Genomic DNA, 57671 nt, shown 5'->3' with positions numbered 1-57671 from the left:
TATGATATTCATTGAATTTCCACAATTTAAAAGTACAATTTGTACCATTGATAAAATTACTAGATTTATACTAAAAACACGCATTTTGATTAAGTTTTTTCAAAATGCGTGTTTCATTTATTTTTATATTTTACAATGATGCAAACAAACCTTCTTAAATTGTTTTTACCTATATTTGTTAATTGTGTTTTTGAAGAAAGGCTTTTACTTTTTCAAAAGCAAATTGCGTATTCAAGCTACCTGATTTTACATCAAAAACGTGATCAGCTCCTGGAAGAAGATAGAATTCATGTGAAACGCTATTTTCTCTCAGCTTCCTGTCTAAAATTTCACCTTGTTCATCTGGGACAACTCGGTCACTTGTTCCATAAAATGAAATAGTAGGAGGTGTATTTTCATTAATGTAACTGATTGGAGAGAGTATTTTGTAACGATCAGGGAATTGTGAAGGTGTACCCTTTATATACTTTTTCAATACATCTTCCGCGTAGTCAGGACTTCGTTTATTCTTGTAAAACTCTGTCATATCAGACGGACCGTATATATTAATCACAGAGTTAATAGGTACCGGTGAAACGCTAGTAGAAGGTGGTAACTGTTCATCTCCCATACTATAGGCGGCTAGCATAGCTAGATTCCCCCCTGCTGATTGCCCCATTACATTTATTTTTTTAGAATCAATTTTGTAAGTATCCGCATGTTCTACTACCTATCCTATTGCTGATTTTACATCACCTACTTCATCTTTCCATCCAGCATGAGGTGGCATACGATATTGTACATCAAAAACAGTATATCCTAATTCACTAAGTCTTTGATACCAATGAGGTGAACCACCTTTATCACCTTCAACCCAGCCGCCTCCATGTAACATGATAACAGCGGGGGGAAGTGATTTTTTTGAGTCTCCATGAGCTGGCCACACATCAAGCTTTAATTCCACACCATCAGAGGTTGTACCGTATACAACGTCCTGTGTGACTTTTGATGTTATCTCTGTCTTACCAAAAAAATGAGAACTAAGCGAAACGGAAACATTCTCGTTTTTAGCATAGTTTAACGTCTGAGTAATTGGCTCTATTATTAAAAATAATACTAGTAATAATTGAGGAATCAACAATGCTCGAGCGATTAAAGCTTTTTTCCATACAGCTAATATTAATAGCGCAATTATAAATAATGTTAGAATTACTAAAAACATTGGCATTTGCAATGCAAGCATTGCCAAAAGACTCATTATATTAGAAATTCTTAATGTGACATTAAAATCTGATGGATTCCAAATATAATATGCCAAACTACCAATAAAAGCTAATGCTAGTACTGTAAGAACTGTCAGAAACCATTGAATAAAACCTCTAGGACGCCAAGAGGTTGATTGTTTTTGTTGTTTCTTTTTCATTTTTTTATATTCCTCCATAACAAAAAAGCAATTTTAAAATGCTTAATATAAATTGTATCTGAATATCCCTCCCTATTTATAACTTGAAAAATGGCGGTAAATTTCCAATGGGAGACAAAGGAAATAGCACACATTGACAGCAATAATGTCCTTTTATATATTTACATAATTAGCGGAGGAGAATCTATACTTTCTCTAAAAAACCGCTTCTTTTTTAGAGGGAAGCGGTTTTTTTATGAATACAACTATGAATTAACTTTAACTGTTCTGTTTATATATCTTTTCACTTTTGTTTTCCATGTGATGTATAATGCTTTCTCCTTCAACATCAATGTTAGGCAAAATTTTATCTAGCCATTTTGGCAAGTACCAGGCTGACTTACCCATGAGAGTCATGACCGCAGGTACGATTGTCATTCTCACGATGAATGCGTCAAAGAAAACACCGAATGTAAGAGCCATGCCTATGGATTTAATGATGGTATCAGGTGCCAACATGAATCCAATAAATACAGACATCATAATTAATCCTGCTGCGACTACGACTCTACCGCTCTCCCGCATTCCTTCTAAAATAGCTCTCTTCGGGTCGCCTGTATGCGTATATACTTCCCGCATCTTGCTCACTAGGAACACCTCATAGTCCATGGCGAGTCCGAACAGAATGCCAATCAGAATGACAGGCAAGAAGGCTAAGATCGGACCAGCAGCCGGGAAACCAAATATATTTTGGAAATGCCCATCCTGCACGAAAAATACCACGGCTCCCAACGTAGCACCAAGAGAAAGTAGAAACCCTAATACTGCTTTTAATGGAATGAGCAGAGATCTAAAGACTAGAACTAAGAGTACATATGCAAGTCCAACAATAAGGGCAGCGAAAACTGGCAAGGCATCACTCAGCTTTTGCACAATATCAATATTCATCGCTGCTGGGCCCGTTACCATTAGTTCAATTCCATTTTCTTTCTCAGTCTGGTTCGATTTGTCCCGGATCGCTTTTACCAAATTCTTCGTCTTTGTATCGTCAGGTCCTGTTTTTGGTGTGACGGAAATCATATAAATCTTTCCAGAAGGACCAGGGATAGCTGGTCTCACACTTTTCACGTCAGATAAGTTACCCAATTCTTTTGCAACGGTGTTCATAGCATTTTGCGTTTCAGCTGTTGCTTCCTCTGATCTTGCCACTACCACTAAAGAGGCATTAAATCCTTCTCCATATGCTTCCGTCAATAAATCATATGCTCTTCTTTCTGTCGTTTCTGTAGATTTTGTTGTTCCATCAGAAGGTAGGCCAAGGTTCATATGGAAAAATGGAATCGTAATCACTGCAAGTAGTCCGATTGCGAAAATCGTAACAATCAGAGGACGTCTTATGACAAATTCCCCCCATTTATTTGAACCAGCATGTTTCTTGCCTGCCCCAGTCATCTTTTGCAAGAATCGATTTTGTTTAGATGGGGCAATCTTATGGCCGACAAATCCCAATATGGCTGGTAATATGATGATAGAAACCAACACAGCTGCGAGCACAGTAAAGGCGGCGGATACGCCCATCGCTGTCAGGAATGGAATCTTTGTAACAGACAGTCCCAAAAGACCAATAATAACAGTTAATCCTGCAAAGATTACGGCACTTCCCGCTGTTCCCGTTGCGATGGCAACAGATTCTGGAACAGAATCTCCTTGTGCAAGCTGCTGTCTAAAACGATTGATAATGAAGAGCGCATAGTCAATGCCTACTGCGAGTCCAAGCATGGCAGCTAATGATAAGGAAACTGTTTGGATTTCCACATAATTGGTCCCAATCATGATTCCTAGCATTCCAATCGCTAATCCGATTATCGCAGTGAGAATCGGCAGTCCAGCTGCCAGAAAAGACACAAAGGTAAATGCCAGGACTACGAAGGCTACAAGTACTCCGACAATTTCAGTCATACCTGAAGTCTCTGAGTCGGAAAACTTGATATCGCCTCCTGATAACTCCGTTTGAATGCCGGCATCCCTTGTTGTTTCAATACTATCTAAAATCTTATTCTTAGAAGCTTCTGTGACCTTTTCCGCTTTCACTTTGTACGTAACGACTGCATATCCGATTGTCTTATCTTCACTGAGGTTCTGCAGTTGCATCGGTGCTGCCACAGAATCAACAGCTGAATCTTTTTTAATCTCATCTAGAACTTCTGCAATTTTCTGTTGTACTTCCGCTGACTCCAAGGTTTCGCTTTTTGGTGCTTGAAACACCACTTTTACTTGGGCACCTGCTGGTTGCATCGCTTTAAACTCTTTTTCAATTACTTTTCCTGCTTTATCTGCCGGTGTATTCGGAATGCTCAGCTCCTCCTTGAAAGAGGAACCCATGTTGACTGCAAAAAGCACTAATGCAATCAGAATTGCGAGTGCACTGAATACAACCTTTTTCCTATGATTTACTGCCCAATGTCCTAATTTATACAGATATTTTGCCAATTGAATCTCACCCTATTCTTGTCGAAAATTTGTTTTGTTCTTACGTTGTAATCTAGAAACGCACAAACACTAAACCACATATTATTCGTATAAAAAGATTTTAAAATACCCATTATAAATTGTATCTGAATATCCCTCCCTATTTATAGCTTGCAGAATGGCCGCAAATTGCCAATAGGAAACAAAGAAAATGGTACACATTGACAGCAATGATGTCCTCTTATACAATGGCGTTATCACTACATTAACAATTGTGCTTACATGTGTAAGTATAACAGTGAATTTTCATCTTTCAAGCACTATGTGATGATTTGCAGTTAAAACGAACAGAATGAAGGGATGTGTTAGCTTTGAGGAAGTCAAGAGAAGACAGTATACACTCTCAGAGATATATTATGGAGGCATTGAGCGCACTGTTGCATGAACATAAACTGCAAGATATAACCGTAACAGCTATTTGCAAAAAGGCTGGAGTTGCCAGAGTCACATTCTACAAATACTACCGCAACGTTTACGACGTCGTACAAGCATCTGTGGATGAAATTGTTCAACATTTCTTGAAAGAGGTTGATAGTTTGGATCCATATGAAAGTATGCAGATAATTATTGAATATATCATAGAGGGATTTGTGTCTGCACAGAAACCGTCAGGAAAGTTAATTGATGCAAATATATCTAGTATGATGCTTGATTATTTGAATTACACAATGGAAAAGGTCTTTCAAGCGGATATTACGCGCAATCATGACATAAGCAGAATGCAAATCCTGTTTTTAGCAGGCGGTATCTATAATATTGTTAACGATTGGATTAAAAGAGGGGCAAAGGAATCTCCCCAGGCACTTGCTGCAAAAATATACGAGATCCTTCCATATGGGACAACAAACACAAGGAATTTGGCAAATTCATGATGCAACTGTTCTACCTTTAATTACATCTAAAAAATGGGCATCACATAAATAGCTGTGAGTAGTTCATCTAACCATAAACGACCGTTTTTGGTTAAAAGAACAAAACTTTCTTTCATATAAAACTTTCTTAACGGTGTTGAAAGCGGAGGAATCGTCAGGAAAATGGACTTAGCGTTGTAAATCCGCATTTTCCTGACGGTACCCCTAAAAGCAATTATGCTTAGAAAGCAAAGGATATCATTACAAACACTTTTATCATTAAGCCTATATACTAAAACTCCGTTGTTAAAGTTATTGAACTTGTCGTATAAAAGTTCTAATGAATAAAATAGTAAGATTAAATGCCTGATGCTGATAATAGGTATTTTTATTTGTCTTGTTGTAACATTCACGGCAAGCTTATGGGTTAATAATTAATCCACGGCAAAGTTATGCTTCCTTTTTCCTCGAATAATCAACTAAGCCCCTTCAAAAACATGTGATTTCCGGCAAAGTTATGATTCCTTTAGCGGCAACTTTATGGGTAAAGTCACAAACACTTAAAATATCATGCTCCTAACATATTGTATATGACTAATATGTTAGGAGCTTTTATTTTTGGTAATGAGTTTTGAAACTGAATTTGAATAGTATTTTTCTCTATTTGGATAGAAATAAGTAAAGTACCATAAACGGTCGTTTTTGGAACAGTAACTTCATAAAACTGACATCAATTAGGGGGCACCATATCAGAAATGGAGAATTAACGAATTTTAAGAATAACCCTCGAGACACATAAAGCGACTAGATCTTTCGCTTGGTACTTACTGGTTCGTTGAACAAAACCAACATCTCTAGCAAAATCTCGTAAGATATTTGGAGATAAGAAGCTTTGAATTTCTTGAGCAAATAGATGTAATTCATCAGATACAGAAATAGACATACAAAAACGCCATCCTTTCCTATGATTCTACAGAAAGAATAGCGTATTTTTTCATTTTAGGGGGCATTTCTTTTTATTAGCTTGATAGCGATGGGGTACCACCACACAGTTCTACATTATATATTTTTTCATTTTTAAGACCTTTCATGCTCCCATATGACCCTTACACTTATCAGTATGCACTGACCATTTTAATGCTTCTCTTTCTCTCTTCATCAAATCATGTTTTTACTCGTATATGAATTATATAATTACGCTGCAGATACTGAGGCCTTTTTCCCCTTTCTCTTATTCTTTTTCTTATACCACCACATATACAGACCAGTAAACATTAAAATAGATGGAGTAAGCCCACCAATCACATACAAGATCTTTGTAAATACTCCTCCAAATGTTCCTGTATGTAAAGGAAGACGCCATATTTGATATGTAAGTCCGCTATCTACTTTTGGGTCTAGCTTTGCTAATACTTTTCCACTATACTGGTCCATCCATACCTTTATATTCCCATTCCCCGGATCATATGAACGACTCATCCGGATTTCCACAGCACCTTCTGCCTTGCCTTTTTTCGCTTTCTCCGGCATTCTTACTTGCATAATTTTTCCTTGTGGTACTGCTTTTTCCGCTTCACTCAACAAATAATCAAGGGGAAGCTTCCCTCCCGAAAGCGTTTTCGAAATAAGTGTCTCTTTTGATGGTGCCACACTAGCTTTCGCTCCAAACCATCCAAAAATTATTTTATCATACACCAACAGACCACCTGTTAGCGAAACGATTAGCAAAAACGGAACTGAAACACCTCCAATGACTCTATGTAGATCATATTGTTTTACATACGAATTCTTACTTCGGCGTATAACAAATCCGCGCATCCATTTTTTAATCCCAGGCCACCATAAATATAAACCTGATAAAATAATGAAAAAGAAAATAAATCCAATGATGCCAACAATCTCTTTCCCCTTAAAATCATTAAGAAGTAAATGATAATGAAGTTCCCCAACCTGATTAAAAAATGATTTTTCACCTAACTCTCCATTGATCCTACCATTTCCTGGATCGATGTAAACTTCTTGTTTCGCCTTTCCTTCTTTCAAATTAAATAAATAAACACCTTGAGCATTTGGTTCATCCGGGGTATATACCCGCTGAATCTCACCCTTTGGATGTACTGCCAATACAGTTTGAAGTGCTTTCTGATAAGTAACCTTTTCGCCTTCTGTTACTTTGTATAAATCAGGATGTAACACACGATTTAATTCGTGTTGAAAAACAAGCAAGCTCCCTGTCAATCCAATCAGCACAATAAACATCCCAGCTATCATGCTAAGGTATAAATGAATCTTTCCAACAACCTTACGAACTTTCATACATATCCCCCTCAATTTAATGAAAAATCAAATTAATATTAAAGATAATAATTATCATTGTCAATAAAAAGTTAGACTATTTCCATTTGTTATTTTTATTCTGTTAATCACAAAAAAACTTTATCCTTTCATCTAAAATCTAGTAAATACACTACATACCCTTTCTACTATAGGTAGTAGAAATTTGTTGATTTAACCATACACATAAAGATAAAAAATGGTGCCCATGGTACTTACGTTTTCGTTTCATTCCGCCTGCTTCTATAGCTAATTGATTAAATGTAGCGGGAGACATATATCGATATAACTCTTCGGCAAATAAAGACAGCTCTTGTTTTTGATGCATATTCATAAAAAGCACGTCACCCTTTCTCATTAACATAAGAGAATAGTAACGTGCTTTTAACTTTAAGAATAGTCTTAATCCTTAAGTTGATGGATGTGGGGTGCTACCCCATCGCCATCAAGCCAAGCTCATACAACGTCAATTATAGTAGAGGCTGTTTCCTTTTTCTAAAGGCTACATGTAGGAAATTTAAAGATTTGCATACGAAATAAACCCTAACGGGTTTCATTTTTTTGAATTAAGCCGCTTGATTAAATCGTTGATTCAGTCCTTCAGGACTGATGAGTACTTCTGTTGATGCTTCTAAGCAGCTAGATAGCTGAGTTAAAGACGTTGTAGCGATATTTTGGTTCATCCATACACATAAAGCAACTAAATCTTTTGCTTGGTACTTACTGGTTCGTTGAACAAAACCAACATCTCTAGCAAAATCTCATAAGATATTTGGAGATAAAAAGCTTTGAATTTCTTGAGCAAATAATTGTAATTCATCAGATACAGAAATAGACATACAAAAACGCCACCCTTTCCTATGATTCTACAGAAAGAATAGCGTATTTTTTGTATTTTGTTTTGTTAGCTTGATAGCAATGTGGCTATACCCCTTCTTAAGGGGTCTTTTTTATGCTGCAGGTTCTGTTGGAGCTGGTTGAACAGGAGTTACTTCCCCGCCATCCATTTTATCATTCCTCATGGATTGATTCATAAATTCACCAATTATTTTTTGCAACTCATCCATTGGAACAATGTTCTTTTCAGAAGTATCGAATGTGAATTTGATTGGTTTATCGATAGATTTGATATCAGAATTAATATTCATATCAAATTTAATTATTTCTTTTTCGTCTTTAGAATTTTTTGCTTCGACATGAATTGCTGCATCCTGTTTTTTAATCGTTTTTCCATCCATTGTATAAGTTAAAGAAATAGAAGATTTATCAAGATTTGCATCTTTCAATTCTTTCTTAAAGTCTGCAATTTCTTGTTTTGTTCCAGTGAAGTTTTTCATTGTAGACATTTCATCAAATACCTTTTCAATCACTGTTTTTAAATCTTTACCTGTTAATTTCACAGTATATACATCTTTTTCTTTTGTAAATTTTTCTTCAGGAAGCGCTTTGATTGCATCTAATAAAGCTTTCTGTACTTTCTCTTGGATTTCCGCAGATTCTTTTGTATCTACTTCTCCTAAATCTTTCATATCCATTTTGATAACTTTTCCTTCTAGAGTAGAAAAACTATCACCAGGAACGCCAGCTAATTGTAATAGTGATTTTACATTATTCGCTTTTACATATAAAGCCTTTTTCCCTTCATCCATAAACATTGGAATCGATATATCCATTTTCATTGCATCTGTTTTAATATTTGCACCAATTGTTATTTCATCTTTTTTTGCATCTTTATCTGTTTTTGAATCAACCGTAATTGATATGTTTTTTAACATATCCATTGCCGCTTTATTTTCTGTTTTCATATCTTTCGCATTAGAATCGAATTTAAAAGAAATTGAACCACTTGATTCCATTTGTTTTGCATTTAAAATGTTTTCTGTTGAAGAAACAACTGTTTCTTTTGCAGATTTTCCACACGCAGATAAAGCGAAAAGACTTAAACTTGCTGCAACCACTAATCCCATTTTCCCAAACTTCATAAAATCACCCTTCCAATTCATTAACATATCAATCATAGCATAAAAAATAAGAAATAGTAATATATAAATGGAAAAATATAACTACTCAGCTACCCTCTTGATTTGAGAGTTTCTTATTTTTTGTATCTTTTAGGTTTACCTTCTTTTTTTCTCGTTAACACTTGAATTATCAAGGTTAGGAGGGGAAGGAGATGAAATGTCAGGTAAACTAATCGGTCAAAACATGGAGTTGAAAATGCTTGTATCATCCATTGTATTAGAAAAAGAAGGTGCTTTCGGACAGAACCATGTACCAACAATGCGGAACGAGGAAAAACTGCCTACTAATAAACTGATTTCAGAGAAATTACTTTCTTTATTCAATAAAACAAATGATTATAAGCGGATAAAAGAAAAATTAATAGGCAAAACATTAACATTTGTACCCGACCATCCCATAGTCATCAAGCTAAGATTTTAAAGTACCCCCTAAATGGAAATTTTGTGTTTTTTATAGCACCGAAGTTCATTTTTATCGTTTTGGGGAAGAATGTGTTTCTTAACTCTTCTTCTTTTATATTGACTCCTCTAAAATCCATTTCTACATACTCATTGTTTATATATTGAGTCATGTTCTAGCCTCATATATTGTTACAATTATTTTTTTTAGCTTTAAGATAAAAAGAAAAAGGTAATCCGATCATAGCGATAACAGTAGCTATTATAAATACATCATGAATACTAAGTTTAAAGGCTTGTTGTTGAATTGATATAGCACTTCCACTTAGCTTTTCTGTATGTACAATCATACGTACAGCTAATATAGAAGTGAATACGCCGATAGAAAGGGAACCAAAACTTTGTCTCGTCCAATCATTAATAGAAGATGCATGTCCAGATAAGTTTAAAGGAACTTCTTCCATACCAGTGTTACTAGTATGAAACCTATTATTGTCCATTGAACAGAGTCAAGATCAGTTTGGAAATATCACATTATTTCAGGAATCGAAACATTAATTGTGCTCATATTTAAAATTGATAAAAATAACCCTAAAAAATAGAATTTATAATTAGGATAAATGAATCTGTGGTACTTTTTTGTTTGTTCATGTTTGTTTTCCACCTAATGATTTTTGGAATATGAGATTCAACTGCTTTACTTCTTCAGAAGTTAAGTCTCCCCAAAGTGTTTTGACGATGTTTTTTCCCGCCTGATCCATCACATTTAAGAAATATAGTCCCTTTTGAGTAATTTGTAAAATGACAATAAAGTTATTTAATTTTAAAAGCTCAAACAAGCATAACCCCGTACTAAATATAGGACGGGGTTAGAAATATAGCTGTTTAATCTTGATGTAAGAAACTTTACTACAAGAAAAAATATAACAATAAAGTCGTTTAAAAATCTAAGTTTTATTCAAAAATAGCACCCGATTGCGGAAGACCGTTCTGTACATCTGTGATTGTATTCAACTTCAAACTCAATCTTCCGCTTTACTATTACTTATGATACGATACGCACCTATACAGTTTCTACTACCGCTTCAAGCATTGTTCCATTTTTAGCATAATTCGTATGCCAAGAAAGAGCTTTTTCTAAAACATGAGGAGTTTGTCCACCCCTTGTTAGTGCTTCTTGGTAATAAGCTCGTAGTTGGTCACGATACATTGGATGTGCACAATTCTCAATAATCAGTTCCACTTTTTCCCTTGGCGCCAGTCCCCTTAGGTCAGCGTATCCCTGTTCAGTGACGATAACATCTACATCGTGTTCAGTATGGTCTACATGAGAGACGAAAGGAACGATACTTGAAATGTTACCACCTTTCGCAATGGATTTAGTAACAAAGATAGCTAGGCGTGCATTTCTTGCGAAATCACCAGAACCACCAATACCGTTCATCATTTTTGTACCTAAAACGTGAGTAGAGTTGACATTTCCGTATATATCTAATTCTAAAGCAGTATTAATCGAGATTAATCCAAGGCGGCGAATGATTTCAGGATGATTAGAAATCTCTTGCGGGCGCATCATTAATTTGTTGCGATATTTTTCAAAGTTGGAAAATACTTGTTGCATTTTCTCTTCAGAAAGCGTGATGGAGCAGCAGGAAGCAAAATGGACTTTCCCAGCATCCATAAGATCAAAGACCGCATCCTGTAATACCTCGGAATACACTTCTAAATCTTCAAACTCCGAATCTAACATGCCATGCAGGACTGCATTGGCTACTGAACCAATTCCCGATTGTAACGGCGCTAAACGATTCGTTAATCGGCCTACCTTTACTTCTTTTCGAAGGAACTCTATTAAATGATGTGCCATAATAACAGTTTCTTCATCTGGAGGAACAATTGTCGATGGCGAATCAAGTTGGTTCGTAAACACAATCCCTTTCACTTTTTCAACATCAATCGGAATACCGATTGTTCCAATTCGGTCATCCGATTTCACGAGCGGAATTGGAAGCCTTTCCCCTTGTTTTCCTGGTTCATATAAATCATGCAGCCCCTCTAGTTGTGTAGATTGAGCCATATTCATTTCAATAATAATGGACTTCGCATTTAGGGAAAATGCTAAGGAATTTCCAATTGAAGTGGTTGGAATAATCATTCCATCCTCAGTTATTGCAACCGCTTCCAAGATAGCGACATCTATATCCATAACGTCAGCACGGAGTAACTCTGCTGTATGAGACAAGTGCTGATCCACAAATAAAAAGGCTCCATTATTAATTCCTTTTCGCATAGTCGTATCAGCTTGGAAAGGCAATCTTTTCCCTAAAATTCCTGCCTCAGCAAATAATTTATCTACATCCGAACCTAAGGAGGCTCCAGTATAAACATTTACTTTAAAAGATTTATCATGCTTAACTCGGTTCACCAGCGCAAATGGGACTGCTTTCACATCTCCTGCACGTGTAAACCCACTTAAGCCTAAAGTCATTCCACTTTGAATCCAGGAAGCCGCTTCTTCAGGTGTAACTACCCGGTCCTTCAGACGATGGTCCCTGATTCTATCCAAATTATTCTCCATATGTAATCCCTCTCTCAATGAATATTCATAATTATTTTACACTTTAACACTATCAAAATAGGGATTTTGGTATACGATATGGAAAATTCAGATAAAGTAGCGAATCTAGGTTCTAAAGCAGAAAGTCTAGAATCCTAGAAGCTTCCGAAAATAACTGGCATATGATTGACTAACTGGTACCCGCTCACCATTATTCATCGAAAGTAAAAAAGTAGAATGGGTATCAGGATAAATCGCTTTAATATGATTAACATTTACAATAAATGAACGGTGGCATCTAATAAATGAATCCTTCGGAAGCAAGTATTCGAATTCTTGCAGAGAGTATTTATGTGTTCCTGATAACTCTTCCGAATTCACATACGTCTTTTTATCTTTTGCCTCTAAATACAGGACCTTTGAAAAAGGAACCGGAATCCAGCCGTCTGTTGTTTTTAAGGTAACGACCGATTTTCCATCCGTTAAAGCTGGATAAATTGCCGTCACGCAACCCTCAAGCTTTCCATTATTTAAAAATGGTACGGCCATTCCATGATAAGGAATACCAAAAACATCCCGGTTAATAAACTCAGAGGCCTTTTGCTTCGTCACCATTGCTTTATGGGCAATCGTTCCTTCCTTTATAGGATCTCCAACGCTAATCTTTAAATCAATTCGTTTACTTGGCCTATAGTAGATATATTCTTTTGTATTTGAAACGGCAATTGAAATTTCATCTGAAAATAATTCACCAACGACATCTAGTAGTAAGCCTAATGTTATATCTTCCATACTATTAACACCTCATTCACTATTATACTACTATTATTAATATGCACCCTTTCTTTTTTATAAACATTGCGACTTCATTCAAAACTTCGCGCCTTTCTTACAAGCACAGTGACTCTACTTCAAAATCGCACAAATTATAAGATCAAACCCTCCTTCAGCAAAAAGGGGTGTCCATATGATAATTCTTGAATGGAGTCATTTCATGTCACTTTAAAGTAAGAACAATAAGAAAAACAACAAAAATACATCGGAGATATTAAAATTTTGTATTGGTAATTCTAAATTAAGTACTTGAAAGGCAGATATGAAATTCCCTAACAAGAAACAACCTATCGCAATGGTAATGCAAACCCAGAAGATTCCTAACTTAATTTTTCTGGATAATATAGAATAAAATAATGAGATAAATACAATAGTCTCAATAACTAAGGATGATAGTCGTATATTAAAATCTGATACAAAATAATGATTCGGAAAAACAAATATAAAGCAAAAGCTTAAATAAGCTATTAGAGCTATAAATAATAAATAAAAGTACACATATGATTGTTGACGCAATAGATTTACCTTCTTGAGTTTTTCTATACCTTTATTAAAAAATATCATTATGGCCGAACAACCCATATGAATTAAAATGGGTGCTGCCTATTATCTCTATTATGACCTTTTTAAAAGATTTCTTTCTACATACTACAATCTTATTTAATATCTGTAGATGTTTACTATTTTTTATACCAAGGATTCCAAAAAGAATAAGATGAAAAATGTGGTTTCTTTAAAGTATTTGCACACCGTAAATTTGAATGATACAGCTTAACTCCCCTTTTAATGGACAAAAGACGTGACATTTTGAACAAAAATGCGATGTTTAGAATAATGATGCTATGTTTTATCTCCCTAATCGAAGAATTTTAAATGATTTAGTATTAGGTGAAGGAGATATTGCATCTCCTAAAAAAGAATGTTACTCTAAAAATAGAATTATGAAAGGAATGATGGATGAATAATGATTAACTAATTTATATTTTAAGTTGAAATTTATAACTTCACACTACAAAATATAGGGTTAGTCTATCCATTTTTTATAATTCAGTTCATACTTTATTTGTCATGATTCAAATGATTAATAAGTACTTATTAAGTACAAGTGAAAGACTAATCCTTCCAATTACAAATTGGAGGTTTTTTTTATTCCCTTATATGTACGCTGGTATTTATTAATCAGTAAATTTACCTAACAAATAAAGGAGAGAGAAAAATGAGTAATTCAGACACTATTGTTACACATGTAATCCTCTATATAAGTCGTTAATATCCATCAAACTTATATAGAGGAATTAAAAAACGGATGGATATTCCGACTTTATATGAAAAGTTTCGATATATAAAGGAGGAATTATTATGTCAATGATAAAAGTTCAAGACTTAACTTTTTCATACCCAGGTAGCTTTGATAATATTTTTGAAGGTGTAAACTTTCAAATAGATACAGATTGGAAACTAGGATTTATTGGTAGAAACGGACGAGGTAAAACGACATTTTTTAATTTATTATTAGGGAATTATGAGTACAGTGGGAAGATTCTTGCTTCGGTAGAATTCAATTATTTCCCCTACCCTGTTTCAGATAAGAACAATTTTACTCATGAAATCCTTGAAGAAATTTGTCCCCAAGCAGAAGATTGGGAATTTCTACGTGAAATATCCTATTTAAATGTTGATGCCGGGGTCATGTACAGACCCTTTAAAACATTATCAAATGGAGAACAAACAAAGGTGTTGCTTGCTGCATTGTTTTTGAATGAGGGGCAATTTCTATTAATTGATGAGCCAACAAATCATCTAGACACTGATGCACGAAAGATGGTCTCTGATTATCTAAGGAAGAAAAAAGGGTTTATTTTAATTTCACATGACAGAATCTTTTTAGATGGATGCGTTGACCATATCTTATCTATAAATAGATCAAATATTGAAGTTCAAAGTGGGAACTATTCTTCTTGGAAGTTAAATTTTGATAGACAGCAAGAACACGAAGAGGCTACAAATGAACGTTTGCAAAAAGACATAGGAAGATTAAAACAGTCTTCCAAACGTTCAGCAGGTTGGTCTCATGATGTGGAGGCTTCAAAAAACGGAACGAGGAATTCAGGCTCTAAGTTGGATAAGGGGTTTGTAGGGCATAAAGCAGCCAAGATGATGAAAAGAGCAAAAAACCTAGAATCAAGGCAACAAAAAGCTATTGAAGAAAAGTCAAAATTACTAAAAAATGTGGAGAAATCTGAGTCATTAAAATTAGAAGCATTGAAGTTTAAGTCAAATGAATTGGTTACTTTGGCTGACGTGTCTGTTAAGTACGATGACCAATTCGTGAATGAGCCGATTAGCTTCATAGTTGAACAAGGTGACCGGATTGTGCTTGATGGAAAGAATGGAAGCGGGAAAAGTAGTATCCTAAAACTAATTCTAGGACATCCGATACAGCATACTGGCTCATTTACTTTAGGTACAGGACTCATCATTTCCTATGTCCAACAAGATACTTCTCATTTGAAGGGATCGCTATCAGACTTTGTTGAAGAGCACAAGATTGATGAGACGTTATTTAAATCCATCCTACGAAAGATGGATTTTGACCGAATTCAATTTGAGAAAGATATATCTCATTATTCTGGTGGACAAAAGAAAAAGCTGCTTATCGCTAAAAGTTTATGTGAAAAAGCTCATTTATATATATGGGATGAGCCATTAAACTTTATAGATATTTATTCGCGTATGCAGATTGAAGAGCTTATTCAACAATTTAATCCTACAATGGTTATTGTTGAGCATGATAAGGCATTTCAACAAACAGTTGCAACAAAAACTATACCTATGTAGCTCAACTCGAATAATTAAAGATATAATTAATAAATCAAGGCATTAATCTATAAAGCACTTTAATGATGTGATGAAAAAAGCCTAATTTCTCTACAAAGGATTGAGAAATTAGGCTTTTTAATAGGAGATTTAGTGTCGTCAAGAACAAGACGCTAAAACATATGAACACGCAACGATCTGTACGGTATGGTTATAGAGTACCGTAGCTCACGAACCTATATGGTCTGTCGTGGGAGTGGTGATGGCACACCGCAATCTTGCACGTCAGCGATACCAGAAATGGACTTCGCCTTTGGTAGCAAGAATCTCACTGACGTTAGTCAGCTTGCCTCTTTAGGGGTGGGAGTGTCAAATCGTGCTTATAAACTTAATGAATTCATCTTCATTAACAGGTTTACTGTAGTAATAACCCTGAATTAGATAGCATGCATTATGTTGTAATACTTCTAATTGTTCCTTCGTTTCTATCCCTTCTGCGATCACTTTCATGTTTAAAGTATGTGCTAGTGAAATAATGGTATGAATAATTTCATCTCCATCAGTAGAAGTCCCGATCCTATTAACAAATTCTCTTGGAATTTTCAAGGTATCAATTGGATACAAAGGAAGATATGCTAATGAAGAATATCCTGTACCAAAATCATCAATTGATAAATGTACACCATATGATTTTAATACTTTTAACTTCGCTAACGTTTCCTTTTCATCTACCATTGCGATCCGCTCCGTTAATTCTAAATCAATCGAACTAGCAGGTACCCCTACTTCTTCTATGGTAGATATGATTGTTTGAACAAAGTCCTTCTGTTCAAACTCTATAGCTGATAAATTTATCCCCATTTTTAGATTTGCATATCCCGAAGAATGCCACTTTTTCAATTGTTGACACGCTTCCTGTAACGTCCATTTTCCGATTGGAATAATTTGCGAGGTTTCTTCCGCAATAGGTATGAACTCAAAAGGAGAAATAAGTCCCAGCTCTGGATGTTGCCAACGAATTAAAGCCTCTGCACCAATAACCATACCAGTCTTACTATCAACTTGTGGTTGATACAATAAAAACAATTCATTATTTTCTAATGCATTCGGTAAATCCTGTTCTAATCGTAATCGTCTTGTTATTTTTTTGGATAATGTCTCGTCATACATGCAAACAGCATTGTTACCTTTTTCCTTTGCACTATACATAGCAATATCAGCATGTTGTAAAAGTGTAGTAGTATTTATTCCTCCAAACGGATACACTGCTATTCCTATACTAAGAGATAAGTAAAAACTATGCTGATTTACTACAAATGGTTCTTCAGTTATACGAAATAGAGTTTCACACAAATCCAATAGCTGTTGCTCTGTGTGGTTATGGACTATGATTGCAAACTCATCTCCCCCTATTCTCGCTAGAGGAATGGCCGGTGACAGACATGTCCTAAAACGTTTAGCAACTTCTTTTAAAACACTGTCACCAATTGAATGTCCCAGTGTATCATTAATGGTCTTAAAACGATTTAAATCTATATACAAGAGTCCAAATTCAACCTGCGTTTTTTGTGCACGCTCAATGGATTTTTCTAATTCTTGTTGGAAGAATATTCGATTTCCAATCTCCGTCACTGTATCATGGAATGCTAGATAGTTTATCTCATCTTGTTGTTGCTTCATTCTCGTAATGTCTTTTACCATTACATAACTCCCAAAAGTTTGTCCTTCTATCATTATAGGAACAATGGTGACGTACCAAAAATGAATGTCCTTCTCATTATTATTTTTCACACGTAATTGTAACGAAGCCGAACTGCATCGTTTACCTTCTTGTAGAGCTGCTTCCAATTCAGATCTATCTTCATCTAAAAAAATTGAGAAGCACTTTTTACCTATTAATTCATCACTGTTTTTTCCTAGTAACATACTTCCAGCCTGGTTTATATTTAACACCGTACCATTTGAATCAATCGTTAAAATAGGATCTGGATGATACTCATATAATGACTTAAATCTCTCTTGATTTTTGACCAAATCATTGGATTTGTTTATTAAATCTGCTGTTCTTTGAGATACTTTTTGTTCTAATTGATTATTAAACACTTTTAACATTTCGGTTAAATCTCTGTTTTCCATTCGTACGATTGTATGACGAATCAGCACAAATACAAATGCAATACAATTTCCAGTAATAAGTGTAGCCGAGGAAGTTTGCTCTTTAAAAGTAAAACCAATTAAGACTGCAACTGCAAGATAAGGAAATATAACAAGAAGTTTCTTTCCGAATGTGGGATCGATAATGAAATAATTCCTTCTAGAAGATGCATTCTCTGGTATAGTAGCAGCAATGGCGATAAATAATAGGAAAACTCTATACAAACACCTTAATAATATAACTGAACGATCTGACAAATCATCTTGCAAGTAAAAATACAAATAGTCCGTAATAGCCAATCCAGATAATACTAGGATAAAAATAAATAATTTACTTTTCGCATTAAAAATAGCTGGTCGAAAGATCAGACTAACTCCTAACAAAAGAAGTAATAAATCTATAATCGGAAAAATAAACGAGAGAAAAACATCTCCAATTGATAAGAATAAGATATTTGCAGAAGGTTTATTAAATAGATACCACTCTAATGTAAAAATGGCAGTAACAACAATACATAAATCACAAAGTAAATACGCTTTTTCCCACTTGTTACATTCCATAATGATTTTATAAAAGAACGCAAAAAGAAAAAAGAATAAGAAAAACAACAAAAATACATCGGAGATATTAAAATTTTGTATTGGTAATTCTAGATTAAGTACTTGAAATGCAGATATGAAATTCCCTATCAAGAAACAACCTATTGCAATGGTAATGCAAACCCAGAAGACTCCTAACTTAATTTTTCTGGATAATATAGAATAAAGTAATGAGATAAATACAGTAGTCTCAATAACTAAGGATGATAGTCGTATATTAAAATCTGATACAAAATAATGATTCGGAAAAATAAATAAAAAGATAAAGCAAAAGCTTAAATAAGCTATTAGAGCCAATATCAATACATAAAATTGCACATGTGAATGTTTACGCAATGGATTCACCTTCTTGAGTTTTTCTATACTTTTATTAAAAAATGTCTTTATGGTGGAACAACTCATATTAATTAAATTAGTTTCCGCCTATTATCCATATTATGACCTTTTTAAAAGATTTCTTTCTAAATAATGCAGTCTTATTTAATATCTGTAGATGTTTACTATTTTTTATACCGAGGATTACAAAAAGAATAAGATGAAAATAGTGGTTTCTTTAAAGGATTTACACACTGTAAATTTGAATGATACAGCTAACTACTCTTTGAATGTGAGATTTAATATAAGCTTTCATTGGAACATAGTTAGTTGAAAACTATCACACTTAGAAGAAATAAAAATACACAATCATGAACTTTGAAATGCAAAGCAATTCACCAAAATAACTGTAACTATTATAGTTACACAAAGAAGTGATGTCAATTACAAAAACTATTGCTTTAAAATAAAGTTTAATAAAAAATTGCAGTGAACATTCATTTCATCATAAAAAGAATCCCTTATATTTTGAACAAAGATTGTTCTAAATATAAGGGATTTATAACTTACCCCTCAAAAATTTCATAAAAAAGATTGATTGTTTTGGTAGGCGAATAACTTATAACAACCACCTTTTCTTTATAAACTTACAAATTCACTTTCTATATTATCTTGTTCGCAACGAATGGTAGTAAGTCGCTATTAATGTCATTAACATTGGAATGGTAATGACAAGTGAAAATAAGAAAACTGTTTCAAATCCACAACAAGTAAACAACTTTATAAAAACTATCCGTCCTATATTAGGATGGACCATAACCGATAAGATGAGCAATTATAACCGCTATTAAACCGATTGAGTATTCAATTAGAATCAAAGGGAGAATCCACTTTGCCCACTTTGTCCAGGGAATTCCTGAAATTGCCAACCCAGCCATTAGCGTACCACCTGTCGGAAAAATAATATTTCCAATACCATCCGCGAATGAAAAGGATAGTACTGCTGTTTGACGTGTAATGTGTAATAGATCTGCAAGCGGTGCCATTATAGGCATTGTCAACATCGCATGGCCACTACCTGATGCCAAAATAAAATGAATAGCCACTTGGAAGTTGTACATTCCAACAACACTTAAAAAAGGAGAAATATGTTTCATTTCTTCCGATACTTGGTGAAGTAGTGGGTCTATAATATGTCCTTGATTCAATACGACCAAAATGGCGCGCGATACACCAATGATTAAAGCTCCACTGATTAAAGATGCCGATCCCTGTGTAAAAGATTCTACAGTATCATCAATAGATATCTTGCCAATGATTGCAATTATTATAGTTAAGATAATAAATAAGGCTGCAATTTCTGTTATATACCATTTGTACTTAATAACACCGAATACAAGAATAATATAATTGATTAAAAATGCCGTTAATATCCATTTATGTCTTTTTGTTAACTCTACTTTCGCTGTTAATAGGCTGTCTGACTTGTTTGTATCGAATTTTCCGTAAATTCCGTTTGACGGATCTCTCTTTACTTTCATAGCATGACGATAGACGAATGTAACAGCAATTAGATATATGACTACGAATAAAACCAGGCGGAACCCCATCCCCGAATACATAGGAAGACCCGCTATCCCTTGCGCAAGCCCTACTGTAAACGGATTCATAATTGCGGTTGTAAATCCGACAGATGCCCCTACCAATACCATCGCTGTTCCTGTTATAGTATCAAATCCAATCGCAAGAGCCAGTGGAATAAACAGAGGTACATAAACCAAAGTTTCCTCGGCCATCCCCATTAATGATCCGCCAAGTGCAAAGAACAGCATGATAAGAGGAATCATTAACTTTTCACGGTTAGCGAGTTTTTTTGCCATCGTTGAAACAAGAGCCTCAACCGTACCTGATTCCTTTAATACACCAAAAAATCCTCCGATAATAAGAATAAAAAAGATAATATTAGCCGCTTCTACCAGCCCTGTAGGAATAGTTTTTATCATATCAAAGAATCCAAGTGGCGCTGATGCAATCCATTTGAATGAATTTGGATCTACTGTTGTATACCCATTTTTTTCAATATGTACATATTCTCCGGCTGGCAATATATGTGTAATCACGGTTGCAATGACTAAGAGGACAAGTAACATTGCAAATACGTTTATTTTCCATTCTCTTTTTTCTTTTTTTTCTTCTGGCTCGAATGAAACTGCTTTTTCTGACACTTGACTCATATACCAATCCCCTTTTCAATAAATCTTTGGCAACCGACAGTCTGGTTACCTCAACTACCGAGCGTACCAGGCTGTCCTATTACAAATAACTCTTTATATCTTTAGAAGGTAACTAAATGCCATCGATTCTTTTACTTATAACACTTTAAGATGTAACCGCCTTTTTACTAATTTCATTCACAAAGTGGTTAAATAAACGCTGCTGTAGAACATCCCTTTCCGACATCATTTCTGGATGCCATTGAACGGCTGCTACATAATGATGAGCTTTGGATTCAATGGCCTCTATCACACCATCAAAGGACCGAGCACTCACTTCAAAATCTCTTCCCAGCGTTTTCACTGCTTGATGATGAAAAGAATTAACCATTAAGGATTTTTGGCCAATAGCCTCATAAATTTTCCCCTCTTCAAGAAGATCTATGGAATGAGAGCCTTGCCATTTACGAAACTGTTCCCGGACATGGAAATATTCGGGGCCCATCTCATGTTCTAAGTCTTGATAAAGCGACCCACCAGCTGCAACATTCAACACCTGTAATCCTCGACAGATTCCTAGAATAGGAATATCTCTTTCTAAAGCCTGCCTTGCCAAATTTAATTCAAAGTTATCTCGTTCTTCCTCTACAGTGCCTATATACGATTTTGGAATATCACCGTAATAAAATGGATTGATGTCCGCGCCACCAGCCAATAACAATCCATCTAATTGGTTAAGTGTAGAATCGATTTGATCAGCTTCTTCGATTGGAAGTAGAACAACGGTTGCACCTGCTCGTTGAAGTGAACGGATGTAATCATAAGAAAAGATAGCCATATCTTGACCTGGTAGCCCTCGCAGGCCCTCCTTCCCTATTTCACTATGATCAACATAATACCCAGTAACGCCAATTAGTGGTTTCATTTCCTCTCACCTCATATTTTAAATGGTTTCGTTGTCTTTCTCTGTTGGAATTTTATATTCTTATCCTCCTTTTTCTATGAAGTGGTAAAGAATCGGATATATAAATTACTACTCTACTAATTTCATCATTTCTTTACACACTATTTATACAAGCAAGTATCGTGCCAACATTAAAATTAGAATGATTATTTACATAATTTTAAATAATTCGTCGTTTTTTAATGCTCACTATGTTGATATGCATTATAATTGGTTGTTAATTGGTTATTATATAACCAATTAACAACCAACTTTAGACCAATTAAATTCAACTCAGGAGGTGCTCTATGAACAAATTTGAAAACAACCACATTGTATTGATTACCGTTTTAAAAGAAACACGAAAAGCCCTACATCAACAACTAGCGGAGATGGTAGGTGATCTGATAGATATTGAAAGTTTTTCTGTAGAAGAAAGTATTCCAAAAGTATTTCATTCAACATTAATCATTTTACCTAATACATTTACTATAGAAACGGTCAAAAACTTTATTGGGGAAAACTGTGAAGTAATAATAGCAAAACGAACATTAAATTATGAAAACGTGGACCAACTTTTATTTTTGCCGGAAGGAACGCAAGCCCTATATGTGAATGATAATCACCAAACAGTATATGAATCGATTGAAACCATGCGTCAATTGGGGCTGAACCATATTGAATATATCCCATACTATCCTGGAAAAACGAATACACAAATGATCAAGCTTGCAATCACACCTGGCGAACTTGAAATTATCCCCGACTTTGTAGAAAAAGTGATTAATATTGGTCATAGACTAATAGATATTACTACGATCATGTCCATTCTGGATCGATTTCATTTAATGGAGGAATCCGGTAACCATGTTTCTGAGAGATACTATCGAAAAATAGTAGATTTAACAAAGAATCTAGCTAAAGCTCATCGGCAACTTCATCAAGTTATTGATGGTGTTGGTGATGGAATACTAGCTATTGATTCTAAAGGAAGGATTGTTGTCTTTAATGAAATCCTGGAAAACATGCTTAAAATAAAAAGTAAAAATGCTATTGGTCATCCTATTGATTCCACTATTGATAATATTGATTTGGTAAATTTTATCCTTTCAAATAAGCAACAAGAAAGCGGTATATTTGTTGTAAACGGCTTGGATGTGATAGTGGAACGTCTGCATATAAATGATCAATCGATTATTGTTACTTTTAGAAATGCCCTTAAGACCATTGGGCTTGAACGTAAATTAAGAAAAGAATTTGTCAAAAAAGGATACATAGCAAAATATAACTTTCATAATATCGTTGGGATTAGCTCTACTATCCAAGAAACGAAACAAATTGCCAAAAGGTTAGCTAAGACTGATTTAACTGTTTTAATTGAAGGTGAAAGTGGTACCGGAAAAGAGTTGTTTGCAAGTGCCATTCATAATGCTTCCCTTCGAAATAGCGGCCCTTTTCTTGCCGTTAACTTTAGTGCTTTATCGGATGATTTAGTCGAGAGTGAACTATTCGGTTATGAGGACGGAGCGTTTACCGGAGCAAAAAAGGGTGGAAAAATGGGATTATTTGAGCAAGCAAATGGTGGCACTATTTTTTTAGATGAGATTGGAGATATTAGTCTTAAACTTCAAGCACGACTACTTCGAGTATTGCAGGAAAAAGAGATCATGCGTGTTGGTGGAAGTCAAATCATCCCCATAGACGTTCGGATTATTGCAGCAACCAATAAGGATTTACTGAAAATGATTCAAGAAAATGTGTTCAGAGAGGACTTATACCATAGGCTTAAGGTACTCTTTATACACCTTCCCGAATTAAGGGTTCGTCGAAATGACATTGAATTATTGGCTAAACATTTTGTTGCGCTATCAGACCGTAAAGTCAAAATTGAACAAGAATTGATTGAAGAACTTCAAGGGTATCCATGGTATGGAAATGTAAGAGAACTTAAAAATACTATAGATTATATGCTTGCTGTCCGTACCGGAAACCAAATAACGAAAAATGATTTGCCTAATCAACATTATTTTCAAAAACCTCCACTTAGGAAAACAGATAGTAACCCGATCGAAAACATACCGCCCTTTTATTCAGGTTCAACCGCTCTTGATGAAGAATCACTTTTCATCCTTAACCTCATCATGAATTATGAAGAAAGAGGAAAGGCAATCGGAAGAAGGATTATTTCTGAAAAGAGCCAAGAAGTCGAAATGAAATTATCTGAGGCACAGGTTAGACATCGGTTAAATTTCCTGAAGATTAGAGGGTATTTGCAAATCAAAAAAGGGAGGGCAGGAATTAATCTAACAAGAAAGGGTTCCGAAATTCTAACCACAAACTTAGAACGTAACCTTTGATTACTTATCATCGGTGTAGTACAATTCTAAGCTTTTTTGTTTATAACTGCCTTCTTACATGAATTTTAAACATATGCACATACTATTAACGGAATACTTGAATCATTGTCATTAAAAATGTTCAGCACTTCCGCTCCTTAAGAGAACAGTCTACGCAACTGTTCTCTTTTTAATTCCCTTGTTATACCTCGTAATAAAAATTCCAACAAAAAAATGCGATAAAACAGCCTATTTCTTAAATGGCAGCATGTCTTTCGGGGGTTTTTAAACAATGATTTTTGTGCTTTAAGTAGAGATATTTCCACAGTAATGTGAGATTTAAAAAAAGTGAAACTTACTACTATAAAAATCTTACCAAGCGATATAAGTCCATATTTCAAATACGTAGTTATAATCGTCTGCATCTCCGTAGATATTGAAAACAAGCGTTACCCCACTATCTACGAAGATGCAGATGGCACAATATTTTTACTTCATATTAATTATTTATCCCCCCTGCTTACGCTAATAAATAAACCCAAAAAGTCATTCGTCTATTACGGTCGATCTGTTTGTTCTTTTTTGTATCTAGGCTTTCTTCATAAATATGTCAAGGTGTAATTGACTCCCTTACTATCAATAGCCTTACAATATTCTCAACGTTTCTGCAACAATTTCTCAATATTTTACATGGACAATAGCACACTTCTTTAGCAGTTTTAATATCTTAATATTAAATACTGGAAGGAGGTGTTGGAAATGACTTGGTTAGTTATTTTAGGGCTTATGCTTATTGTTTTTATAAGCGGTTTTAAGTTTCCTAGTATTCATATAATTTTCAAAATAGATTCAAATACAAAAGCTATGCCAAGTTGGTCTTTTGTTAATAGAATAAACTTCCAAACATTTAAAGAATTAATAAAAAGATCAAATAGGAATAAACTCAAAAGCCTTACAATAGGAGAACTTTTTATTCCTTTAAGTTTATTTAATAAATTATTCGGCAAAACATTAATTTTTCTATTACTATTCTTTTACTCTCAATACTTAAACTAAACGCAATATGAGGCGATTTAAAAAATAGCAGTTGCCAAGTCTAGCAAAAAACAGATCGCCTATTACGGGCGATCTGTTTTAAATTAAATCGATCATACCAATAAATCCCAACGTATTCTTATGATAAAAAACTGAAGATACGAGAAGCTTTTGGAAGTAATTATTACAGATGCATCAAGATATGCGTAGCGAAAACAACACTTCTCACCGCTAAATATTATGTTGTGATTGTGTAGGTTACGATGCGCGTTTTTCATGCATGGAAGAGATTATTCAGGCCGTGTTGAAGTTCTGAGGGTGAGCTCTTACTTACAGCGATCGACTGGTATTAAATAATATAGCGTATACTATTGTGGATAACGTCAGATGTTAAGTTTTGTTCAACATACGTGTACATACTCGCATTTAGCACGACAATTGTGGTGACATAATGCCTGTCCGAATAAAATTGCAACATCAATGTACGCTTTGATTGTCGCAAATAATATATTTTAAACCAGAAAAAATGTGAATGTAAAAGGTACAAGATTCTTCTTTAAGTTTTTCAATAATTTTAATGTTTACTTTCATTTGCTACCTTTTTTCCTTTCTTTAGATTTAAAAATTGCTTTCAAAATTTATTCAACAAAAAACAATGAAAATGATTGTTTTTTGTTAACATTTTAATCAAAAAAAAGAGAAAAAGTAAAGTAGAAAAGTAGTGTACAAGCAATACATTCATTATATTCACCGCCCCCGCCAATCTGCTTTTTTATTTTAATTTATACCTAGATTTTAAAAAATATAACTCACTGGTATACAGAACAAAACATGACCTGCTCTCTCCCCTAAAAGTTGCATCATATCTTCATATAGTCATAAAATTAATCTGTAGTCGAAAATACGTAAAGAGCTGCTAGAATGAATTTCTGAGAATACGAAGAATAAAGGAGTGAAACGGAGTAAAAACTATAAAAATTAGACAAGGAAAATGGAGAGATGAATTAAATGTTAAAGATCATCAAACATTTAAAACCATTTGTTGCTTCCATCATTGCAGTTGTATGTCTTTTAACTGTGCAGGCAGTATGCGATCTATCACTGCCAGACTATATGTCTAACATTGTCAATGTAGGGATTCAACAAAAAGGTGTAGAAAATGCAGTACCTGAGGTTATTCGTAAAAGTGAAATGGATAAACTTACGCTCTTTATGAATGAAAATGAGAAGAAAAAAGTAGCTGACAACTATGCACTTTTAGATAAGAACAACCTCTCTCAAAGTGCACTGAAAAATGACTTAAAAGATTATCCGCAGCTTGATAAAGAACCACTTTATAAGCTACATACAGAAGATAAAAATACAATTAACGAACTTAACGATATCTTTGGGAAACCAATGTTAATTACACAAGGAATTGAAAAAGGCGGCCCATCTGCTTTCCCTCCTGCTGCGACAGGTGACAACAAAACACCCGCGAAGCTTCCGCCAAATACAGATCCTTTTGCAGTCATTGCGAAACTCCCTCAAGATCAAATCAATGCAATGAAAGAAAAGGCAAATGAAAAGTTTAAGAATATGCCAGGCAGCATGGTAACACAATCAGCCGTTTCATTCATTAAGAATGAGTATAAAAAAATCGGTATCAATATAGATAAACTTCAATCTAATTATATTCTTACTTCCGGCGGGAAAATGCTGCTTTTATCCTTAGTAAGTATGGCAGCTACCGTTATCGTGAGTTTACTTGCTGCAAAAGTAGCTGCTGGATTAGGTAGAGACCTTAGAAAGAAAGTATTCCGGAAAGTTACTAACTTCTCGAATGCAGAGTTTGATAAGTTTTCCACTGCATCTCTAATTACAAGAAGTACAAATGATATCCAGCAAGTGCAAACACTTATGGTTATGATGCTTCGTATCGTATTCTATGCACCGATTTTAGGTATAGGCGGCATTATTAAGGTACTAACTACAAACGTTTCAATGGGATGGATTATCGGAGTTGCGGTAATCGCAATTTTAAGCTTAGTCATTGGTTTATTTAGCATCGCGATTCCTAAGTTTAAGAGTATCCAAAAGTTAGTAGATAAAATTAACTTAATCACTCGTGAATCTTTAACAGGTATGCTCGTTATTCGTGCTTTTAATAATCAAAAACATGAAGAAAAGAAATTTGAAAAAGGAAATCAAGATTTAACAAAAACAAATTTATTTGTAAGCCGTTTAATGTCATTTATGATGCCAATGATGATGTTTATCATGAATGCCGTTACTGTACTTATTATTTGGGTTGGATCACACCAAGTGGATATGGGACATATGCAAGTTGGTGATTTGATGGCATTTATGCAATATACAATGCAAATCATCATGGCCTTCTTAATGATTTCAATGGTATCAATTATGGTTCCACGTGCTTCAGTTTCCGCACAACGTATCGCAGAAGTTTTAGATACTGACGTTACCATTAGTGATGTAAAAGAGCCGAAAACATTTGCTTCAGACAAGAAAGGTTACGTTGAATTTAAAAATGTTAGCTTTAGATATCCAGGTGCAGAAGAAGATGTGCTTTCCAATATCACCTTTACTGCAAAACCTGGTGAAACGACAGCTTTCATCGGAAGTACAGGTAGTGGTAAATCAACATTAATCAACTTAATTCCACGCTTTTACGATGTCACAAGCGGCCAAATATTAATAGATGGCACGGATATTAGAGAAGTATCTCAGAAGGAATTAAGAGAGAAAATTGGTTATGTACCGCAAAAAGGAGTTCTATTCTCAGGTACAATCGAGAGTAATTTGAAATACGGTAAGAAAGAAGTAACTGAAGAAGAACTCGCAAAAGCGGCAGAAATCGCACAAGCTATGGAGTTTATTAAAGCGAAACCTGAAAACTTCCATACAGAAATATCACAGGGTGGTACGAACGTTTCCGGTGGTCAAAAACAAAGACTTTCTATTGCGCGTGCTCTTACGAAAAAATCGGAAATCTTCATATTCGATGATAGTTTCTCAGCTCTTGACTTTAAGACAGACGCAGCATTGCGCAGAGCTTTAAACAATGAGATTACAGGAAGTACTGTTTTACTTATTGCCCAAAGAATCAGTACAATCATGAATGCCGATAAGATCATAGTACTTGACGAAGGAAAAATAGTTGGAACTGGTACTCATGAAGAGCTTATGGAAAAATGTGAAGTTTATAAGCAAATTGCTTTATCACAACTTTCAAGAGAGGAGTTGTCATCATGAGTGATAGAAAAATAGAAAATAGAAGACAAGGCGGCCCTGGTCCTGGTGGTGGCGGTCATATGGGCGGTGGCATGAGAAAGATTGAGAAGGCAAAAAACTTCAAAGGAACGATGAATAAACTCCTACAATACTTGAAGCCCTATAAATTATCAATCTTAGTCGTTATCCTTTTCGCAATCGGTAGTGCAGCCTTTACAATCGTTGGTCCAAAAATTTTAGGAAATGCGACAACAAAACTTTTCGAAGGACTCGTAAGCAAAGTATCAGGAGCACCCGGTGCGGCCATTGACTTTACCTATATCGGAAACATTGTCATTTTACTCCTTGGATTATATTTACTGAGCACTGCGTTTGGTATTATCCAGGGGTACATTATTTCTGGAGTAGCCCAAAAAGTATCTTATAACTTCAGAAAAGAAATCGATGAAAAAATTAACCGTATGCCGCTAAAGTACTTTGATAAAACAACGCACGGAGAAGTATTATCGAGAATTACGAATGACGTAGATACGGTGAGCCAAACTTTAAACCAAAGTATGTCGCAAATCATCACATCCGTTATTACAATCATCGGTGTACTTATCATGATGTTATCAATCAGCTGGCAAATGACATTAGTGGCGCTTTTAATATTGCCAGTATCCATGATTCTTATCATGGGAGTCGTAAAGAAATCACAAAAATACTTCAAATCTCAGCAAGAATATTTAGGACATGTAAATGGTCAGGTCGAAGAAATTTATAGTGGTCACAATATCGTAAAAGCCTTTAACAAAGAAGAAGAAGAAGTAAAAAAATTCGAAGAGGTAAATGATACCCTTTACCACTCAGCATGGAAATCTCAATTTTTATCTGGAATGATGATGCCGATTATGACATTTATCGGTAATATCGGTTACGTCGCTGTATCTATTTTAGGTGGATGGCTTGCGGTAAAGAGAACCATCGCAGTTGGAGACATTTTAGCCTTTGTGCAATATGTTAGAAGCTTTACGCAACCAATCGCTCAAGTAGCACAAATCGCGAATGTACTTCAATCCACTGCAGCTGCTGCAGAAAGAGTCTTCGAATTTTTAGAAGAAGAAGAGGAAGTGCCAGAAGCAGAAAATCCAGTGAAGCTGCAAAAAGTTCAAGGAGAAGTTACCTTCCAAGATGTTCAATTTGGATACAATCCAGATAAGATCATCATCAATAATTTCTCAGCTAACATTAAGCCTGGACAAAAAGTAGCAATCGTCGGACCAACTGGAGCTGGTAAAACAACAATCGTAAAACTGTTAATGCGTTTCTATGACGTAAACAGCGGTGCAATATGTATCGACGGTCACGATATAAAAGACTTCACGCGAGAAGACCTGCGCAACATGTTTGGTATGGTACTGCAAGACACTTGGCTTTTTAACGGCTCCATCATGGAAAATATACGTTACGGTAGACTGGACGCTACCGACGAAGAAGTAATTGAAGCAGCGAAAGCAGCTCACGTTCACAGCTTCGTAAAAACATTACCAAATAAATATCAAATGGAACTAAACGAAGAAGCAAGCAACGTATCCCAAGGACAAAAGCAACTACTAACAATTGCCCGCGCCCTTCTAGCGGATCCGAAAATATTAATACTCGACGAAGCAACAAGCTCCATTGACACTCGTACAGAAGTACTCATCCAAAAAGCGATGGAAAACCTCATGGAAGGCAGAACAAGCTTTATCATCGCTCACAGATTATCAACAATCCGTGATGCAGACTTAATTCTTGTCATGAAAGACGGAGATATTGTAGAACAAGGTAATCATGAAGAGTTATTGAAGGCTGATGGTTTTTATGCTTCGCTTTATAATAGTCAATTTGAAGGTGCGGATGCTTCTTAATGTAGGTTTCGATTAAAGTTTGATCAAATTAATGCTATTAACCGTGATAAAAGAACGAAAGAAAAGAGCGTGTTTTGAAAAAAAGATTAATCAAAACATGCTCTTATAGTATTTAATCGAATTATTCTTTTATAAAAAAGATTGATTTTTTTTGTAATCCTTCTTCAAATAAAAACCTATTTGTCTCTTATCTTTAACTATACTTCTTTTCTAATTTTATTAGGTTTTTCTTCTGATTCGATAAGCCTATTGTAAAACTATTTGCTTTAATTACAATATCTCCCCTGTTACCTGTTGAAGTGACAGTTATCTTAGTCCTAAACAAACCTTTCTTAACTTTCACATTTTCTATATCCTTCATGTCTATACACTTTATATTACCCGTGAACTTACCACTCATTGATATTTCTAATACCATAAGTCTTTTATCGGTAAAACATATGATTAAATGCTCAAGGTCTGCCAATGCTCCAAGACCGTATTTAAAATACTCTGATGCTGATGGTGTTACATAGGAGTAGAAATAGTAAAAGTAAGTTTCACCTTCTATTTTTAATTCTTCGAATAAATCGTCTAAGTACTTGTTTGTTAACATCTTAATCCCCCCTCTTATTTGAGCCTAACCGTTACATTAGAAGTTTTTCATAGGAACACATCTTTTCTGTCACAATTATAAACATATCATCTGTGAACTCGCTCTTCCACAATAAACCAATATTTTGATTTACCTTTTTTATAAACGGTACGGGGTTGTTTGAAAGTTACAGTAAGTCATTATGATTATAGTGGTTCCTCATATTAATTCATCTTGTAATCCTTCAATATTTCTGATATCAGGAATAATTGCATGAACTTCAATAACTTTAACCAAAAAACATTCCATTTTATAAAAAGTTTGTTTGAAGTGTTGATTTAGAAAAGTTCCCACTATTAAAACCCTAATATAAAGCATAGCGCCAATTTGTCGTGATGCCTTATATCAACAAAAACCCCGTAACTAAAAAAATGAAAGTTACCGTTTCTGAATTGGATTTGAAAGTAAGCTTTTAAATATTAGTTTACTTTCAATACACTTGTTAACTAAATATTTTTTAGCAAAATAAAATGATTTTTTCTATCCCTCGTGAATTTCTTTAATACTTTTTCCTTCTAAAAACGCATGTCCCGTTTTAATTTTTTCTACTGTTTCAAATCCATACTTTGCATACACTTTTTCTACTGTTTCATTAATTGGGATCACCCAAAGATTATCTAGTCCTCTATTCATTACTTCACTTTGAATAAAGTGAATAAGTTCACCTATTAACCCTTTACCTCTAAACTTTTCAATTGTAGCAACACTTTCCATTCGGGCTTGTTTTTCATGTTCAAAAATACAAGCGATGGAACATGCTACTCCATTGTATCTAAGTAGATAGTGAGTGAATGCTGGATGTTGGAATTCATCTTGAAAAGCTTTTTTTCTAACTTCGCCTCCCAACTCTTTTATACTACATTCAATATCTAAAGCTTCTTCAAAATTTAATTCAGATACCTTTTCAATAGTAACTTTTTCATTTTTATCTTTTTTAGTTAATTCCTTATTCCATAATTGAACTGGACTTATTAATTCTTCAAATCCAAAATTCTTTATTTGTAATTCAGAAATCAGTTTTTCTTGCATATCTAAGTTGTATATATAAAATCTAGGTACTATATTTTTAGACTTATAGAAATGGACTACTTCATCTACTATCATTTGTGGATTTAAACTTACTACACTTACATGTGCATGATTTGCATCATAATAATATGGGTTACTTTCATTACAAAATATAGAACCCCATGTTTTCTCTATTCGGCTAGTAAAGGTTTCAAGATATGCAAAATCAAGCTCAAGAACATTTTTTAAACTAGTCATACGATATTCCCTCTTCTCTATTTATTTCTTCAATATCTTCTATACCTTATTATACATTTAAATATTTTAATTTTCAGTTTTTTTAATTAAAATATTTCCGAGAAAAAGTGAATGTAAACTTTTCAATATTAGTTTACATTCATTTCCCCTTAAACATTGACTTCTCACCGAATCCCCTGATATCCTCAATTTATATAATAAAAGTATACATTCAAAACACTATAAATAAAGAGTTAAAAATACCTATAAACAAAAAAAGAAAAAGCTAGATTTATACTAGCTTTTTACATAAGTCACATTTTAGGCAGTAAAAAAGGATCTTCAATTAGAAGATCCTTTTGGCTTATTATTAAATTAACCTACTTGTTACTTGAATAATAAATTTTAATAAAAAAGCTATATTTAAACACATTATTAATTAAATGATTAATTCTTTTTCAAGAAAAGTTACTACATCATTCCATTCTTTTATTGTTGAACCTTTTTCATATTCAAATTCTCCGAAATCTATATTATTATCTGGTTCATCTTCATAAAGTGAAAATTCTCTTATTAATGAGCCTTTTTCTATAATTATAAGTTCTGCATTAAAATTTTCATCATAGTAAGCGTATGTAACAGAATTCTCTTTTGCAAGTTCTATCCAAGATACATTTGATAGACCAAAGAATGCTTCGCCTTCAAGGTCTACAAAATATGTCCATCCATCTTCATGTTCAGAAAAACACACTGATTCATCGATAAAATTCCCATATTCATCTAATTGAAATTCGATATCTTTATTCATCCAATCACAATAACGTTTTTTAGCTTCTTCTAATGATAAACTTATTTTAAAACAACATTCTCTCAATCTAGTTTCTCCTCTCATCTTATAAATAAAATGTGCAACATTATAGATAGGATGTTGGTTTAAAAAAACCTATATACTATTACTTATCTTTAATATTACAGAATAGCCGTGTATAGTTTTCAAAAAAATTACATCCTAATATACCTTTAATTGACATAATACCACTTAGCAGTAGTATCCAAAAAAGCTCAGAGTTCTCATATGACTCTAAGCTTTACTTTTATAAAAGATTATTTCCAAAACTCATACCATTTCTTATCTTTACTTGCTGCAATCATCTTCTTAACTTCTTGGACTTCTCTTATTGTTTGCATAAGCATTTCATCACGGTCTTGGTTCTTCGCCACTTCTTCGCTAGAATTTGTCGCTATAAGCACCTGGGATTCCTGTATCGTTTGTATAGCGCTCAATAACTCCGATTCTCTTTGTGCGAATCGCTGGTCTTGCTCTGTTAATCGTCTGGTTAATTCTTGTAATAAGTCATTTTGCTTTTCAATGACTTCTTTTTGATCCTGTATCATCGTCTGTAGCGTTGTAGCGTTGAAATCTGGTTCTTCATAGCGCTCAACTTCATGTCGCTCTAATGGCAACACTTCAACGCCTTGATGCCATGATACTATTTGCTTTGTGGCATTTTCTAATGTCATGTCTGTGTCGTTCTTTAGGTTTATAACCTTACGGAATACCATTACATCGCTTTCTCTATACTTCCTATGCCCACGTTCGTTTTTTATGAAGGTATAACCCTCCTTTTCGAGTACATCAGCATACTTACGTAATGTGCTAGATTTGGATACTTAATTGCTCTGCCACGTCGCCAGGACTATAAAACGTCTTCATAGCGTTTCACCTCAAAAATATATTCGCTATAGCAATGATATACCCTTTTTCCTAATAATTCACCTATCACTTGTTTTCATTTATACAAGATTTTATACAAGGTTTTGTACTAACACAGGACATTCGTAAGCTGGAAAAACCCTAGTATCTCTACAATGTATAAAATCATGTATAGCATAATAAAAAGAAAAAACGTAAAAACACAATGACATCAGAGGTTTGTACGTTTTCTTTGCTATCGATAATGAGACGTTATGTTAAACTCACATGAATACGATATACACCCAAAATTACACAACATATCACATCTTCTAAATGGTATGATAAGGAAAAATATGGTTCTGAATAATGCCTTTAGGAACCACTATTTATTACATCATTATTGCAGTAATCATCGGTGCACTGTTTGGCGGGATTATACGTATACTTCGGTATACCAGCAGTCACAAAAAGCAAAATCCAGTTGAGCAAAAGTTAGATAAGATTATTCAACTGTTAGAAAAACAAAAATTAACTCTCTTTCCGAACGGGGATATGGCAATAACTTCCAATGACGAAGATTATATAAGTTAAAAGGCTCTTCAGAACAAGTTAAAGACTATATTGAAAAGTTAATCCCTGATTATTATGTGCCATTACTTGCAAAAATAAAGGTATGGAACAAGGAAGAGCAATTAGTTATTTCTGAAAGGATCTCCAAATTTCGTGAGCTAATTGATAAAAATAAATGAATTAATCATAAAATACTTTTATTGAAAGGAAAAAGAATTATGTTTTTCATAGCATATTTACCTATTTTTCTGTATTTATTATTAGAATTTCATAGAAGTTCACCTGTTAAAGAAGAAAAACAAAATCGTGGTTCTAGTTTTTTTATCGGAGTAGTTTTAGCCTTGATGTTAACCATTCCAGAGATTATGTATTTCTTTACAATAAATAAGATTAATTCATTTCTGTTTTTTGGTGTTATTGTCGGGCTAATTGGTGTATGGATAAGATCCTCTTCAATGAAAATATTAGGGAGATTTTACAGTAGGAATGTCGGAATGCAGGGGGAACATAAGTTAATTCAAAACGGTCTATATAAATATATTCGCCATCCTGGTTATTTAGGGTCTTTTTTGACCTTTTTAGGATTTGCTATATCTTCATCTTCGTTCATTGCCATTATCATAAATATCATTTTATTTTTCCTCGCGTATTCGTATCGTATAAAAATTGAAAAAAGAATTCTTGTTACACTGTTTGGTGAACAATATAAACAATATCAGTCCAAGACTTGGCGAATTATTCCGTTTCTATACTAGAGATTATAGGAGAAAGTTCAAAATTAGTTACTAAAGTCATTTAGTCTTTACGTAAAAGTGAAACCACAAGAGTTTAGTGCTCTTGTGGTTTTTTTATATAGCTAATTTTTTATATACAATCCCCATACAAATTAATTACTCAATTTAGATTGATCTCTTTTAGTATTTTAAAGTAATGTTTGATTGCAATTTATTAAAAATGTCATGTCCTTAGTGAGTACTCATATGGAGACATCAAAGGAACTTTGTGTACTCACTGAGTCTACACCTAGGGACATAATGGGGCATTTGGAGGGTTTGATGTCGTCAGTGAGTGGACATCCTGGGAATTTTTATGTACCCACGTTTAAGCTAGGCCCCGCCTAGTCCCAACCCCTAGTTGGGCCCAAAAACCCCTTATGCTCTTCTCTCTTTTTCGATTCAGAATTTCCAATTTTATAAAGTGGTTTATTTTTTAATTAAAATTTACTATGTTAAAAAACAAATATGTAATTTTCGTTGTGGTTTGTTGCAAGGTCATTAGAAAAATTTTTGTGGCGCGGCCGTGGTCTTCACTATATGGATTAAATAATCATTTATTAAGAAGAAAATGAAGTATGATTTAGAGATGTGAAGAATTCCGTTATTTTTATATGACAGAAGGATATAAACCTTAGTAAAATGAATTAGTAAAAACCTAATAGAAGAAAGAAGCATCAAAGAGATTATTTGATACTTTTTCCTCAAATAACTATGTGCTTACTTATGATACGGTTCACCGTATCATAAACTAATACTATCGTAGCTATATTCAATCTCCTTTTGATTAAACATCTAACTCTTACATTTAAACTAACTAACCTTACTCTAATAAATTGTCGCCTTATTTAGCTTCACAATTAATAGTATCCAACAGGTATAGTCACAATATCTTGGTACAAACCTTTCTTTAAACTTACAGAAAACTAGTTAAAAGCTGGTCAACATTCTGGTCAATAAATTTCATTTTTCTACGTTACAGGATTTGCACAAAAAAACTATAGAATACCTTATAAACTCTTGATACAACTAGCTTTTCGCTCCATATTCCCGAAACGTAAAATATGTGTTTCTTATCTTGACAGCGTGGAGGTCTTAAGTTCGAGCCTTTCCGGAATGGGGAAGTTATAATTTAAATCACAAAAACAACTACCTATTGAGAATAAAGTCATGATTACTTTTAAATTTTATTTTCAGGTTACACACTTTTTAGATTCACGAACGATATTTACATACACCCCCTTTATTAGAAGTATTCCAAACAATATGTCCCATCCCATAATTGTATAAACAGATATTCTTTCAAACACTGCTGGATAACCAAGGGTGTTGAATTTACACAAACACGCACTAATGATTCCTATTACTCCTAAACTCACACTTAAAAGAGAAAAATTTCTGCAATCTTTACATTTACTTAATACTAGTCCTGTATACAGCAAAGCAAAATTCCCTGCACATATAGCCATTACAGCACCTATAAAATGATATTTTAATCCCCAATAATCATAACTTAAAAAAATTGCAACCATTATAATTCCAATACAATGAACTATAGATAATCCCAAGATAACCGTTCTATCTCTTACAGAGAATAGATTCATGATTATACAAAAACCCCATAAAAATAGGATACCATGTGCAAAAAATCCAAAATTCATCACATAATACAACGGCGAGTTTACAGTCCGATCATCAAAAACTGCATACATCGGTACACCTAAATCACTAATAAAATTAAAATAATACTTATAACGAGGTGTAGACCAAGCTATCGCTGAAATTGCTTCACAAATTAAATATATAAAGCTTGCCAGAATATATGTCCCCCCACCTACTTGCCGATTTTTAGCACCAAAACTTATCACAAGTTACACCCCCATACTTCTTTTTTAATACTAAAATCCATCTACAATAACAAACCACTACTCTATCCATAATATGTTAATTAATTAATTAATCTATCTACCACTTATCCTACAATCCTAACTTTTAAGGAATTTAAGATACTTCACATCTTTATATTCAAAACACCTTCCCTCCGACTTTTTATGAGCGATACTAAAAAATTCTTTTGTTGTTTCAAAGCAACCTAATTCAAAGGCAATTTTTAAAGAAAGGTTATGACTAAAAGATATCACGCAAAAAACTACCACGCTTAAGCTATAGAACTAGAAAATGATGACATAAATCTAAATGTTATTGTTTAAATTCATATTTTATAATTTCCATTTATAAAAATGAGCCCATAGTAAAAACAACCTAAAAATAGGCATATGAACAAGTTGCATCATCTAGTGATAGGTCATATTTTGTTGGTGTACGTATTGAGCTTAGTTTATAGCGCTATTTCTACTTAGATTTAGCGAACAGAAATATAGGAAAGCATCGATGGGGTTTTAGTTTATAAACGGGGGTCATGAAAATGAATAATTTTCAACAAGAACTACAAGCGTTAAGCCTTAATGATTATCAGTCTGGAAATGTTGTGTATTGGGACCAGCAAAACCAATATCCATATTACTATATTGAAGATGATGCTCGTCGCTGTGGCGGTGGTGGATTCCGTTGTGGCGGTGGTGGATTCCGTTGTGGTGGTGGATTTCGTTGTGGTGGATTTCGTTGTGGTGGATTCCGTTGTTTTGGTTGCTTCGGTTGTTTTGGTTTTGGTTTTGGTTGTGGTGGTTGCGGTGGTTGCGGTGGTTGCGGTGGTTGCGGTGGTTGCTCTAATTGTTTTGATGGTTTTGATAGTTTTAATGGTACTACAACGTTTTGACGGTTTTAATGGTGCTACCTGGTGGGGCATTTAAATTCGTGACATAAATAAAGATATTTTTGAAAGAAAAGTGTATATACAAGTATGAACTGTAGAGACACTTTTCTTTCATTTTGTGAATTTAACAAATAAAAGGGCATCTTCTATTTTCGTCGAAATTAATATTTAATCTAGCATTTCATATAGAAGTGACTGGTACATTGGATACATATCAAAAATTAGTTTCATGGTAGGTTATAAGTAAAAAAGAGGTAGTATTTTGGCTACCCCCTTAATGTTCTCACATATATTTCGATTGTCCGTAATCTCCTTCTCGAACAATAGAACCACATAAATCACTATTACTCGCAAACTCCCTCCTGTGGTCTCGATTACTGTTTGTTCTTTCTACTGTCATATAATGACTTCCCTACCATTATAAGAAATATAATAAATATAGTTATATAAGGGTTATCGAAAACTAAGAAATATAATCCAACTGCAAACAAAAATATTAGAAATAAATATACCAGTTCCTCCCCCCCTCTCTAGTCTGTAAACCCTTCAATTAACCACATGATTAACTTTATTATGAAAATGACCAAAATCATGAAGAAATAGTTTACATACGGACATAACACGAAAAACTACTCTCGTTTCCTCATTCCCTTATCATAACTGCCTTTATCTCATACCACGTCTTTATTGTTACAAGCTAGATATGATACAAAGTACCCCAAAAAGAAGTTTGGACCTAATAATGTATACAATGAGCCTATCATTTAATTGACATCCTTTCTTTTAACTGCCCCTATTATTAAATCGTAGCAAAACCAATACTAAAAAGAATTGTTAAAATAAGAAGTCCATATCCCACGAAACCCAAGCAACCAATACCGAATCCGTTCAGCATAGTTACTATGTCTAGGATTATAAACAATATACTTACAAATAGTACTCAGTTTTAATCAAACTTTTTTATACAGCTACACTTCTTTTTTAGAAAGAATTCTAAAAGCAGCCCATAAATCAATTTTTATGAATTAAACATAGGTCCAAAAATAGAATCAAAATCACTAAAATAGGAATCGTTGTTCCAATAACATATATTAATAAACCGCCGAATAAAAATATTAGAAGATACTTTACGTTTACGTCCTTTTTATGCATTATAGTATGGTTTATTCAATTTTACATAGGCCAAAAAGCAAGGAGAGAAAGTAATGAATCCCTTTTTACATGGCACAATTTTTGCATAATAAAAGAAAAAATGATTTAAGGGATGTTTCCTTAAATGTGAAAAATCATGCTTAAAAAGGGGAAATGCAAAATGAAATATCCACTCACACCAGACGTAAAACCAGAATTTTGTACGACAGGTACATTTATGAGGTTACCTTCTAGTAATGATCAAGCAAAAATTGCTATTTTAGGAATGCCATTTGATACAGCAGCGTCATTTCGCGTTGGTGCGCGCTTTGCCCCGCAAGCAATTCGTCAAGCATCAATGACGTTGTTTCCCTATCATCCAATTCACCATGTATACCCGTTTGATGATACAAATGCAATTGATATTGGAGATGTTTCTGTTATCCCGCATAATATTCATCGTAGCTATGATTTAATTGAAGAAGCTGCTTTTGGATTAATGCAGCAAGGAATCATTCCAATAGGACTTGGCGGAGATCATTCTATTACATTAGCAAGTCTTCGTGCAGCAGCTAAAGTTCATGGCCCTGTCGCGATGATTCATTTTGATTCTCACACAGATACGTGGGATACGTATTATGAAGAAAAATATTGGCATGGTTCGCCATTTATACGTGCACATGAGGAAGGATTATTACAACCAGATAAGGTATTCCAAATTGGAATCCGAGGAACATTGAATCATCCTGGTGATATAGAAGCTAGTAGTGAATTAGGCTATAACGTCATTACAACAGCAGAATTATGCAATCGTGGTTTTGAAAGCATTCTCCAGCAAATGCGAGAAACAATTGGTGATACGCCATGTTTCTTAACATTTGATATTGATTTTGTAGATCCATCTTGTGCGCCTGGTACAGGTACGCTAGAGGTAGGGGGATTTAATAGTCGAGAGACGCTGGACATGGTGCGAGCATTAAGCGGTTTTAATTATATTGGTTTCGACTTAGTAGAAGTATTACCGCCATATGATCAAGCGCAAATCACGTCCCTTTTAGCTGCCACACTTGTGCATGATTTTGCGAGTTTGATTGCGTTGCAGTTGAAAAATGAACAGAATACGTAAGCAGAAAATTTATATCGAAATATAATAAAGGTCTATGAAACTATTTTTCATAGACCTTTAAACACTTATTTATTATTTTTTTCCAATTTTCTTTAATAAATTCTTCACGACCAGATTCTTTGCGCTCTTGAGCATATTTCACCGGGTTCTTTTTATAAAAATGTTGATGATATTCTTCTGCTTCAAAGAAACTCCGCCTTTTCAACGTACAATGAACTTCAACAATTACTACCTATTTCCTAAACATTATTCCCCATTTACCAACCTGTTTATGTTTTTTTCAAACTTTGCAACAGAACCTGTACAAACACATTACAAGCAGGATCCCACTTAGTTGACCTTAATCCAGATATAATCATCTTCGTATTTAACATTTAATTTTAATCGGATTCCCTTCATATATGTGTCTAATTGCTTTATTAATTTCCCATCGCCTACTTGATCATATCTATCTATATCTAGATGTAATTTAAATATACTTCCTTTTGTTAGTACGAACTCCCATTTTAAAAAGTTATGTAGCATACTTTCCTTACTCATGTACTCATTAGCTTCCATATATTCTAAAAGCTCATGTAAATTATAGTATACTAAAGTACTTGGTTTGAGCCCTTGACATTTTGGACAATATTCTCGGTATCTATCTTGCAATTGCATGATCATTTCTGTCCCACATTGATTACAGTTGTACATGTAGCAATCTCCTTTTATGGATAACTCAATTAGTCTCTCCTATTTTTCCCCACTTAAAATTATATATTACGCTGTAAGATTTTAAAATAATATTCCTATGCCACTCAAAACACACTTTATCTTCCAAACAAATTTTCATCTTAGCATTTGATACTAATCCACATATCAAATTATCTAATTCCAATAGTATTATTTTATTTTTAAAATGTTGAGAAATATCCAAAAACAATATCCATTACTTTCTATCCTTGCTATCATTATTTATAAAATATTCTAAAAGGCGAGGGGATTTCATGAACGTTCAAATACAGGGAAATGAACAAATATCAAGTTTACTAAATGATTGGTATCAAACTATACTACGACTTCAAAATATGCAAGCAACGAACTTAAAGCAAGAAGTTGAAGACAAACTTGATATTATAAAAGAAGACGAAAATTTATTATTATACTATTCATTATTAGACTTCAGATATAAAGTGCTGACAGATGGGCTTAGCATTACAAAAGTTAGTTTTAATGAAATTAACTCCTTTGATATACCCGATAACAGCCTTCTATCCTATTATTATCATTTTTTTAAAGCAATTCACAGCACAATTCTTACAGACTACAATGAGGCAAAAGAACATTTTGAGAAAGCCGAAAAACTATTATTTTACACACTAAGTGAATTAGAGAAAGCTGAATTTAATTATCGCTTTGCTTCATTTTACTATCAAATCTACAAACCATTTTTAGCTATTGACCACATACGAGTAGCAAGAAATTATTTTTCTAAACACACAGATTATGACATTAATGTTGCTTTATGTGACAATGTTTTTGGTCTATCTTGTATAGATTTAAGGCAATTTGAACAAGCTGAAGAAAGTTTTACCGCCGCTATAGATATTCTAAAAAATAAAAATGAAGAAACATTATTATTACGTGTTAGAAATAATATCGGACTCTTGTATGCAAACCAAAATCTTTCCTCTTTAGCAATTCGTCACTTATCAGAAGTTACGGAAAACATACCAAATCACTTTAAAGCCCTATTTTTGCAAGCAGATGAGCATTTAAAATTAGGTGAAACGGCAGTTGCATCTCATCTCATTGAAAAAGGTTTAGCCATCTGTAATGAATTAGAAAATATTGAATATCAATATCGCTTTAAAATTTTAGAAAGGATGAACAACTCATCTAATACTACAGAATTAGAAGCAGCTGTATTAGCAGGAATTTCATACTTTAAAAAAGAAGAATTATGGGATTGTATTGAAGAATATGCAGAACGACTAGCGAATAAATTTTATGTAGAAGAGAATCATGCGAAGGCTAGTAAATATTTTTATATGAGTAATGAAGCAAGAAAAAAAATATTAGCTAAAGGGGCGTTAAAGTAATGAAAAAGATTGGATTAACAATAGTAGGATTAGCGTTAACTGGAATTATGACTTTTGGTATTAGTAATAACCTTGAATTTTCTACATTTAACAAGGGTGACACACCTGCACCACAAAATACTAATTTAGTATATAGTGAAGGTCATACTGATTCGCCTGCCTATGATCACGGGAGACCGCCTGCACCTGCGAATGCATAAGGCGAAACAATTTAAATAAGAAAAAAACGCCATTTCCCCCGTTAAATAGCGTTTTTTTCTTTTATATAAAACGAAAATTCGAAAATATCTCTTCATTATTAGAAGAATATCATTAAACTATTATCTAAATAAAAGAATACTACTAAATATTTAAATATACGCTGCTTTAAAAGCTTGTTGGACAACTTGTACTTCTGATGAACTTTTACCATATAAGTTTGTTGCTACTCGAATACAAGCTTCTTTTAATTCTTTAAAATCAGAAGTCATATTTAATTCATCCGTATTCGCATAATAGAAGATATCAAACATTTTTATCTTCTCCTATACCTTGTACGTCTATCCCATTATGATTCCCACCACTAGCAATCAAATAAGCTACTTTGTTAATAATACTAGAGTTTGTATACACGCCACCATGATCGTGATCAGCATCAATAGGTAAATGGTTATAGTGTCTATAATCTTCAGGATATCTAGAAGATATTGATGACGGATTTTTCATATCTCTAAAAATACGACCTGATTGTTCTCCCATTGTCCAATTAAATTTTCCATTATTAACATACTTTTCAACCGCTACACCTAAAATATCGGATAAGGCCTCATTAATTGCACTGGCCTCTCCTGCATACTCAAGTCCCGACTCATTGCTTGTAACCGCATGTGTAAATTCATGACCTGCCACATCGTATGCTTTTACAATTGGATCTCCAGATACCAACATAGCCCCATTACTAAAAGCATTGAACCATTTTGTAGGGTCTCCTGAATTAGAGCCATTTGTTTTCCAACCGTGAACAACTGAAATTACCTTTTGGCCATTATTATCAAAACTGTTACATCCATATTTCTCTTGATAGAAGTCATATACTTTTGTTGCTAAAAAGTGTGCACTGACAGCCTTAGGATCTGTGAATGTTTTAGAATTACTTGTAACGAAGTCATCAAGGTAACCCCAAGCATTTCTTCTATAGTTGTTATAGTCTTTATAATTTGCAGTATACGTTTCAATACCTTTACCATGGGAATAATCTGCAAGTATATACGTACCATCGCTTCGTTATGAAATTCCAAATGTACGATTAACTCCCAAATCATCTCTTCCTGTACCAGTTAAACCGGAAGGATTTTGTGATTTATTCGTTGTCACAGATTGAACTATATTTTTATCTACTTGTATCCCTAATTTTTGGACTATTTCCTTTAATAGATTTCCATTAAAAGCATCAATTAATACTGTTCCAGATACATATTCGGGTGTAGATGCACTAAAGTTAATTTGATATGCATTTGTAGCTTTGTTCGTAATTTCGTCTACATACACTACTTCTTTAATCTCTGGTTCCTCAACAAATGTGAGATCGTTCCCGTATAGATTGAATATCTGATTCTTTGCATCTTCTTTTGATAGAGTAATAGACTGATTCAAGTCTTCTTGTTGTTGTAAATCTTGAGCACTATCCCCTGAAACACTCGTAAGTACACCGTCATCATTAATATGTGCTGTCAGTTGGTATCCGTATACATCACGTCCCTCATATGTTTGTTGCAGACGTACCAATGTTGTACCATCATAAGATTTACGACTTTGCGTTACATTATAATTTACTTTCGATTCTGTATTAATTTGCCTTGATGATAATGCTTGTTCTGTTTTTCCTTTTAGTGCATCTTTCGCTGCATGGACCCCTCTATATGGCATAATCACAGACAACATTACGCCCGTCGTTAATCCAACTTTTACGAAACTCTTCTTATTTTTCATATTCCACCTTTTAAATTGTTAAATTTATATAAATGTATAATAGGATATTATTTCGACTACAAATATTACTTTTTATTTAATGTGAAAACCGCAGAAATATTAGCCATTTATCTAATGTACTATTTCTGAATTCTTTCAGCATACCCTTTGAAAATAGGATTCTCATATCTATCAATTAAAATAATTCTTGCGCTATAAATCCTTTTAATAAGAATTAACAATTGTATCTCTATTACTCAAAATCTCATAATACTACTGAACAATTTGAACTATTTCATACGTGTTATTTTCATACGGTAGAACAAAATCAAGTGAACTCGCTAAAATCATCTTTTTCATATACATTTTCTATCACCTCCATTGATATCCTATATGAATAAATAATTTAGAGTTCTATTCAATGTAATCATTACAGTTACATTTTTATTTAGTTATCAAGGATAGATTGTATGCAATTTTACATGTGTGCTATTTTAAGATGTAATGTAGCTGCTACTCATCCCTTCCCCAATTCGCTCTATACAAAAACATCCTAGATCGACATCCTTTCTAAATTTCATGTTTTTTTGTAATGGTACACACTTTGATAAACATGCAAAAAGTTCCCTATTTTATAAAAAGGAACTTTTTGCTTATCATTTACCTACAAACCTAAAATTCCTACAATCTGACGAGCCTTAGCATTATTTATATAATAATGCATCTCTAATCCTCTTCTCTCTGCACGGAGTACGGTTCCCCTTAATTTTGATAGATGCTGTGAAACAGTGGATTGTGGGAGTCTTAATATTTCTGTTAACTGTGTAACATTGCATATTTTGTGATGCATTAATTCTTTTACAATTTGTAATCGAACGGGATGTGCCATTACCTTTAATACATCTACATCTTCTTCGCGGATTTCAGCTAGATCTCTATCAGGTATTAATGATATCATTTCACATTCTCCTTTATTAATCATTTCTATTTTCCTATTATCCTTATAAGTAGTACTTATAGATGATTACCATTTGTCCTGTTGAGAAAATATATTCTCTTTTTCAAACCAAAAAGGACACCTATCCTGAAAACAGTTTTTTACTGCTTCAATGAATTGATACCCTCTAATTTTTTAGCCAGACTATATTTTGTTTTGAAAGGATTATTTTATAGTCAATTACTTGACATTGAATGAGGCTTAACATGCTTTGCTAAGCAAAAGTAATTTTTCTATCCCTTGTTTAAAGACGAATTAAAATTCTACTTTTGCTTTCTCGTATTGCAAAATCTATAAGAAGCATCTCTTCATCTCACCTTCTACAAAATAGAATCTATATTTCTCAACACAAAACGAATGGAATTCAAATCCCAATAATGGTACCTTCAGTTATCAACTGTCATTCTTTTTTGAAAGGCCCTCTCTTTAATGACAAGGCCTTTTAAATTTCTCCAACTAAAAATAGCCTTTCTATTTGGTTTTCTTGTTAACCCAAATAATATGTATACCACTCTTAATGTAAAAGGACAATAAAGCTATTTAATTTTAAAACCTAAAACAAGCATAACCCCGTTCTAAATTTAGGACGGAGTTAAAATATAGTTGTTTAATTTTCGATATAAGATACTTCACTGTACTCAAAAATATAACAATAAAGTCGTTTAAAAATCTAAGGTTTATTCAACAATAGCGCCCTTTAATGGAATAACTAAAATATGATCTCAATCCTAAAATCACTTAATTCTTCTTCAACTAACGCTACCCGTTACTTTAAGTATAATATTTCACAATCTGGATTGATTGAGCGATGATGGCTCAATCTTATTTTTCTGAGTTTACTATTTTACTTCCTTCTCAATGGTCTGCTTTATTATTTGGGATGCTCGATCAATGCGAATTCTCATTTCAGGTTCTGTATGATTTGGTAGAAAATCAGTGATCCAGACGAGAATACTTTCGTTCTCATCCTTTGCAAAAACTTGAAAAGAAGCATGATGATGAATTAAGGGTGGATTACTTCCTTCGACAACTGCATAAGAGAACCGATATGTTTTGGCATCAATCGAAACAATCCGTTCACGTACTACTCCTCCATGTGGAAAATATAGAATTCTATCATTACCGTCTAACCGGGTATCCAAAGTATACCCTGGTACAAACCGTTGATGTACAGCACCGATATCACTCACTGCGCCCCATACTTGATCAGCATTTGCTTCAATTACGATTTCTTTACGAATAGTAGCCATATCTTTCTCCTCCTTACCCATTATTATATTTTTGATTAATATGTAAGAGGATCAAAAACTAAATAATTAATGTATTTTTTCAAACTTTTCTATTTATTGGTTATTAGCAGCACAAAATTTACAATTAGGATCTTTACATAGTTCTCTATTATGCATAATGACATTTTAATTCAGACGTACTTTTCCTTTCACTATAAAAACCCCTTTGATAACTATATACAAAGGGGTAAAGCATCGTAACTTTTTTGCAAACATCGCGACTTTATTCAAAACATCGTGTCTTTTTTATAAACACCGTGACCTTATTTAAAAGCGACACCCATACATATTAGACATATCTAAAATGTGTGGTCCTTTTAATTTCAACTGTTTCACTTATCTAACCTAAATATAATTATAAGTACACTTGTAAGTGTTTTTTATTTAAGTCATAAAGCGCCCTTTTATTGAACAATTGGTTGAAATTTTATTGTTGAAAATTAATTAAAGACAGGGGTTCTCTAGGATAATCCTAAGTATAAATAATATTGTAAGTCGGTTTGACAACTCCACTAGAGTACTGTTTCATGTCCACTAACTTTAAGTTAAGACGTGGCTTTACGCTTCCGAATAGAGAAATACCTTCACCGACTATAATTGGGTTAACCTTCAGCACCAATTGATCAATAAGTTTATGCTTAATCAACGACCCAGCTAATTCTCCGCCTCCACATAGCCAAATTTTACCCTTCCCCTGCTGTTTGAGATTCTTAATAAATCCTATAGCATCACCTTTGATAAGTTCGACCTCTTCGTTTGACTCAAACTGCATGGAGTTTGAAAATATGTAATGTTTTATGCCCTTATAGCCAGGTTCACCTGGTTTAGCACCGAATTGAAATCCAAACTCATATGTTTTTCCACCCATCAATACGGCATCGTATTGATGAATATCTGATAAAAAGTCTGGGACATGATCCCCATCAAATAAAAAGCTAGAATTATTAATATTTCCATCTATCATACCTTGATCTGCAATAAAGTTATCTAGTGCAACTGCAACATGATAAATCAATTCAGCCATTCAGTTATCCCTCCAGGAAAATGAATTACCTAATTAATTCTATAAAACTGGTTTCATTTCCTTTTCTTATTAATCAACCTGTCCCGGTTAACTCAATAAGCTTTATTCCATTAAATGGCCAAATTGTTGAATAACATGACCGGCGTTTTTTAAACAACTTTATTATCTCTGTACACTTAACCTATTAATTCCCTGTTACATTCCTTCATTTAGAGATGGAGGGACTTCTCGTTCACATCATAAATTATGCAACATTGCATTTGATAATCATTTTCATTGTAACTATAATAATTACAGGATTACTATTAATCCAAATATTCTACGTGGAGGTTTTATTATGTTTAAAAAAATCATTGTGTCTTCTATGGCACTTACTATGTTTGGTGGAGCTGCAACTATGCTAGAGACACCTACTGCTCAAGCAGCTTCTTATAACTCAACATCTTCTTCTTACTTTGATGTTACTCCTGAAGAAGCCACTGCTTTCTATCAATCTCAAGACTATAAAAAATTAAAAGCATTTATGGATGACTTTGAAGCTAGAAATCCTTATACTCCTGGTGGAGGCTACGCTCAAGGTAGTGTACGTATGCAAAGATTCAACGATGCTCTTAGAGATGCTAAATTAACAAATGTCTACCAAGAATTTATTAGAATCTCGTACTACAATCATTATCCAGAACCAAAATAATAGAAATGTATAAAGTATCTCTTATTGATTTAGCTTTGCCCACTTATCTTATCGCCTAATTTTAAATGTATAATCCAAAAATAATTATTAGAAACCACTCATTAAGGGTGGTTTTTCTATTTTCTCATGAAATTTAGCTTATGAATGCTAATTTATCTCCATTGAAAACATTAAATGAATCAACTACTCTACTGTTGGAGTACATCTAAAAAGCTAACTATCATTAAATGAGCAACGTTAGCCATTTAGTTGATTTAAACACTTTACCTATACACGATAAAACAGGAGTGTGAATAATACTTTCACACTCCTTCCCTATCTTTTGGTTCAAACACATATTTTCTCTTAGTGAATTTTATATTGCCCTGATAACTGTTCTTGCGCCATACGCACTAAGCGTTTCGTAATTTCCCCACCTACTGAACCATTTGCTCGTGCTGTTGAATCCGGTCCAAGTGTAACACCAAACTCCTGAGCAATTTCATACTTCATTTGCTCAATAGCACTTGCTGCAGCTGCTACCAAAATTTCATTTGAATTATTATTTTCGCGAATTTGCATTTCTTACACACCTCCATTGATTTTGGTAATATCATGCTCTATTTCCAATAAAATATGCAAAAAAATATTCTTTTAGTTGTATAACTCATTTATCTACACTTCTATCGACCATACATCAAATACAATGAGTTTTTATAGGTAATCAAGTGTCACTTTAGCGAATTTACCGAAAGAATTCTCCTTTCTCAAGCGTATGAAGGGCGCTAGCCCAACGGTTGGTGGGAGATGAATTTCGGTTTGGCATAGCCAAAAACTTTTGATAAACTAGCTATATGAAGTTCTTTGATAATTTGATATATGAGGTTGCAGGGAGAAAACAGAGTGCGAAAACCAAGCAATTCGGTTCCTGCGTAAAATATCAACCGTACCAAAAGGGCGTCCAAGCGTTGGACATCTAGGGGGGAACACCCCGAAGTAACGCTCAGGGAGACGAAAGGTTGCTTTCGTCGTGGAACTGAGAAGCTCCCTCTTCAAGGTTTGCTAAGTGGCGAGTAGTTCACGCACACTGTTACATTATTAAAGAGACAATTACCTCAATCAAAATTGCAGCCCAAACGACTCACTTTTTACATTTATTAAAGTAATCCCATAATTTACGAAATATAAATTATAATTAACAAAAAGACTCATTCTAATTAGAATGAGTCTTTTATGTAAAGTTGTGCCTTCTTTGCTACATATACTGTTTCTTCTATCCAATATCAAAAAAGCTTTTTCAAATGGATTAATCCTACACCTTATTTATTCTATTAACTTTTAAACTCTCCAATTAATTCTTGTAACTCTTGTGAACGCCAACTTAATGAATTTGATAGTTCTGCAATATCCTGTACATATATTTCTTGCTCTTTCATACTTGCCTCAACATTACTACTGCTATTCGCGTATGTATTTGCAATGTGTGATAATTCATTTACAACTCGAACGATAGTTTGACTATTTTGCAAAATATCACTTAAATTACTCCAATTCGCTTTAATTTGATTTGTAACAGGTTGTACAGATTTTGAAATTTTTTCGAAGAAAGCACCACTACAACACGAACAAACCTGCTCCTCATTAGGCAAACGATATTCAACCATTTCAATCGGAAGGTTTTGGACAGACTCATCCTTATGACCGCGTTTCTTCTTACGACAAAAAGTGATTGTTTCAATAGCTGGTTCGGAAGTCTCAGAATTACTTTCTTTCTCAACTTCATTATTCTGTTCTTTTGCCTAAAATTCCAATATCCCCATAACTTCTTTCGTAAATAGTTTAAAATCGGTTAAATGTTTTTCAATAATTTGGCGAACAATATCCAAATTTACACTTTGATAATCATGAACAGCAATATTACGAAATCCAACCATCGCCTTTAACTTATTTGCTAGCTCTGCGCTAAGTAAGCCTGCTGTAACCAATAAATCAAAGGCCTCTCGACTAGATTGAGGTAGTCCTAACTTTTTCCCAGCAACAATATGCATTGCTAAATCAATACTTGCTTCACAAGCTCTTTGTATGTTCAATATTATTGAATCTTGCTTTGTATAATCCTCTAAATTTTCAGGGTCATTTCCATACACATCTTGGATTCTTTTTATACAACGCTCTATTGTGGAAATTTTATTTAAAATAACCTCATTCTTCATATATAGAACCTCTTTTCTTTATATCATCGAATACTATCTGGCGTTCCTCATTCAATTTTGAATACATTTTTAAAGTTTTCATTTCAAAAATAATCTTCCGTTCTTCATCAGAACAAAATATTGTCTTTCCTGTATGTATAATCTGGGCTTGAAAAACTGTAGAAGCTTCGGATAAATCAACTAAATCAACATCTCTATTAACGATGTTTGCTAACTCCTGCGCTAATAAAAAACGTTCATAATTCCCTAAAGTTATGTCACTTAAATAAGCTATATCAATATCACTATCTTCCCGTTCTCTGTTCTCAGCCGTTGATCCAAACACAATTATCCAATAGGGATTCACCGTCTCTTGTAATTTTTCTATAAAAGCTGTTATCATGCTTTGAAAAATCATTTAATTAATCCCCCTTATTATACTTGAATTTTATTATATCATAACCATTATCAAATCCTTTAAGCTACAACAAATACTTAAAAATGGCTCTGTTAAAGATAGTTGTTGATAATACCCTAAAAATAAGAGTGCTCTGGATTAGGGCACTCTTGCTTTTACTGGTGAAAAAACTGATTAACTGAGTCCTCAGACTTCAAGTGTTCCTGTATCAGTTTCTTTAAGTCTTGTTCATTTTCAAACCCATCCAATTTATTGTTGTACCAATCTTGTAATTTCTCTTTTGTTACAGAGAATTCTTGGTCTGGAAATTTGAATGTAATCCAATCTACATTTTTAATTAAAGCAAAAAGAAATGTAGAGTTTGATATAACAGTTTCCTTCATTTCTTTATCTACTTTTTTTACATCTAAATCTTTGTATTCCAAAATAATTCCATATGGTTCTTTCTTGGTCTCAAGTGAAATTTGATTTAACTCTTTGTTATGTGCCAATTGATTTACGATATTTCCAACTGCACTGTTGTCACCTACATATGAATTCTTATATTGAAACAAATCTGTTTTTGAATCAGCATTTAGACTACATCCACTCAATAATATCATTAGCGATAACAATGAAATAAAAGAAATGGTAATCCTCTTCACTGTTTCCTCACCTTTCATCTGATATTTTTATCTAATTTTATCATATTCAATAAAATCCCTTCTAATAATTTCTTGTTTTGGGATTTTCAAAGCAATCAATTTACAGAGAATTTAGAGAGACGTAAGCTATCATAAGTATCTGTCATTTCAAATACAAATGATGTTAATAGAAGTTCTTTAACTTCTATCCCTTTCAGTATTTGCATATATGTAATATAAAACATATAAGGGAGGTTGAAAAAATGGTAATTTCAAGACAAGATTCCTGGACTAACGATGACGATTTATTTCTCGCATCAATAGTACTTCAGAATATTCGTAACGGTGGAACACAGTTAGCTGCATTCAAAGAAGTAGCAAAGCAATTAGCTAGGACACCCGCAGCTTGCGGATTTCGTTGGAATTCATACGTGCGAAAACAATACGAAGAAGAAATACAACAAGCAAAACAAAATCAAAAAGTGGGAAACAACATTTCCCCCTCCCAACCAGAAAAGGAAACAAACTCTTTGTCTATGACATTAGACAACATTATTCTCTTTCTACAAAATTATAAAGAAATGGATGAATTAACAAATTTACAAAATCAAATTGAATATTTAGAAGCAGAGAATCAATCCCTTCTACAACGCTTAACTATGTATGAAGAAGAGTATCATATGTTACTTAACCATATCGATAAGACAAGAAATTTAATTGTAGTCGATTAAACAGAATAACCATATCAATTTTTTAATTCCAGGACCTTAGCCCGCCAAAATTATTACTTATAAAGGTATTTCAGCCTCTTATAATTGATAATAAATAAAATACACATACATAATGTATGTGTATTTTTAATTTGACTTATTTTAAAAGCAGTCTTTAGTCTACGTTACATCTTCTCTAATATTTCTTGTCTTTCACACCATTTTGTCAACTTTTCTAATGCTTTTTTAGACAGACGTTTTGTTTTATAATTACAAAATCTAGACAACGTAGATGGTGAAATACTAATTTCATCTGCTATTTCACGAATGCTTACTTTTTTTTCATTATGCACTTTCAGTATTTTGTCACGGATCTTCTTCTCTATTTGTTCGACTGATTCTACAGTCTTCCTTACCTCTTCAACAACTGTTACTTCAAGTAATTGTTCTTGTGGTTCCTCTATACTCTTCTTTCCGATTACCCTATCCATTGATTGTAGCATTTCCTCAGGTGGTAAAATAGTTATTCCTAAGTTAGCGTAATAATTTTTAAACCAGTTACGTTTCCCAACTTGTTGTTCATCAAGCGGATCACTATACTCCCAATGAGAGATTACTTTCTCATTTTCTAAATCCATTAGAACATTTTCTAACTGTTCCCTAATACGATTCGGCTTCCAATCTTTTGGAATGTCCATTACTGATAGTAACCCCTTGTCCCCTCCTATAGAATAAGGCTTTTTCAATGATGAATACATTTGTCTAATTCTCCATTGCCACGTTAGATATCGAATTAACCTTTTATGATATTTATGTCTATAACTATTGTATTCAAGTGCTTTTTTAGACAATAAAGCCGTTGTATTATTTGATCCATATAAGTAATTAGTTAAAAAGCTTCCGGGCTTAATACGACAAGATTCAATACCCATATATTCATTTGTAACACTATGTCTCCACAATACAACCGAATCTAATACAAATAACCTTTTAATAACCTCACGCTTTAATTCTAATCGTTCTCCTTCATCATCCCGATCATTTAATACTACTACCTCGTTATCATCATTTAAATAGATAAAAATACTCGCTAAAGCAGCAATTCTCTTTGCTATTTTAATTTTATCTTCAGCTCGATAATATTCTTTATTTTTGACGATTGTCTTTGGAATGTTGCACATCTCTAAAACTTGCTCATAAGAAAAATCAATGAACTCATCTGGAGATTTTGCTTCGTTTATCCACTGTATTGTAATTGCATCTAAACAATCTGCCGTTAAATCATCCATATTACTCATTACATCATCAACAAGAGTATTCCATCGAGCCGCTTCTTCAGTGTTTGTAAGTCTTAAATCTTCATCTTTGTGTGAAGAAAGTTGCGCAACACCATTAGAAGACTTCGTTTCAATGGGATATTGTAAAACTTTTCTATTTTCATCTTCTTCAAATTGATTCTTTGCAATTCCATCTCTTAGTTTATAATAAACAGCAGAGTTATTTACCTCGTAATAATCCTCATGGTTCACTATATTTGTCTTATCTATATTTTGATCATTTTCTAATATTATGGAATTTGAAGGTGCTACATTCTGAAATTCTTTTTCTATAAATCCTTCAATTTCCGTATATATTTCTTCCTTATAAGAATCAATTTTTGCATAAATTTGTAATAATGTAATTCCGGACTCTTGCTTTTTCTCTAACCACGATACTAATGCAGTAAATGAAGGGGAAGCATAAGATGAAGTTAATACTTTATTATTATTTTTTTCAACATCATTAAAGTATGCATTCCATTTTGTCCATAAAGGCTCATTTGATTTATAAATTGGCTCAGAGATCAACAAGGCATCTCGGAACATTTGTAATAAGTTATCCACTTCATACTCCTCCCTAAACCATGGATCCCAACAAATTAGTTTTGTTAATAAAAATCTGTTCTACAATTATATTTAATCTATTGTAACAGATAATCAAAAGTTTTGCGGTTTCTTCTTTTTAATTCAATACTTGCAATACGTTTGCTCTTTCTTTTCCCATTCTCCTTTACTTTGCATTCCTTTTGCGCTTTCCTCTCCTTAATTCTATAACTTGCAACATGTCTACTCTTTCTTTTCCCTATTCCTCTTTATCGTCAAGAAAAGCATTTTGAACGGATGGGGATCTTCTTATCACGACAAACGATAAGAAATTGGTTATTATATGGGGCTGATCGATGGTTAGCGATTCTGTATGAAAGGATGCATGAATATCTACTTACTCGAACCACCCTTCATGCGGATGAAACAACCTTCCAAGTCTTACGTGAACCTGGTTGGGCCGCAACAACCAAGTCCTATCTGTGGTTATACCGTACGGGGCGAGAGGATATCCCTATTGTTCTCTATGACTATCAGCCCACAAGAACAGGGGAACATCCGAAGCGTTTTTTAACTGGTTTTCAAGGGTATTTACAAGTAGATGGATATAGCGGTTATCATTAAGTACCGGATGTCACTCTTGTGGGATGTTGGGTGCATGCCAGACGGAAGTTTGATGAAGCCTTAAAAACTTTACCTGATTCACAGAAGGGGGAAAAAAGTGAAGACAAGTGAAGGCTTACACTTCTGTAATCAACTCTATTCGATTGAAAGGAAGCGCAAACATGTCAACCCTACCGAGTGATATGGGCAGCGTCAAAAAAAGCAGGCTTATTCTGGACCTTTTTTCGGCATGGCTTCATGAACAGAAAAATCTTGTTTTGCCAAAAAGCGCTCTAGGAAAAGCCATCACTTATTGTTTGAATCAATGGAATCATCATGAAGCCTTTTTATTAGACGGCCATTTAGAAATCGATAACAGCAGAAGTGAACGTTCTATTAAACCGTTTGTAATTGGGAGAAAAAACTGGATGTTCTCAAATACACCGCGAAGTGCTAGAGGAAGTACCATCATGTATAGTGTGGTTGAAACCGCAAAAGAGAACAATTTAAGTCCCTATCATTATCTTCTTTATTTGTTTGAAACACTTCCTAATATCGATTTAAACAATAAAGAAGAAATTGATAAAGTCTTGCCGTGGTCAACGGATTTACCTCCTAGATGCAGAGTTACTTTACGTTTACCTTATGTTAATGAGAAAGGGTGACGTGCTTTTAACTTCAAAAATAGTCTAAATCCTTACGTTGATGGATGTGTGGCGGTACCCCTAATAGAAAGTGTCGTCAAAATGTAAAATATTTTTCGTTATTCAAGCAAATGCTACCTTGTAAACATCATACAAACAAGGTATGTGGTATCCTTGTCATTTTTTTAGATGTATACAGGTTCTTTAGACAACTATACAATATTGTAGAAAGTTACCACACGCAATTATGAAAGTGTCATCAATTTACTTTCAATCATTCATGAAAACGTTCCCTTTTTTAAATATCATAAAAAGGAAAAAACAAATATGGGTACAACTGTGCACAAGGAAATCTCGCATATGAAACAAATGGCGTAGAAACTACTGAGCCATCCAATCATCAATTAATAGTTAGACAATTATGATTCAAGAAGACGATTTCCTAAATTACAAAAGGAGAGAAATATCACTATGTCTACAATAAATTCAGATGTAAGCATGAAGAAAACTCAGGAATATAGTGCCAATAAAGCAGTACCTGTTACCTTACTGTTATTTCTATTATGTTTGGTAATTGACAATTCATTTAAGATTATTTCTGTTGATATAGCAAAGGATTTTCAAATTTCAGCGACAACAGTTAGCTGGCAAGCAACATTAGCTGGCCTTGTGATAGGAATTGGAGCTGTCGTTTACGCGGCTTTAGCGGATTCTGTTAGTATTAGAAAACTTCTTAGTATTGGGATTATTTTAATCTGTGCCGGTTCAGTCATGGGATATATTTTTCAGCACTCGTTTTTACTAGTTGTTGTCTCACGAATTATCCAAACTGCTGGTTTAGCATCAGCTGAAACGTTATATGTCATATTTGTCACAAAGCATTTACCTATAGAGGAACAAAAGAAATATTTAGGATTTAGTACAAGTAGTTTTGCTCTTTCACAGCTTATCGGTGCATTAACTGGAGGTTATGTTTCAACATATTTCCATTGGACAAACCTATTTTTACTATCTTTAGTAACACTTTTCACTCTTCCTTTTATTTTAAAATATTTTCCTAAGGAAGAAGCGAAAAATAGTAATGTAGATGTATTAGGATTATTTCTAGTTGGAATTATTTCAGCGTCCCTACTACTATATATTACAGATTTCAATTGGCTTTACCTGATCTTATTTATTGTTGCAATTACCTTGTTCCTTACATATATCAGTAAGAAATCAACTGCTTTTATTGGCATCTCATTCTTCCAAAATAAGCAGTTTATCTCATTACTTGGCGTTGCGTTTATCATTTACTCTGTACAACTAGCATATATTTTCCTATTTCCATTCTTGCTTGAAAAGATTTATGGTTTGAAGCTAGATACAATTTCACTTTTATTGATTCCAGGTTATATAGCAGCGACTATAGTTGGGGCTCTTTCTGGAAAAATTGCAAAGGTTATGGGAAGCAAGCAATGTATTACACTCGCTATGTGTATCATTATGATCAGCTTACTATTAGGTGGATTCTTTATCAAAACTTCTGTTGTTGTATTCGTAATATCTATGGTTTTATTTTCCAGTTCTTTTGCATTCTTGTATGCACCATTACTTAATTCTTGCATTTGTACAATCGAGAAAGAAAAAACAGGAACAGCAATCGGATTTTATAACTTAACACTGAATGTCGCGATGTCAATCGGAATTGCCTACACAGCTGCGATGATGGACCATTCCGCAATGAAAAAAAGCTTCCTAGGAATGATAAACAATGCGGATGCTTCCATGTTTAGTAATATCCTATTCATTCTCGTACTGATTGTCTTTTTCAGCTTATCTCTGTACTGGGTATTAGTAGGACGAAAAGCGACAAAGTAGGTTTATAAAAAACTTTAAATGATTTATGTTGGAACCCTAATCTTAGGGTTCTTTTTTATAGTAACATTTTGGATTTGTTTTGAATAAACCTTCACATGTATTATGTAAGGAGATTATCTCAGGGATTATTTACAAATAGTAGGTGGGGAATATTTGACGCTTACCTTGCAACATGTCTGCTCTTTCTTTTCCCTATTCTTCTTTACTTGCATTCCTTTTGCGCTTTTCTTTCCTTACCTCTACAACTTGCAACATGTTTGCTCTTTTTTTCCTATTCTTCTTTACTTGCATTCCTTTTGCACTTTTCTTTCCTTACCTCTACAACTTGCAACATGTTTGCTCTTTCTTTTCCCTATTC

39 protein-coding genes and 11 pseudogenes are annotated in these 57671 nt (G+C 33.7%); 17 read left to right on the top strand and 33 right to left on the bottom strand.

Translation table 11 applies throughout. The annotated features are described in order from the left end of the window. Positions 1-178: 178 nt before the first annotated feature. Together U860_RS36955 and U860_RS32415 are read right to left on the bottom strand one after the other, a co-directional pair. A pseudogene (locus U860_RS36955) lies at positions 179-1201 on the bottom strand (alpha/beta hydrolase). Between the two features lie 459 nt (positions 1202-1660). Further along, positions 1661-3871, bottom strand: a complete 2211-nt coding sequence (locus tag U860_RS32415; RefSeq protein ID WP_025147682.1) for an MMPL family transporter — start codon at positions 3869-3871, stop codon at positions 1661-1663. Positions 3872-4266: 395 nt separating this feature from the next. Between U860_RS32415 and U860_RS0105405 the strand changes: the two genes are divergently transcribed. Beyond that, the gene (locus tag U860_RS0105405; protein WP_050447115.1) at positions 4267-4782 is read left to right on the top strand and encodes a TetR/AcrR family transcriptional regulator; all 516 of its coding nucleotides are present in this window, start codon (positions 4267-4269) and stop codon (positions 4780-4782) included. A gap of 769 nt (positions 4783-5551) precedes the next feature. Here the strand turns inward: U860_RS0105405 and U860_RS0105400 are convergent. From U860_RS0105400 to U860_RS0105385, 5 genes and pseudogenes are all read right to left on the bottom strand, one after another. After that, positions 5552-5704, bottom strand: a pseudogene (locus U860_RS0105400) (IS4 family transposase); the annotation flags it as partial. Between the two features lie 251 nt (positions 5705-5955). After that, the gene (locus tag U860_RS0105395; protein WP_025147679.1) at positions 5956-7077 is read right to left on the bottom strand and encodes a PepSY-associated TM helix domain-containing protein; all 1122 of its coding nucleotides are present in this window, start codon (positions 7075-7077) and stop codon (positions 5956-5958) included. Positions 7078-7249: 172 nt separating this feature from the next. After that, positions 7250-7429 (bottom strand): annotated as a pseudogene (locus U860_RS0105390) (IS4 family transposase); the annotation flags it as partial. A gap of 235 nt (positions 7430-7664) precedes the next feature. Beyond that, positions 7665-7934, bottom strand: a pseudogene (locus U860_RS32795) (IS4 family transposase); the annotation flags it as partial. Between the two features lie 111 nt (positions 7935-8045). Further along, a complete protein-coding gene (locus U860_RS0105385; RefSeq protein ID WP_025147677.1) occupies positions 8046-9077 on the bottom strand; it encodes a hypothetical protein in 1032 nt (343 codons plus the stop codon). 196 nt (positions 9078-9273) lie between these two features. Here U860_RS0105385 and U860_RS35590 point away from each other — a divergent pair, with 196 nt between their 5' ends. Then, entirely contained in the window at positions 9274-9537 is a 264-nt protein-coding gene (locus tag U860_RS35590) for a hypothetical protein (protein ID WP_162790990.1), read from the top strand. Here the strand turns inward: U860_RS35590 and U860_RS36250 are convergent. From U860_RS36250 to U860_RS35760, 6 genes and pseudogenes are all read right to left on the bottom strand, one after another. Then, positions 9521-9688 (bottom strand): hypothetical protein, encoded by a 168-nt coding sequence (locus tag U860_RS36250; RefSeq protein ID WP_240184451.1) that lies wholly within the window; start codon positions 9686-9688, stop codon positions 9521-9523. The two genes, U860_RS35590 and U860_RS36250, sit on opposite strands and share 17 nt — an antisense overlap. 9 nt (positions 9689-9697) lie before the next feature. Further along, positions 9698-9979: a hypothetical protein gene (locus U860_RS0105370; protein WP_025147676.1), complete on the bottom strand. Its 282-nt coding sequence runs from the start codon at positions 9977-9979 to the stop codon at positions 9698-9700. Positions 9980-10162: 183 nt separating this feature from the next. Continuing rightward, complete coding sequence (locus tag U860_RS0105365) at positions 10163-10354, bottom strand: hypothetical protein (protein WP_025147675.1); 192 nt, start codon at positions 10352-10354, stop codon at positions 10163-10165. Positions 10355-10578: 224 nt separating this feature from the next. Next, complete coding sequence (locus U860_RS0105360; protein WP_025147674.1) at positions 10579-12093, bottom strand: acetyl-CoA hydrolase/transferase family protein; 1515 nt, start codon at positions 12091-12093, stop codon at positions 10579-10581. Between the two features lie 126 nt (positions 12094-12219). Then, positions 12220-12864, bottom strand: coding sequence for a LytTR family DNA-binding domain-containing protein (locus U860_RS0105355; protein WP_002175050.1), 645 nt, complete (start codon positions 12862-12864; stop codon positions 12220-12222). A gap of 225 nt (positions 12865-13089) precedes the next feature. Next, a pseudogene (locus U860_RS35760) lies at positions 13090-13422 on the bottom strand (GGDEF domain-containing protein); the annotation flags it as partial. Between the two features lie 843 nt (positions 13423-14265). Between U860_RS35760 and U860_RS0105345 the strand changes: the two are divergent. Next, a complete protein-coding gene (locus U860_RS0105345; protein WP_025147673.1) occupies positions 14266-15744 on the top strand; it encodes an Lsa family ABC-F type ribosomal protection protein in 1479 nt (492 codons plus the stop codon). A 348-nt stretch (positions 15745-16092) separates the two neighbouring features. Here U860_RS0105345 and U860_RS0105340 read toward each other — a convergent pair whose 3' ends face one another. The 3 genes from U860_RS0105340 to U860_RS0105330 form a co-directional block, all read right to left on the bottom strand. Beyond that, complete coding sequence (locus tag U860_RS0105340; RefSeq protein ID WP_025147672.1) at positions 16093-18813, bottom strand: GGDEF domain-containing phosphodiesterase; 2721 nt, start codon at positions 18811-18813, stop codon at positions 16093-16095. Between the two features lie 782 nt (positions 18814-19595). Continuing rightward, entirely contained in the window at positions 19596-21026 is a 1431-nt protein-coding gene (locus U860_RS0105335; protein ID WP_025147671.1) for a YfcC family protein, read from the bottom strand. A 145-nt stretch (positions 21027-21171) separates the two neighbouring features. Next, entirely contained in the window at positions 21172-21930 is a 759-nt protein-coding gene (locus U860_RS0105330) for a gamma-glutamyl-gamma-aminobutyrate hydrolase family protein (protein WP_025147670.1), read from the bottom strand. 326 nt (positions 21931-22256) lie between these two features. Here U860_RS0105330 and U860_RS0105325 point away from each other — a divergent pair, with 326 nt between their 5' ends. From U860_RS0105325 to U860_RS0105310, 4 genes are all read left to right on the top strand, one after another. Then, positions 22257-24305 (top strand): sigma 54-interacting transcriptional regulator, encoded by a 2049-nt coding sequence (locus U860_RS0105325; protein WP_025147669.1) that lies wholly within the window; start codon positions 22257-22259, stop codon positions 24303-24305. Positions 24306-25043: 738 nt separating this feature from the next. Next, a complete protein-coding gene (locus U860_RS0105320; RefSeq protein ID WP_025147668.1) occupies positions 25044-25340 on the top strand; it encodes a hypothetical protein in 297 nt (98 codons plus the stop codon). A 987-nt stretch (positions 25341-26327) separates the two neighbouring features. Further along, entirely contained in the window at positions 26328-28574 is a 2247-nt protein-coding gene (locus U860_RS0105315) for an ABC transporter ATP-binding protein (protein WP_025147667.1), read from the top strand. Further along, on the top strand, positions 28571-30445 hold the full coding sequence (locus U860_RS0105310; protein WP_025147666.1) for an ABC transporter ATP-binding protein: 1875 nt from the start codon (positions 28571-28573) through the stop codon (positions 30443-30445). The genes U860_RS0105315 and U860_RS0105310 overlap by 4 nt, the downstream gene beginning before the upstream one ends. Positions 30446-30638: 193 nt before the next feature. Here the strand turns inward: U860_RS0105310 and U860_RS0105305 are convergent, their stop codons facing one another. The 4 genes and pseudogenes from U860_RS0105305 to U860_RS31195 all read right to left on the bottom strand — a co-directional run bounded on the left by U860_RS0105305 (position 30639) and on the right by U860_RS31195 (position 34038). Further along, complete coding sequence (locus U860_RS0105305; RefSeq protein ID WP_025147665.1) at positions 30639-31040, bottom strand: PH domain-containing protein; 402 nt, start codon at positions 31038-31040, stop codon at positions 30639-30641. Between the two features lie 519 nt (positions 31041-31559). After that, positions 31560-32345, bottom strand: coding sequence for a GNAT family N-acetyltransferase (locus U860_RS0105295; RefSeq protein WP_025147664.1), 786 nt, complete (start codon positions 32343-32345; stop codon positions 31560-31562). 418 nt (positions 32346-32763) lie between these two features. Then, positions 32764-33198: a hypothetical protein gene (locus U860_RS0105290; protein ID WP_025147663.1), complete on the bottom strand. Its 435-nt coding sequence runs from the start codon at positions 33196-33198 to the stop codon at positions 32764-32766. A gap of 230 nt (positions 33199-33428) precedes the next feature. Further along, a pseudogene (locus U860_RS31195) lies at positions 33429-34038 on the bottom strand (DUF3967 domain-containing protein). Positions 34039-34386: 348 nt separating this feature from the next. Between U860_RS31195 and U860_RS31190 the strand changes: the two are divergent. Beyond that, positions 34387-34545: pseudogene (locus U860_RS31190) on the top strand (DUF4083 family protein); the annotation flags it as partial. Between the two features lie 263 nt (positions 34546-34808). Continuing rightward, on the top strand, positions 34809-35345 hold the full coding sequence (locus tag U860_RS0105275; protein ID WP_025147661.1) for an isoprenylcysteine carboxylmethyltransferase family protein: 537 nt from the start codon (positions 34809-34811) through the stop codon (positions 35343-35345). A 1211-nt stretch (positions 35346-36556) separates the two neighbouring features. On the opposite strand, the gene U860_RS0105270 is transcribed toward U860_RS0105275, so the two are convergent. Next, positions 36557-37231, bottom strand: a complete 675-nt coding sequence (locus U860_RS0105270) for a DUF998 domain-containing protein (protein ID WP_025147660.1) — start codon at positions 37229-37231, stop codon at positions 36557-36559. A gap of 551 nt (positions 37232-37782) precedes the next feature. Between U860_RS0105270 and U860_RS0105265 the strand changes: the two genes are divergently transcribed. Next, positions 37783-38139: a heterocycloanthracin/sonorensin family bacteriocin gene (locus tag U860_RS0105265; protein WP_081806617.1), complete on the top strand. Its 357-nt coding sequence runs from the start codon at positions 37783-37785 to the stop codon at positions 38137-38139. A 1309-nt stretch (positions 38140-39448) separates the two neighbouring features. Next, a complete protein-coding gene (speB, locus tag U860_RS0105260; protein ID WP_025147658.1) occupies positions 39449-40393 on the top strand; it encodes an agmatinase in 945 nt (314 codons plus the stop codon). Positions 40394-40433: 40 nt separating this feature from the next. Here the strand turns inward: speB and U860_RS34905 are convergent. Both U860_RS34905 and U860_RS0105250 read right to left on the bottom strand, forming a co-directional pair. Next, a pseudogene (locus U860_RS34905) lies at positions 40434-40583 on the bottom strand (peptide-methionine (S)-S-oxide reductase); the annotation flags it as partial. 140 nt (positions 40584-40723) lie between these two features. Further along, positions 40724-41086, bottom strand: coding sequence for a hypothetical protein (locus tag U860_RS0105250; protein ID WP_025147657.1), 363 nt, complete (start codon positions 41084-41086; stop codon positions 40724-40726). A gap of 293 nt (positions 41087-41379) precedes the next feature. On the opposite strand from U860_RS0105250, the gene U860_RS0105240 reads away from it, so the two are divergent. Both U860_RS0105240 and U860_RS0105235 read left to right on the top strand, forming a co-directional pair. Next, positions 41380-42474 (top strand): RapH N-terminal domain-containing protein, encoded by a 1095-nt coding sequence (locus tag U860_RS0105240; RefSeq protein WP_025147656.1) that lies wholly within the window; start codon positions 41380-41382, stop codon positions 42472-42474. Beyond that, a complete protein-coding gene (locus U860_RS0105235) occupies positions 42474-42674 on the top strand; it encodes a hypothetical protein (protein ID WP_025147655.1) in 201 nt (66 codons plus the stop codon). The genes U860_RS0105240 and U860_RS0105235 overlap by 1 nt, the downstream gene beginning before the upstream one ends. A 150-nt stretch (positions 42675-42824) precedes the next feature. Here U860_RS0105235 and U860_RS32785 read toward each other — a convergent pair. The 4 genes and pseudogenes from U860_RS32785 to U860_RS0105200 form a co-directional block, all read right to left on the bottom strand. After that, positions 42825-44442: pseudogene (locus tag U860_RS32785) on the bottom strand (M4 family metallopeptidase). Positions 44443-45085: 643 nt separating this feature from the next. Then, positions 45086-45379 carry a metalloregulator ArsR/SmtB family transcription factor gene (locus U860_RS0105210; RefSeq protein ID WP_025147654.1) on the bottom strand — a complete coding sequence of 98 codons (294 nt, stop codon included), beginning with the start codon at positions 45377-45379 and terminating at the stop codon, positions 45086-45088. Between the two features lie 878 nt (positions 45380-46257). Further along, complete coding sequence (locus U860_RS0105205; RefSeq protein ID WP_025147653.1) at positions 46258-46668, bottom strand: SRPBCC family protein; 411 nt, start codon at positions 46666-46668, stop codon at positions 46258-46260. A gap of 511 nt (positions 46669-47179) precedes the next feature. Continuing rightward, positions 47180-47731, bottom strand: coding sequence for a dihydrofolate reductase family protein (locus U860_RS0105200; protein WP_025147652.1), 552 nt, complete (start codon positions 47729-47731; stop codon positions 47180-47182). Positions 47732-48068: 337 nt separating this feature from the next. Between U860_RS0105200 and U860_RS0105195 the strand changes: the two genes are divergently transcribed. Further along, positions 48069-48422: a hypothetical protein gene (locus U860_RS0105195; protein ID WP_025147651.1), complete on the top strand. Its 354-nt coding sequence runs from the start codon at positions 48069-48071 to the stop codon at positions 48420-48422. Positions 48423-48767: 345 nt separating this feature from the next. Here U860_RS0105195 and U860_RS0105190 read toward each other — a convergent pair whose 3' ends face one another. The 5 genes and pseudogenes from U860_RS0105190 to U860_RS0105170 all read right to left on the bottom strand — a co-directional run bounded on the left by U860_RS0105190 (position 48768) and on the right by U860_RS0105170 (position 51655). Further along, positions 48768-48983: an alpha/beta-type small acid-soluble spore protein gene (locus tag U860_RS0105190; protein WP_001167050.1), complete on the bottom strand. Its 216-nt coding sequence runs from the start codon at positions 48981-48983 to the stop codon at positions 48768-48770. Between the two features lie 749 nt (positions 48984-49732). Then, positions 49733-50017, bottom strand: a pseudogene (locus U860_RS0105185) (methyl-accepting chemotaxis protein); the annotation flags it as partial. A gap of 183 nt (positions 50018-50200) precedes the next feature. Then, entirely contained in the window at positions 50201-50614 is a 414-nt protein-coding gene (locus U860_RS0105180; RefSeq protein WP_000787545.1) for a DUF86 domain-containing protein, read from the bottom strand. Further along, positions 50604-51011, bottom strand: coding sequence for a nucleotidyltransferase domain-containing protein (locus U860_RS0105175; protein ID WP_025147649.1), 408 nt, complete (start codon positions 51009-51011; stop codon positions 50604-50606). Before U860_RS0105175 ends, U860_RS0105180 begins: the two co-directional genes overlap by 11 nt. 155 nt (positions 51012-51166) lie before the next feature. Further along, the gene (locus U860_RS0105170) at positions 51167-51655 is read right to left on the bottom strand and encodes a DUF4825 domain-containing protein (RefSeq protein ID WP_025147648.1); all 489 of its coding nucleotides are present in this window, start codon (positions 51653-51655) and stop codon (positions 51167-51169) included. A 242-nt stretch (positions 51656-51897) separates the two neighbouring features. On the opposite strand from U860_RS0105170, the gene U860_RS0105165 reads away from it, so the two are divergent. Further along, positions 51898-52365, top strand: a complete 468-nt coding sequence (locus U860_RS0105165) for an RsfA family transcriptional regulator (RefSeq protein ID WP_025147647.1) — start codon at positions 51898-51900, stop codon at positions 52363-52365. A gap of 164 nt (positions 52366-52529) precedes the next feature. Here U860_RS0105165 and U860_RS0105160 read toward each other — a convergent pair whose 3' ends face one another. Further along, positions 52530-54227, bottom strand: a complete 1698-nt coding sequence (locus U860_RS0105160) for a hypothetical protein (RefSeq protein ID WP_025147646.1) — start codon at positions 54225-54227, stop codon at positions 52530-52532. A 240-nt stretch (positions 54228-54467) separates the two neighbouring features. On the opposite strand from U860_RS0105160, the pseudogene U860_RS31180 reads away from it, so the two are divergent. Both U860_RS31180 and U860_RS0105150 read left to right on the top strand, forming a co-directional pair. Then, positions 54468-55474 (top strand): annotated as a pseudogene (locus U860_RS31180) (IS66 family transposase); the annotation flags it as partial. A 450-nt stretch (positions 55475-55924) separates the two neighbouring features. Next, positions 55925-57313: a tetracycline resistance MFS efflux pump gene (locus tag U860_RS0105150; RefSeq protein ID WP_025147645.1), complete on the top strand. Its 1389-nt coding sequence runs from the start codon at positions 55925-55927 to the stop codon at positions 57311-57313. Positions 57314-57671 lie beyond the last annotated feature (358 nt).

The organism is Bacillus sp. H1a, assembly GCF_000633475.1.
Taxonomy (GTDB): Bacteria; Bacillota; Bacilli; order Bacillales; family Bacillaceae_G; genus Bacillus_A; species Bacillus_A paramycoides.
This window is presented reverse-complemented; position numbering and strand designations above follow the sequence as displayed.

Coding starts and splice junctions, on each gene's coding strand:
- U860_RS0105235 (WP_025147655.1), top strand. CDS start 42,474: ATGAAAAAGATTGGATTAACAATAGTAGGATTAGCGTTAACTGGAATT.
- speB (WP_025147658.1), top strand. CDS start 39,449: ATGAAATATCCACTCACACCAGACGTAAAACCAGAATTTTGTACGACA.
- U860_RS0105315 (WP_025147667.1), top strand. CDS start 26,328: ATGTTAAAGATCATCAAACATTTAAAACCATTTGTTGCTTCCATCATT.
- U860_RS0105250 (WP_025147657.1), bottom strand. CDS start 41,086: ATGTACAACTGTAATCAATGTGGGACAGAAATGATCATGCAATTGCAA.
- U860_RS0105180 (WP_000787545.1), bottom strand. CDS start 50,614: ATGAAGAATGAGGTTATTTTAAATAAAATTTCCACAATAGAGCGTTGT.
- U860_RS0105210 (WP_025147654.1), bottom strand. CDS start 45,379: ATGATATCATTAATACCTGATAGAGATCTAGCTGAAATCCGCGAAGAA.
- U860_RS0105355 (WP_002175050.1), bottom strand. CDS start 12,864: ATGGAAGATATAACATTAGGCTTACTACTAGATGTCGTTGGTGAATTA.
- U860_RS0105335 (WP_025147671.1), bottom strand. CDS start 21,026: ATGAGTCAAGTGTCAGAAAAAGCAGTTTCATTCGAGCCAGAAGAAAAA.
- U860_RS0105320 (WP_025147668.1), top strand. CDS start 25,044: ATGACTTGGTTAGTTATTTTAGGGCTTATGCTTATTGTTTTTATAAGC.
- U860_RS0105370 (WP_025147676.1), bottom strand. CDS start 9,979: ATGGAAGAAGTTCCTTTAAACTTATCTGGACATGCATCTTCTATTAAT.
- U860_RS0105345 (WP_025147673.1), top strand. CDS start 14,266: ATGTCAATGATAAAAGTTCAAGACTTAACTTTTTCATACCCAGGTAGC.
- U860_RS0105360 (WP_025147674.1), bottom strand. CDS start 12,093: ATGGAGAATAATTTGGATAGAATCAGGGACCATCGTCTGAAGGACCGG.
- U860_RS0105405 (WP_050447115.1), top strand. CDS start 4,267: ATGGAGGCATTGAGCGCACTGTTGCATGAACATAAACTGCAAGATATA.
- U860_RS0105385 (WP_025147677.1), bottom strand. CDS start 9,077: ATGAAGTTTGGGAAAATGGGATTAGTGGTTGCAGCAAGTTTAAGTCTT.
- U860_RS0105310 (WP_025147666.1), top strand. CDS start 28,571: ATGAGTGATAGAAAAATAGAAAATAGAAGACAAGGCGGCCCTGGTCCT.
- U860_RS0105150 (WP_025147645.1), top strand. CDS start 55,925: ATGTCTACAATAAATTCAGATGTAAGCATGAAGAAAACTCAGGAATAT.
- U860_RS35590 (WP_162790990.1), top strand. CDS start 9,274: ATGTCAGGTAAACTAATCGGTCAAAACATGGAGTTGAAAATGCTTGTA.
- U860_RS0105165 (WP_025147647.1), top strand. CDS start 51,898: ATGGTAATTTCAAGACAAGATTCCTGGACTAACGATGACGATTTATTT.
- U860_RS0105395 (WP_025147679.1), bottom strand. CDS start 7,077: ATGAAAGTTCGTAAGGTTGTTGGAAAGATTCATTTATACCTTAGCATG.
- U860_RS0105275 (WP_025147661.1), top strand. CDS start 34,809: ATGTTTTTCATAGCATATTTACCTATTTTTCTGTATTTATTATTAGAA.
- U860_RS0105295 (WP_025147664.1), bottom strand. CDS start 32,345: ATGACTAGTTTAAAAAATGTTCTTGAGCTTGATTTTGCATATCTTGAA.
- U860_RS0105195 (WP_025147651.1), top strand. CDS start 48,069: ATGTTTAAAAAAATCATTGTGTCTTCTATGGCACTTACTATGTTTGGT.
- U860_RS0105325 (WP_025147669.1), top strand. CDS start 22,257: ATGAACAAATTTGAAAACAACCACATTGTATTGATTACCGTTTTAAAA.
- U860_RS0105240 (WP_025147656.1), top strand. CDS start 41,380: ATGAACGTTCAAATACAGGGAAATGAACAAATATCAAGTTTACTAAAT.
- U860_RS0105205 (WP_025147653.1), bottom strand. CDS start 46,668: ATGGCTACTATTCGTAAAGAAATCGTAATTGAAGCAAATGCTGATCAA.
- U860_RS36250 (WP_240184451.1), bottom strand. CDS start 9,688: ATGACTCAATATATAAACAATGAGTATGTAGAAATGGATTTTAGAGGA.
- U860_RS0105305 (WP_025147665.1), bottom strand. CDS start 31,040: ATGTTAACAAACAAGTACTTAGACGATTTATTCGAAGAATTAAAAATA.
- U860_RS0105175 (WP_025147649.1), bottom strand. CDS start 51,011: ATGATTTTTCAAAGCATGATAACAGCTTTTATAGAAAAATTACAAGAG.
- U860_RS0105330 (WP_025147670.1), bottom strand. CDS start 21,930: ATGAAACCACTAATTGGCGTTACTGGGTATTATGTTGATCATAGTGAA.
- U860_RS0105200 (WP_025147652.1), bottom strand. CDS start 47,731: ATGGCTGAATTGATTTATCATGTTGCAGTTGCACTAGATAACTTTATT.
- U860_RS0105190 (WP_001167050.1), bottom strand. CDS start 48,983: ATGCAAATTCGCGAAAATAATAATTCAAATGAAATTTTGGTAGCAGCT.
- U860_RS0105265 (WP_081806617.1), top strand. CDS start 37,783: ATGAAAATGAATAATTTTCAACAAGAACTACAAGCGTTAAGCCTTAAT.